This is a genomic window from Sphaerospermopsis aphanizomenoides BCCUSP55 (assembly GCF_001586785.1).
Lineage (GTDB): Bacteria > Cyanobacteriota > Cyanobacteriia > Cyanobacteriales > Nostocaceae > Sphaerospermopsis_A > Sphaerospermopsis_A aphanizomenoides_A.
In genome coordinates, this window is sequence record NZ_LUFH02000040.1 from 1 (window position 1) to 49468 (window position 49468).

37 protein-coding genes are annotated in these 49468 nt (G+C 38.4%); 21 read left to right on the forward strand and 16 right to left on the reverse strand.

Annotated features, from left to right (window positions below; all coding sequences use genetic code 11):
• The first annotated feature begins 170 nt into the window (after window positions 1-170).
• The 7 genes from lgt to rlmN all read left to right on the forward strand — a co-directional run bounded on the left by lgt (window position 171) and on the right by rlmN (window position 9389).
• A complete protein-coding gene (lgt, locus tag A0J48_RS11955) occupies window positions 171-1037 on the forward strand; it encodes a prolipoprotein diacylglyceryl transferase (protein ID WP_200323334.1) in 867 nt (288 codons plus the stop codon).
• A 271-nt stretch (window positions 1038-1308) separates the two neighbouring features.
• A complete protein-coding gene (gene cobM / locus A0J48_RS11960) occupies window positions 1309-2097 on the forward strand; it encodes a precorrin-4 C(11)-methyltransferase (RefSeq protein WP_200323336.1) in 789 nt (262 codons plus the stop codon).
• Window positions 2097-2264, forward strand: coding sequence for a hypothetical protein (locus A0J48_RS11965; RefSeq protein ID WP_200323338.1), 168 nt, complete (start codon window positions 2097-2099; stop codon window positions 2262-2264). Before cobM ends, A0J48_RS11965 begins: the two co-directional genes overlap by 1 nt.
• Before the next feature lie 109 nt (window positions 2265-2373).
• Complete coding sequence (locus tag A0J48_RS11970; RefSeq protein WP_200323340.1) at window positions 2374-2727, forward strand: phenylpyruvate tautomerase MIF-related protein; 354 nt, start codon at window positions 2374-2376, stop codon at window positions 2725-2727.
• A 114-nt stretch (window positions 2728-2841) separates the two neighbouring features.
• Window positions 2842-6756 carry an ATP-binding protein gene (locus A0J48_RS11975; RefSeq protein WP_325078715.1) on the forward strand — a complete coding sequence of 1305 codons (3915 nt, stop codon included), beginning with the start codon at window positions 2842-2844 and terminating at the stop codon, window positions 6754-6756.
• 114 nt (window positions 6757-6870) lie between these two features.
• On the forward strand, window positions 6871-8268 hold the full coding sequence (locus A0J48_RS27595; protein WP_325078730.1) for a GAF domain-containing sensor histidine kinase: 1398 nt from the start codon (window positions 6871-6873) through the stop codon (window positions 8266-8268).
• Window positions 8269-8315: 47 nt separating this feature from the next.
• Entirely contained in the window at window positions 8316-9389 is a 1074-nt protein-coding gene (gene rlmN / locus A0J48_RS11980; RefSeq protein WP_200323342.1) for a dual-specificity RNA methyltransferase RlmN, read from the forward strand.
• 129 nt (window positions 9390-9518) lie between these two features.
• Here the strand turns inward: rlmN and A0J48_RS11985 are convergent, their stop codons facing one another.
• The 7 genes from A0J48_RS11985 to A0J48_RS12010 form a co-directional block, all read right to left on the reverse strand.
• Complete coding sequence (locus A0J48_RS11985) at window positions 9519-9698, reverse strand: replication restart DNA helicase PriA (protein ID WP_200323394.1); 180 nt, start codon at window positions 9696-9698, stop codon at window positions 9519-9521.
• A gap of 613 nt (window positions 9699-10311) precedes the next feature.
• A complete protein-coding gene (gene uvrC, locus A0J48_RS11990) occupies window positions 10312-12198 on the reverse strand; it encodes an excinuclease ABC subunit UvrC (RefSeq protein ID WP_200323344.1) in 1887 nt (628 codons plus the stop codon).
• Window positions 12199-12372: 174 nt separating this feature from the next.
• On the reverse strand, window positions 12373-13560 hold the full coding sequence (locus tag A0J48_RS11995; RefSeq protein ID WP_200323346.1) for an LL-diaminopimelate aminotransferase: 1188 nt from the start codon (window positions 13558-13560) through the stop codon (window positions 12373-12375).
• Between the two features lie 318 nt (window positions 13561-13878).
• Window positions 13879-14214: a thioredoxin family protein gene (locus A0J48_RS12000; RefSeq protein WP_200323348.1), complete on the reverse strand. Its 336-nt coding sequence runs from the start codon at window positions 14212-14214 to the stop codon at window positions 13879-13881.
• Between the two features lie 435 nt (window positions 14215-14649).
• The gene (locus A0J48_RS12005; protein ID WP_200323350.1) at window positions 14650-15447 is read right to left on the reverse strand and encodes a PspA/IM30 family protein; all 798 of its coding nucleotides are present in this window, start codon (window positions 15445-15447) and stop codon (window positions 14650-14652) included.
• A gap of 176 nt (window positions 15448-15623) precedes the next feature.
• Window positions 15624-15773, reverse strand: a complete 150-nt coding sequence (locus tag A0J48_RS26945) for a hypothetical protein (RefSeq protein WP_234300873.1) — start codon at window positions 15771-15773, stop codon at window positions 15624-15626.
• A gap of 306 nt (window positions 15774-16079) precedes the next feature.
• Window positions 16080-17270, reverse strand: coding sequence for a hypothetical protein (locus A0J48_RS12010; RefSeq protein WP_200323352.1), 1191 nt, complete (start codon window positions 17268-17270; stop codon window positions 16080-16082).
• 96 nt (window positions 17271-17366) lie between these two features.
• On the opposite strand from A0J48_RS12010, the gene A0J48_RS12015 reads away from it, so the two are divergent.
• Together A0J48_RS12015 and A0J48_RS12020 are read left to right on the forward strand one after the other, a co-directional pair.
• Window positions 17367-17924, forward strand: a complete 558-nt coding sequence (locus A0J48_RS12015; protein ID WP_200323354.1) for a DciA family protein — start codon at window positions 17367-17369, stop codon at window positions 17922-17924.
• A gap of 449 nt (window positions 17925-18373) precedes the next feature.
• Window positions 18374-18688 (forward strand): hypothetical protein, encoded by a 315-nt coding sequence (locus A0J48_RS12020; protein WP_200323356.1) that lies wholly within the window; start codon window positions 18374-18376, stop codon window positions 18686-18688.
• A 207-nt stretch (window positions 18689-18895) separates the two neighbouring features.
• Here A0J48_RS12020 and menB read toward each other — a convergent pair whose 3' ends face one another.
• Window positions 18896-19729 carry a 1,4-dihydroxy-2-naphthoyl-CoA synthase gene (gene menB, locus A0J48_RS12025; protein ID WP_200323358.1) on the reverse strand — a complete coding sequence of 278 codons (834 nt, stop codon included), beginning with the start codon at window positions 19727-19729 and terminating at the stop codon, window positions 18896-18898.
• A gap of 882 nt (window positions 19730-20611) precedes the next feature.
• Between menB and A0J48_RS12030 the strand changes: the two genes are divergently transcribed.
• The 4 genes from A0J48_RS12030 (at window position 20612) to A0J48_RS12045 (ending at window position 25773) form a co-directional block, all read left to right on the forward strand.
• The gene (locus tag A0J48_RS12030; protein ID WP_200323360.1) at window positions 20612-22372 is read left to right on the forward strand and encodes a sensor histidine kinase; all 1761 of its coding nucleotides are present in this window, start codon (window positions 20612-20614) and stop codon (window positions 22370-22372) included.
• Window positions 22373-22439: 67 nt separating this feature from the next.
• Complete coding sequence (locus A0J48_RS12035) at window positions 22440-24119, forward strand: RluA family pseudouridine synthase (protein ID WP_200323362.1); 1680 nt, start codon at window positions 22440-22442, stop codon at window positions 24117-24119.
• A gap of 197 nt (window positions 24120-24316) precedes the next feature.
• Window positions 24317-24955, forward strand: coding sequence for a hypothetical protein (locus A0J48_RS12040; RefSeq protein ID WP_200323364.1), 639 nt, complete (start codon window positions 24317-24319; stop codon window positions 24953-24955).
• 11 nt (window positions 24956-24966) lie between these two features.
• Entirely contained in the window at window positions 24967-25773 is an 807-nt protein-coding gene (locus tag A0J48_RS12045) for a pentapeptide repeat-containing protein (RefSeq protein WP_200323366.1), read from the forward strand.
• A 246-nt stretch (window positions 25774-26019) separates the two neighbouring features.
• Here A0J48_RS12045 and A0J48_RS12050 read toward each other — a convergent pair whose 3' ends face one another.
• On the reverse strand, window positions 26020-29577 hold the full coding sequence (locus tag A0J48_RS12050) for a WD40 domain-containing protein (protein ID WP_200323367.1): 3558 nt from the start codon (window positions 29575-29577) through the stop codon (window positions 26020-26022).
• A 168-nt stretch (window positions 29578-29745) separates the two neighbouring features.
• Between A0J48_RS12050 and A0J48_RS12055 the strand changes: the two genes are divergently transcribed.
• Complete coding sequence (locus tag A0J48_RS12055) at window positions 29746-30120, forward strand: four helix bundle protein (protein WP_200323368.1); 375 nt, start codon at window positions 29746-29748, stop codon at window positions 30118-30120.
• Between the two features lie 151 nt (window positions 30121-30271).
• Here the strand turns inward: A0J48_RS12055 and A0J48_RS12060 are convergent, their stop codons facing one another.
• The gene (locus A0J48_RS12060) at window positions 30272-31630 is read right to left on the reverse strand and encodes an AAA-like domain-containing protein (RefSeq protein WP_325078731.1); all 1359 of its coding nucleotides are present in this window, start codon (window positions 31628-31630) and stop codon (window positions 30272-30274) included.
• 388 nt (window positions 31631-32018) lie between these two features.
• Here A0J48_RS12060 and A0J48_RS12065 point away from each other — a divergent pair, with 388 nt between their 5' ends.
• From A0J48_RS12065 to A0J48_RS12090, 6 genes are all read left to right on the forward strand, one after another.
• Window positions 32019-35318: a GAF domain-containing protein gene (locus A0J48_RS12065; RefSeq protein WP_200323371.1), complete on the forward strand. Its 3300-nt coding sequence runs from the start codon at window positions 32019-32021 to the stop codon at window positions 35316-35318.
• Between the two features lie 78 nt (window positions 35319-35396).
• Complete coding sequence (locus tag A0J48_RS12070) at window positions 35397-37250, forward strand: putative bifunctional diguanylate cyclase/phosphodiesterase (RefSeq protein ID WP_200323373.1); 1854 nt, start codon at window positions 35397-35399, stop codon at window positions 37248-37250.
• A gap of 54 nt (window positions 37251-37304) precedes the next feature.
• Window positions 37305-38597, forward strand: coding sequence for a hybrid sensor histidine kinase/response regulator (locus A0J48_RS12075; RefSeq protein ID WP_200323375.1), 1293 nt, complete (start codon window positions 37305-37307; stop codon window positions 38595-38597).
• Window positions 38598-38773: 176 nt separating this feature from the next.
• Window positions 38774-39364 (forward strand): DUF305 domain-containing protein, encoded by a 591-nt coding sequence (locus tag A0J48_RS12080; RefSeq protein ID WP_200323377.1) that lies wholly within the window; start codon window positions 38774-38776, stop codon window positions 39362-39364.
• A gap of 28 nt (window positions 39365-39392) precedes the next feature.
• Window positions 39393-39587, forward strand: coding sequence for a heavy-metal-associated domain-containing protein (locus A0J48_RS12085; RefSeq protein WP_200323379.1), 195 nt, complete (start codon window positions 39393-39395; stop codon window positions 39585-39587).
• Between the two features lie 161 nt (window positions 39588-39748).
• Window positions 39749-40852: an aromatic ring-hydroxylating dioxygenase subunit alpha gene (locus A0J48_RS12090; RefSeq protein ID WP_200323381.1), complete on the forward strand. Its 1104-nt coding sequence runs from the start codon at window positions 39749-39751 to the stop codon at window positions 40850-40852.
• 434 nt (window positions 40853-41286) lie between these two features.
• Here the strand turns inward: A0J48_RS12090 and A0J48_RS12095 are convergent, their stop codons facing one another.
• Both A0J48_RS12095 and A0J48_RS12100 read right to left on the reverse strand, forming a co-directional pair.
• The gene (locus tag A0J48_RS12095; RefSeq protein WP_200323383.1) at window positions 41287-43959 is read right to left on the reverse strand and encodes a DEAD/DEAH box helicase; all 2673 of its coding nucleotides are present in this window, start codon (window positions 43957-43959) and stop codon (window positions 41287-41289) included.
• Window positions 43960-44047: 88 nt separating this feature from the next.
• Complete coding sequence (locus A0J48_RS12100) at window positions 44048-44695, reverse strand: type I restriction endonuclease (protein ID WP_200323385.1); 648 nt, start codon at window positions 44693-44695, stop codon at window positions 44048-44050.
• Window positions 44696-44896: 201 nt separating this feature from the next.
• Between A0J48_RS12100 and A0J48_RS12105 the strand changes: the two genes are divergently transcribed.
• Entirely contained in the window at window positions 44897-46285 is a 1389-nt protein-coding gene (locus A0J48_RS12105) for an ApeA N-terminal domain 1-containing protein (protein WP_200323387.1), read from the forward strand.
• 162 nt (window positions 46286-46447) lie between these two features.
• Here A0J48_RS12105 and proC read toward each other — a convergent pair whose 3' ends face one another.
• The 4 genes from proC to pipX form a co-directional block, all read right to left on the reverse strand.
• A complete protein-coding gene (proC, locus tag A0J48_RS12110; protein ID WP_200323389.1) occupies window positions 46448-47263 on the reverse strand; it encodes a pyrroline-5-carboxylate reductase in 816 nt (271 codons plus the stop codon).
• A gap of 75 nt (window positions 47264-47338) precedes the next feature.
• On the reverse strand, window positions 47339-47929 hold the full coding sequence (locus A0J48_RS12115; protein ID WP_200323391.1) for a cell division protein SepF: 591 nt from the start codon (window positions 47927-47929) through the stop codon (window positions 47339-47341).
• A gap of 352 nt (window positions 47930-48281) precedes the next feature.
• Window positions 48282-48950 carry a YggS family pyridoxal phosphate-dependent enzyme gene (locus A0J48_RS12120; RefSeq protein WP_200323393.1) on the reverse strand — a complete coding sequence of 223 codons (669 nt, stop codon included), beginning with the start codon at window positions 48948-48950 and terminating at the stop codon, window positions 48282-48284.
• Complete coding sequence (gene pipX / locus A0J48_RS12125) at window positions 48947-49225, reverse strand: transcriptional coactivator PipX (RefSeq protein WP_013192742.1); 279 nt, start codon at window positions 49223-49225, stop codon at window positions 48947-48949. Before pipX ends, A0J48_RS12120 begins: the two co-directional genes overlap by 4 nt.
• Window positions 49226-49468 lie beyond the last annotated feature (243 nt).

The window sequence follows — 49468 nt, forward strand, 5'->3', positions numbered from 1 at the left end:
CTCAAATTCTTTATAAATTTTGAATTTTGAATTTTGAATTTTGAATTTTGAATTTTGTCTACCCAGCTTATGATTTGTAGAGTGGTAGCATCTACTAATTGTTCAAATTAACCCATAATCAACAGCGCAAAATGCGTGGTTAGTCAATCAACTCTTTTAGGTAATTTTGCATGGCACTGGATTTTTCTGCGTTGCTCTTGGGGTTTCAGTTTACTTCTCCAGGTCCGATTATATTTGAAATTGGTCCAATAGTTATACGCTGGTATGGCTTATTAATAGCTTCAGCCGTATTGATTGGTGTTAGCCTTTCCCAATACCTGGCACAGCGTCGTCATGTTAATCCTGAGTTAATCAGCGATTTGTCAATTTGGCTGGTAATTGGCGCTATTCCCGCAGCTAGGCTATATTACGTATTATTTCAATGGTCAGAATATTCCCAACATCCAGATAGGATCATTGCTATTTGGCAAGGAGGGATTGCGATTCATGGAGCAATTATTGGTGGTGTAGTCGCAGCGTTAATTTTTGCCAAGCTCAAAAAAATGCCTTTTTGGCAATTAGCAGATTTGGTAGCTCCCTCGTTGATTTTAGGGCAAGCGATTGGACGCTGGGGAAATTTCTTCAATTCTGAAGCTTTTGGCGCACCGACAGATTTACCTTGGAAGTTATATATTCCCCCAGAACGTCGTCCTCCCAGTTTGGCAAATTTTGAATATTTCCATCCCACGTTTCTTTATGAATCTTTGTGGGATTTAATGGTGTTTGCTTTGCTGCTAACTTTATTTTTTCGCGCCTTATCTGGCAAACCACGGCTAAAGGTGGGAACATTATTTCTAGTTTACTGGGTGGCCTATAGCCTGGGTAGATTTTGGATTGAAGGCTTACGCACAGATAGTTTAATGCTCGGTCCACTGAGGATGGCACAAATAGTTAGTTTAAGCGGAATTACTTTAGGATTAGCTGGTTTAACTTGGCTTTATTTACTCAAACGCCCTTTACCTGATGTGGTTTCTTCTTCTAAAGGTGATGGAGATTAGGGTGTAGGGTATAGGGTGTAGGGTATAGGAAAAGAATAAACTGTCTTTTCCTAATGACGAATGACTAAAAATAAAAAATGCCCCAGAGTGTTCTCCAGGGCTTAACCAGGGTGCATCTACCATATCTCTCTACGAGACAAAGGGGGTGAATCCGGAAGGGTACTGAAGAAAAGTCAAAAAATTTTTTTGGGGAATTGTTGTGTAGATTTATCTTTTTTTCCTGTTCCCTATTCCCTCTCCTAACTATAAAATTTATTTTGCACGACTACTGATGAATGATGTAAATTTCATACCTTCCTTAACATCAGCCGTTTATATTGTGGGAGCAGGCCCTGGAGATCCAGAGTTATTAACTGTTAAGGCTCAGAAACTGCTATCTAAGGCTGATGTGATTTTATTTGCTGATTCTTTAATTCCAGAACAGATTTTAGATATCTGTCGTCCAGATGCGGAGATTATTCAAACAGCAAATAAGACTTTAGAAGAGATTTTACCAATGATGATTGAGGGCGTGCGATCGCAGAAGTCTGTGGTTCGTCTTCATTCTGGTGATCCCAGTCTCTACAGTGCTATCCATGAGCAAATGCAGCTTTTAGCAGAGGCAAACATTCCTTTTGAAGTTATTCCCGGTATCAGTGCCTTTCAAGCAGCCGCCGCTAAACTCAAAGTGGAGTTAACTGTCCCCGGTTTAGTACAAACTATTATACTGACTCGCATTAGTGGACGCACGGAAGTTCCTGCTAGGGAAGAATTGGCTACTTTAGCTGCACATCAGGCTAGTCTTTGCTTGTATTTAAGTGCGCGTCATGTGAGTGATGCCCAAGCTCAACTTCTAGAACATTATCCAGCACAAACCCCGGTGGCGATTTGTTTTCGCATTGGCTGGCCTGATGAAAAAATCCGGGTTGTGCCTCTTGAGGAAATAGCAATTTGTACTCACAATGAAAAATTAATACGTACTACACTTTATATAATTAGTCCTGCCCTTCTACCAGCAACAGGTCGTTCTCGTTTATACCATCCTCAACATAATCATTTGTTTCGTTCATCTCATCACTAGTGCTGAGTATGGAGTATGGAGTGCTGAGTACCAAGTACCGAGTACCGAGTACCGAGTACCGAGTACCGAGTGTTGAGTACCGAGTACCGAGTGTTGAGTACCGAGTACCGAGTGTTGAGTACCGAGTGTTGAGTACCGAGTACCGAGTATTGAGTACCGAGTGTTGAGTATTGAATTTTGAATTTTGAGTATTGAGTGCTGATATTTGGCGCAACCTCACATAGAATTGGTATTAGAAATTTTGAATTTTGAATTGTAAATTGTGAATTATTGATTATGCCACTAATTAAAGTCCAAACTTCTGTTAATGCCCCAGAAAAAGCTCCGATTGAGTCTATGCTCAAAAGTTTGTCAGCTAAGTTGGCTAAACATACAGGGAAACCAGAATCTTATGTGATGACAGCTTTTGAACCAGAAACACCCATGACCTTTGCTGGAACTACAGAACCAGTATGTTATATAGAAATCAAAAGTGTTGGCAGCATGAAGCCTGAACAAACTCAAGCCATGAGTCAGGACTTTTGTCAGGAAATTAATCAAGTTTTAGGTGTTGCTAAAAATCGGATTTATATAGAGTTTGCGGACGCTAAAGGTGCCATGTGGGGTTGGAATGGTACAACTTTTGGTTGAGATTTCATAGCAGAAGGCTGGGGGTAACAGGCAAAAGTTCTTAATTGTTAATTTTCCTACACTACACCCCACACTCTACACCCCACACCCTCTTCTCCCCTAATACCTAGCTTTATGAGCAAGAGTAACGTCTCTGCGATCGCTATTCCAGGTTATCGAATTACCGAGCTAATTCATGTTAGCACTAGAACTACTGTATATCGCGGAGAAAAAGAAAAGGGTCATACTCCAGTAGTGATCAAAATTCTCAACGCCCAGTATCCACAAGTACGCGAATTGATTTCGTTGAAAAATCAATTTACTATTACTCAACAAATAGACCATCCAAATATTATTAAAAGTTATAGTATAGAAAAATATGGTAATAGTTATGCCTTAATTTTAGAAGATATTGGCGGCATATCTCTGAGTCAATATGCTAATTCCCAACCTTTAGAATTAAACCTATTTTTCAATATTGCAATTGCAATTACTCAAGCTTTAGAATATCTATACGACAATAAAATTATTCATAAAGATATTAAAACCAAAAATATCATTATCAATAGAGAAACTCAAAAAATCAAGTTGATAGATTTTAGTATTTCTTGTCTTTTACCCAAAGAAGTTGCCCAAATAAAACACCCGAATGTATTAGAAGGGACACTGGCTTATATGTCACCAGAACAAACGGGGAGAACGAATCGGGGTATTGATTACCGTACTGATTTTTACTCCCTGGGTGTCACTTTTTATGAATTACTCACAGGACAATTACCTTTTATTAGTAAAAATCCTTTAGAATTAGTACATTGTCATCTTGCCAAAACACCTAATAATACGAGGGAAATTAATCCCCACATTCCCCAAACTGTGGCGGATCTGATTATTAAGTTAATGGCAAAAACTCCAGAGGAAAGATATCAAACAGCTAGAGGCATCAGATATGACTTAGAAAGATGTCAACAAATGTTATTAAGTCAGGTAAAAATTAATAAGTTTGAATTAGGAAAGGGAGATAGAGCCGATATTTTCCTAATTTCTGAAAAAATTTATGGTAGAGAACAAGAAATTACCTTGTTATTAAATGCCTTTGAAAGAGTCAGCAAAGGAAATCGAGAATTTATGTTAGTTGCTGGATTTTCTGGAATAGGAAAAACTGCTGTTATTAACGAAGTTCATAAACCTATTGTGCGCCAAAAAGGTTATTTTGTATCTGGGAAATATGATCAATTTCAACGCAATATTCCTTTTTCGGGTTTTTTGAAAGCGTTACATAGTTTATTAAAACAAATTTTAACGGAAAGTATAGACCAGTTACAAGAATGGAAAGATAAAATTGTATCAGCCTTGGGAGAGCAAGGACAAGTCATCGTTGATGTGATTCCCGAATTAGAAAATATTATTGGAGAGCAACCTCAAGTTTCGGAACTTACAGGTAGTGCTTCTCAAAATCGGTTTAATTTACTTTTTAGCCAATTTATTCAGGTATTTGCTACTAAAGAACATCCGTTAGTAATATTTTTAGATGATTTACAATGGGCGGATGCTGCTTCTTTGAAGTTAATACAATTATTAATTAGTGAAACTGATACTCAATATCTGTTATTAATAGGTGCATATCGAGATAATGAGGTCTATCCTGGACATCCTTTAATGATGACCTTAGAAAATATTCTCAAATCCAATACTATAGTCAATCAAATCAATCTGCAACCTCTCAATAAATCTCACCTCAATCTTTTGGTAGCAGATACCTTATATTGTCCAGAATCTCAAGCCATTTCTTTAACAGAATTACTTTTAACCAAAACTCAAGGTAATCCATTTTTTACTAATCAATTATTGAAGTCTCTGCATGAAGATGGATTGATTAATTTTGATTTAAGTCTTGGTTATTGGCGTTGTGATATTCGCGCTACAAAGGCTTTATATCAAAATAGTGATGTAGTGCAGTTTATAACAGCGCAATTACAAAAATTACCATCTAACACTCAGAATATTTTAAAAATAGCTGCTTGTATTGGTAATCAATTTGATTTACTTACCTTGTCTACAGTCTGTGAAAAAACTCAGTTAGCAACAGCGGCTGATTTGTGGAATGCTCTGCAAAGAGGGCTAATTTTACCAAAAGATGAAAGTTACAAATTTTTTACAGATAGTCTTGATTTATCCACTTTTAATTTAGAACTTACTAATTCGCAAAATCTGAGAGTTAAGTACAAATTTCTTCATGACCAAGTTCAACAAGCAGCTTATTTTTTGATTCCAGACAATGAAAAACAAGCAATGCACTTGAAGATTGGTCAATTAATTTTCCGCAATACTCATGCTAGTGCAGTAGAAGAAAAAGTATTTGACATAGTTAATCAATTAAATATTGGTATTGACTTAATTACTAATGACTCGGAAAAATATCAACTAGCTCAACTTAATTTAATTGCAGGTCATAAAGCCAAATTAGCTACAGCTTATGAAGCGGCTGTGAGATATTTAAAAGTGGGTTTAGAAATTTTGCCAGATGATAGTTGGCAACATCAGTATGATTTGACATTAAAGCTTTATGTAGAAGCAGTAGAAGCAGAATATTTAAACATTAACTTTAAGGAAGCAGAAAGGTGTATAGAAATAGTTAAACAAAATGCAACTAATCTCCTGGATAAAGTCCAGGTTTATGAAGTGCAAATTCAGATGTATATGGCTCAACTACAAATGCAACTAGCAATTGATACTGGGCTACAATTATTAGATATGTTGGGAGTAAAGCTGGATGAATCAGTACCAGCAGACTTAAATGTTGAAGATTTAATTAATTTACCCATTCTCACTCATCCTGATAAACTAGCAGCTATTCGTATATTAATTAGTATGAGTGCAGCATCTTATTTTGTTAATCCGGAATTGTTGTTACCAATTATTTTTACGATGATTAATTTATCTATTAATTATGGTAATTCTGCTCTTGCTGCTTATGTATATGTTGTCTATGGTTTAATACTGTGTGGTGTTTTCTCAGATATTGACACTGGATATCGCTATGGAAAACTAGCTTTGAAATTAATAGATAAATTTGCTGCTAAAGATATCAAATTTAAGGTTTTATTTTTTTGGTATTCAACTATTAGATGTTGGAAAAAAAATCTGCGAGAGTCAATTATTCCCCTACAAGAAAATGTGCGTTATGGATTAGAAGTTGGAGATTTAGAATATGTGGGATACTGTGCTACTAATCATTACTTCAATCTCATATTTTCTGGTGAAAACTTAGCAGATGTATTTCAATGTATTGAAAAATATAGTATTTTAATGCACCGATTGAAGCAACAGTGGAGTATTGATAATCAAAAATTTTGGAAACAGATGATATTTAATTTGTTGGAAGTCACTCCATACAAATGCAAATTATATGGTGATTTTGTTAATGATGAATTATTTCTTAGCTTTGTTAATACCAAAAACTATAATTCTATATTTGCATTCCATCTAGCACAAACTATTTTATATTATTTCTTTAAAAATACAAAAAATGCCCTGCATAGTGCTAATCAAGGTAAAGCATATATAGCATCAGTCACAGGACAAATTCTCGTTAGTCAACATAATTTCTACTATTCTCTGGCTCTTGTAGCTGAATATCCCCATTTACTAGATGAAAATGAGAAATTAGAATACATGGAACAAATTTCTCTTAACCAGGAACAGATGGGAAATTGGGCTAGTCATGCCCCAATGAATTATCAACACAAGTATGACTTAATAGAGGCAGAAAAATCTAGATTATTAGGTAATAATTGGCAAGCGATGGAACTGTATGACAGAGCAATTGCTGGTTCTAAGGAAAATAAATATATCCAAGAAGAGGCTTTAGCTAATGAATTAGCTGCTGAATTTTATTTGAGCTATGGTAGAGAAAAAATTGCTCAAACCTATTTAATGGATGCTTATTATTGTTATGTCAATTGGGGTGCTAAAGCAAAAGTTGCAGATTTAGAAAAATCCTATCCTCAGTTACTTGTACCTGTTCTCCAACAAAAAGTAGTTGAAAGTTAAGCCCCTGCTTTAATTAGTAAAATTATCTCTGATTCTAGTAATGTTGGTGTATCAGCTATATTAGATTTAGAAACTGTTACAAAAGCATCTTTAGCTATATCTTCAGAAATTCACATAGATAAATTACTATATATTTTGTTGCAAGTAATGGTAGAAAATATAGGAGCTAAAAAAGCAGCGTTAATTCTGCAACAAGATGGTAAATTAATTATTGTAGCTCAATGTATAGATAGTCTAGATAAGCAAGAAACAGGTCTGCAATCGACTCTAATTAGTGAGAGTGAAGACGTACCTTTAAGCGTAATAAATTATGTTTTTAATACAGGAGAAAATCTATTAATTAACGACGCTAATATTGATAAAACTTTTGGTATTGACCCTTATGTGATCAAATATCAACCTAAATCTATATTATGTAATCCTATTCTTAATCAAGGTCAACTTATAGGGATGATTTATTTGGAAAATAATTTAACAACAGGGGTTTTTACTCCTGAAAGATTGAAAATATTAAATCTCTTATCTTCCCAAGCTGCTATTTCTTTAGAAAATGCCCAACTCTATGCCAAGCTAGAAGAAAAGGTGGCTCAAAGAACCCAGGAATTAAATGATCAAAATCAGTATTTAGAAAATACACTGCGAAAATTAAAACTAACGCAATCACAACTGATTCAAACGGAAAAAATGTCTAGTTTAGGACAAATGGTTGCAGGTATAGCCCATGAAATTAATAATCCTGTTAGTTTTATCTATGCTAATGTTGATCATGCTAGTAGCTACATTCAAGCTTTGATTAATTTAATTAATATTTATCAACAAGAATATCCAAATCCAACATCAAGAATTAAGAAAAATATAGCTGATATAGATTTGGATTTTATCATAGCAGACTTACCAAAAATTTTGAATTCAATGGCTGTAGGTTCAGACCGAATTCGGAAAATTGTGCTGGGTTTACGTAATTTTTCCCGTCTGGATGAATCAGAAATGAAATCGGTAGATATTCATGAGGGTATTGAAAGTACATTAATGCTTTTACAACCTCGGTTTAGAGAAAAGTTAGGTTATTCACCAAATATCGTCATTAAAGATTATGGAGAATTGCCTTTAGTGAATTGCTATGTATCTCAAATTAATCAGGTGTTTATGAATATTATTAGTAATGCTATAGATGCTTTACATCAGTGTCAACAAAATTTGTGTGCAACAGAGAGAGAAATTTATTGTAGTCAAATTAAAATTTCTACCACAGTTGTTAATGATGACTGGGTAAGAATTTCTATTAAAGATAATGGTATGGGGATGAATTCTGAAGTCAAACAACGTATATTTGACCCTTTTTTCACAACTAAACCAGTTGGTGAAGGTACAGGTTTAGGATTATCAATCAGTTATCAAATTGTCGTCGATAAGCATGGTGGTAAACTAGAGTGTATATCTGAACCTAAGCAGGGAACAGAATTTATTATTGAAATTCCTATTAATTTGAGTCAGAAAACCAAGACAAGTTGAAATAGTAGGTGTACCATAGAGATCCAGCATCAACTAATAATTTTTTTATGTCTGCTACTCCTTTGGTATCTCAGGTAAATTCACCAAACCCCGAAAAATCTGAACTTATTCCTCCTCTTCTCGGTGCTTCGATGGTGGAGTTAACTGCTTGGGTACAGCAGCAGGGACAACCGGGCTATAGAGGTAAGCAGTTGCATGATTGGATATATAATCAGGGTGTGCGTAATTTAGCAGATATTTCTGTATTTCCTAAAAATTGGCGAGAACAACTGACAAATGTTCCTATCGGCCGTTCTACTTTACATTATCGTTCTGTTGCACCTGATGACACGGTAAAATATCTGCTCAAATTAGCAGATGGAGAAATTATTGAAACTGTTGGTATTCCCAGCGAAAAACGGTTAACTGTTTGTGTTTCTACCCAAGTTGGTTGTCCGATGGCTTGTGATTTTTGTGCGACGGGAAAGGGAGGATATAAACGTAATCTTAGCCGTGCAGAAATTGTGGATCAGGTTTTGACTGTACAGGAAGATTTTCAGCAACGGGTTAGTAATGTGGTATTTATGGGGTTGGGTGAACCGTTGTTGAATACGGAAAATGTGATTTTAGCATTAAAAGCTTTAAATCAAGATGTGGGAATAGGACAGCGATCACTTACCGTTTCTACTGTAGGCATCCGCGATCGCATCCGTCAACTAGCACAACACCATTTGCAAATTACCCTTGCAGTCAGTCTTCATGCACCTAACCAAGCACTCAGGGAACAACTCATCCCCAGTGCTAAACCCTACCCCATTGAAGATTTACTCAATGAATGTCGAGAATATGTAGAAATTACTGGACGCAGAGTAACTTTTGAATATATACTTCTGGCTGGAGTCAACGATTTACCAGAACAGGCATTAGAACTATCAAAACGTCTGCGTGGTTTTCAAAGTCATGTGAATTTGATTCCCTACAACCCCATTCAAGAAGTAGATTACAAAAGACCAAACCGCGACAGAATACAAGCTTTTGTGAATGTTCTCCAACAACAAAATATTGCTGTTAGTGTCCGTTATTCTCGCGGTTTAGAAGCTGATGCAGCTTGTGGACAACTCAGAACAAAAATGGACAATTGACAATTACCTCTCCCTGGAAGGAAGAAGATTGAATTTTCAAATGCAAAACTTTTATCTTTTTCCCCTTAAAAAGGGCTGACTTGAAACCTTGCATGGCTCAATTGTCAATTATCAATTATCAATTATCACCTATCTTCTTGCATAAATTCCTGGTGCATAAGCTTCAATCACTTTACCAGTGCGAGTACAGCTAATCATCAAATAGTCGCAAGCTGAACATTGTGTGCGTGTAACTTGACTCTCAGCAATAAAGTGACGTTCAGCTGCACAGCCACAATTTGGACAGTGAATCTTTTGTAATACTTGCATTTTAAAACCCCTGGATTTAATAACTTCTTGGGAAAACTTTGTAAAAATCAACAATTTCATTACTAAAGTTTTTCCTCGACAGACTAACTAATGATTTTTAACGAATTTACACCGAAACATCCCACACCGAAATTCTATCTCCTCTTTTAATATGGTAAATTTACTAGGTTTTAGGATCATCCTTTAGATATATAAATTAACTTTACTTGTGTATTTATCTTAGATTCATGGTGATCCCTATGATTTAAGCTTTGAGTTTCGTCAATTCGCCTGTTGAGAAAAATAGGTCGTTTTTGTATTCAAGCGTTACCAGATGATAAAAACTGTAGCTAAAGTCACAAAAAACATTTCTTTATATTTAGTTAATATTTCTATAACGAAAGAACTGTATTGAACATTACCCAAATAATTACATTCAATCGTTATATTTGCTACATTAACAGCAGAAATAATTTAAGCAAAACTTCCAACATAAGATATTACAGTCATAGCTACCTTTGCTAATCTAGTGATTAGTAATGAGTAATGAGAAATGGGTGATTAAATTATTAATTGCCCATTATTCCTTATGATTTAAATGTAAAATAGTTAATTTTTAACAGGAAGTAAAAATTTAGGACGGATGAAAATAGTCATAAATTTCCTGTGCTAACCGTGAACCTATTCCCGGAACTTCTGCTAATTGTTGCGGTGTAGCTTGACGGATATAATCTACCGAGCGAAAATGAGCTAAAAGTAATTTTTGTCGATGTTGTCCTAAACCGGGAATTTCATCTAACCGCGACCGTGTTAACTTATCACTTCTTTGTTGACGATGAAAACTCACAGCAAACCTGTGTGCTTCATCCCTCAAGCGTCGCAATAACTGTACCCCTGGTTGTTCTGAGTTAGTTTCCAAAGGTTTCGACTCCCCCGGTAAAAATATTTCTTCCCGCTTCTTTGCTAAACTAATAACTTGCAAATCTGCTAACAAATTCATTTCTGATAAAATAGAAACCACCGCAGATAACTGACCTTTACCTCCATCAATCATAATTAAATCAGGCCAATCTGAATTTCCCAATCTTGCTAATTTCGGATTTTCAATATATTTTCTAAACCGTCTGTGAATAACTTCTGCTAAACTAGCAAAATCATCAGAATGTCCAATAGTAACATCAGGATTTTTAATTTTGTAGTGACGGTAATGTTGTTTAGCTGGTAAACCATCAATAAACACAACTTGAGAAGCTACCGCATTACTACCTTGAATATGAGAAATATCATAACCTTCAATCCGATGTGGTAAATCTGCTAAATCCAAAATGTCTGCTAAATCTTCCAAAGATTTTTGATTACTGTCACCCAATTTTTGCATTCTTTGTAATTCATATTGGGCGTTCCGTTCTACCATCTCTATTAATTCTGCTTTACTTTGACGTTGAGGAGAAATAATTGTCACTTTTCTGCCTTTACGTTCCGTCAAAACATCCGCCAAAATATCCGCGTCTGGTAACTCATGCTGGACTAAAATTTCAGTGGGAATTTCTACATTTTCCGCAGTTTGATAATGTTCCTCTAAAACTCGTTGTAAAATCGCACCAGGTTCAGCATGAGAATTAGCAACAAAAGCCAATCTTCCTACTAACTGACCTGCACGAATTTGGAATAATTGAATATAGGCGTGTTGGTCATCTGCTGCTAAAGCGATGGCATCTCGTGATACAGTATCATCAGGTAAAGATACTTTTTGTTGAGCAGTTAGAGATTTTAAACCAGTAATTTGGTCACGAACTTTAGCCGCTGTTTCAAAATTCAATTCTTCCGCCGCAGCTTCCATTTGTGCTGTTAAAATATCAATTAATTCCTGAGTTCTACCTTGAAATACCATTGCGACTTTTTGGACAATTTTGCGGTATTCTTCCACAGAAATTAATTGTTGACACACTCCAGGACAGCGACCAATATCATAATTTAAACAAGGACGGTCTTTAAATAAAGGTTGTGGTCTTTGTCTGAGAGGAAAAATCCGTTTAGATATGTGCAGAATTTCTCGTAATAAACCAGAATCTGTATAGGGACCGAAATATTTATCTTTTTTATCTTTTGCTTTCCCTAGTTGGCGTTTACGGGTAATAAAAATACGTGGATAATCTTCTGACCAAGTAATGCACAGATAAGGATATTTTTTATCATCTTTGAGTAAAACATTAAAATATGGTTGGTGCTGTTTAATTAAATTTGCTTCCAGTGCTAAAGCTTCTGCTTCAGTGTCAGTAACAATAAATTCAATTTCCGTCACCAATTTTACCATCGTGCTAATGCGTTCCGTCTTATTGGTAGAGTCACGGAAATAGGAACGCACACGGGAGCGCAACTTGCGGGATTTACCTATATATATTATGCGATCGCTCCCATCTCGCATCAAATAAACCCCCGGTTCACCGTGAATTTCCCCCAGACGGTTTTCTAGTTTTTCGGGATTTTTAACTAGTGGTAGATTTTGCTCAGATATAGTCACAGCTAAAGTTAGGTAATTCTACAAATATACCCTTCTTTATTTTAAGAAATTTTTCTGGAAAACAGCTTGACTAAATCGAGAACATTGGAAAGTTAGCAATACATAGCATTTGTAGGGATTTAGCATTGTGCTTTACCCCTACTTTCTACATTTATGATTTTGCAAAGAAGAGTCTTATTGTAAAAATGCAGCCATTCTTTGTACCGCAGTTTCTAAAATATCTGGTTCTTGCACCAAAGCAAAACGCACATATCCTTCACCAGCTTGACCAAAACCAGCACCAGGGGAAGCTGCGACACCAGTCTGTTTAACTAGCTCTGTACAAAATTCAATAGAATTATGACTCCATTTTTTAGGTAATTTTGCCCAAATATACATTGTTGCTTCTGGTGTAGGAACATTCCAACCAATACGGTGTAAAGCATTGATGAAAGCGTCACGGCGTTGGCGGAAAGTATCAACAGCAGTTTTTACACCATCTTGATTACCTGTTAGTGCGGCGATCGCACCATTTAAAATTCCCAAATACTGATTAAAATCAACGGCTGCTTTTACCTGTCTTAAAGCTTGAATTAATTGGGCATTACCGATGGCATAACCAATGCGAAAACCACCCATATTGTAAGACTTGGATAGGGTAAAAAATTCAATAGAAACGCTTTTTTCTGGGTCAGCTTGCAAAATTGAAGGAATCAAGGATTTGGGATTGAAAGTTTCGTTCTCAGTAAACACTAAATCCACGTAAGGGAAATCATGGACTAAGACAATATTGTGTTGTTGACAAAAAGCTACAGCTTCTTGGAAAAAAGATAAAGGTGCGATCGCACTGGTAGGATTATGGGGATAGCTTAATACCATCATTTTTGACTGAGCTAAAACTGAAGTGGGAATGTCAGTCAACACGGGTAAAAAATTATTTTCTGCCTTTAATGGCATGGGGTAAATTTGTCCACTAGCTAAATAAACTCCGCCCGCATGGGAAGGATAGCCAGGGTCTAATAACAAAGCAAAATCACCAGGATTGAGGATAGCTAAAGGTAAATGAGCCGTTCCTTCCTGAGAACCAATCAGCGGTAAAACTTCAGTTTCTGGATCAACTGCAATACCAAATTTTTGCTCATACCATTGAGCCGCAGCGTGACGAAATCCTTCAGTTCCCCTAAATAACAAATAACCGTGAGTGCTAGGGTCATAAAGAGATTTGGCGATCGCATCAATGACATGATTCTCAGCCGGCAAATCGGAAGACCCCAGAGACAAATCAATTAATTCTCTTCCAGCAGCCACAGCCACAGCTTTGGCTCTGTCCATATCAGCAAATACATTAGATTGTAGGGGTTGTAAACGGTTCGCAAATTGCATTTTAGTCCTTTGTCAATGGTCAGTGGTCAGTGGCAGAAGGGAATAGGAAACAGGGAACAGGGAATAGGAGGGAAAAGGCAGAAGCAAGAATTAAGTTTTTCACTCACACCCTTACACTCTTACACCCCTTTCTTCCCCCTACACCTACACCCCATACCCTACACCTTATTTCCTGACCACTGAGCATTGACTAAGTAGGTTGGTGTTGAAAATTGTCATTATGGCAAGGCAAGAGGCAAGAGGCAAAAGGCAAGAGGGAAGGGACTTTTAGCAAGTTTACATCTTGTTACATACCTCTGTTTTTTCACACCGACTTACTTAATTGTTATTTAAATGCTGATCCAAGAGGTCGAGTAATTTTTCTTTACTAATCACTCCCTCAGTCGATTCTAGGATTTGTTCTCCTTGAATTAACCTCAGTGCAGGGACACCTTCCACCTGATACTGCTTCACAGTTAAGGGGTTAGGATCAATTTCCATCTTGACAATTTTTAAGCGATCGCTGTATTTAGTAGCAGCTAGGTTAATCATTGGCGACATTAATTGACACGGACCACACCAGGAAGCCCAAAAGTAAACTAATACAGGCTGCTCGGCGTTTAAAACTTCAGTTTCAAAGTCAGCATCAGTGATAGTGATTACACCCTTACTCATTTAAGTCTCCATTAGGTGGCATCGTTCAAAGTAGGCACACACACTACTGTATCTTAAAAGGAGTCAGGAGGCAGGAGTTCAGTAGTATGGCTAACGCCACGCTTCGCTATCAGGAGTTCAGTAGTTCAGTAATTCAGTAATTCAGTAGTTCAGTAGTTCAGTAGTTCAGAAGGCAGGAGTATGGCTTGCACCAAGCTCCGCAAACGTGAACGCTATCACAAGGCAAAAGGCAGAAGGCAAGGAGCAGGGGGAGTAACAACTGACAACTGACAACTGACAACTGACAAAGCAAAATGAAACAAAATCCCACTACCAGGAGGTGTGGGACGCTGCCAAATGCCTTTTCTGCAATAGTTATATAGCTGTAGACAAGGCGCTTAGGACATTACCAAAAATAAAACTTAGACACTCAAAGGCTTTTTCCACTGTCACCTGCTATAACTGATCCAATTGTCTCTTGAGGGCTTCTAACTCAGAATCTACAGGTTCAGCAACTTTCGCAGTGGTAGTTGGTGGTTGTGTAGTGGTAGTTGTTTGTTCTGGGGGTAGTTGTGGTTGATGAGCAGGAGTTGCAGGTGGTAGCATACTCGCTTTCAAAGCTGCTAATTCATCATCTACATCACTACCAGATTCCAAACGTGCAAATTGGGTTTCCAAATCTGCACCTACTAATTCTGCTGTAGATTGAGCGCGGGCTTCTTGCATCAATACCTTTTCTTCCATACGCTCAAAAGCAGCCATAGCACTGTTAGTATTCATGCCACTGACCATTGCACCCAGTTGCTCTTGAGCTTTAGCAGCAGTAATTCGGGCTTTGAGCATTTCTTTCTTGGTTTTGGCTTCAGAAATTTTGCTCTCTAGCTGGATTAAATTCTTCTTGAGAGTTTCTACTTGAATGACTTGCTGATCCAGGCTGGTTTTTAGGGCTGTAGAGGTATCATTAAAAGTTTTCTTACGCTCTAATGCTTGCCTTGCCAGGTTTTCATCACCCTTTTGCAGAGCTAGTTGGGCGTTACGTTGCCACTTATTGATTTCATTTTGGGCTTCATTGTATTGTTTCTCGGTGCGTTTTTGGGCTGCGATCGCTTGGGCAACCCCCTGACGTAGCTGTACCAAGTCTTCCTGCATTTCCAGGATGGCTTGCTCTAGCATTTTTTCTGGATCTTCTGCTTTACTGATCAAATCGTTGACGTTAGCACCAACTACTCTTTTGAGGCGATCAAATAATCCCATAACTTTGTTTTTCCTTGTGAGGTTTACGCGCTTGGTTGGACAGTTCGCTTGTTTACCGTTTAAGAGCTATCTATTTAAATTTAATCTTTTCAGTCTGGAATGGTATCCTCTCTCCATTCTGAATCATGACCTTATAATTCAGCTACATTAACTAATCACATTTAACACTCTGGTGTTTAGAGTATCTGCTGTGCTAGGAGTTTATTCTCAAGCTGCGGGTTATTTACCTTATCTAAGATTTGGGTTTTCATTGCGGCTAGTTCAGCATCAACATCATTAATAGAATTCAACTGAGCAAATCTTGTTTCCAGATTTTCACTGCTCAATTGACCGATGGCTTCCCGTGCTAAAATTTCCCGGACTTACACACAAAATTTATCATCAGGGCTGGGTGTAGGTGAGCCAGCGTCGTGGGATCTTTTCCCGACTGGAGACGACTGGCGTTGTGGCGTTTTTCCTTTGATGAACCTATCCTCCGAAAACCTTATTTTTTGATTCTTTTGCGTAAGTCCTAATTTCGTTACCTTGTTGCAGAGCTAGTTGGGCGCGACGATACCACTCCTGGGGGAATCAGCAGCGATCGCACCACCCGAAAAATCCGCTTCATTACTTCCATCTGGACTCTACTTCCTTTATGGCTGCTGTACACTGGCTTTAATCCCCTTAGCTTTTAGTTGTTGCAACCTGAGTTGTACGTCCTCTTTAGTTTTCAATGCACCAAGATAAATATACTTTTGGTTAGGTGATAAATAAGCATCAGGAACTACTTGCCGTGCAGCTGCTAAAGCACCATCGCTATTATTATCAGCTATCAGATAATAGAACCCATCGGCTGAGGGTTTGATTTCTGGATTGACGGCTGATAGGGTTGGTGTGGGACTAGGTGTGCTGGCAGCAGCAGGGTCTGAATTGACGGGAACTACTGAACTTTTGGGAGTTGCAACAACGATGGGTTGAGATATTGCTGTTGGTGTTGGTCGGACTTTCGGTTTTAAACCCACTACATCATTAGGATCTTTCACCTGTGGAAACTCACGTACTGCCAAGTTAGGATACTTAGGTATAGGCTTTATTTCTGGTTGGGGTGTCTGCGTGATATTACTTTCCGTAATTAAGGTATTGTCCGTATTTGTGGCGGAAATACTGTTGAATAATTTGGCTAAATTCAATTGCGGTAAAGTTTTGGGATTGAACACTACATAACCTAAAGTCAGACTGGCTAGTAGTAGCAGCAGCATAGAACCAATCCCCAATGGTGAAAGCAAACTATCACTAGAACCAGTCAACCTCTTTGGTTCTGCTTTTTCTTCATTCAGACTGCGTAGGAGTGCTTCACTAGATGCTAAATAATCATCTGGGTGTGGAGAACTATGATCTGGTTGAATGAGAGTTTCACTTTCAGTAGCTTGAACCTTGGTAGGTACTATGCTACTGATTGATGTGGGAATAGCTGGAGGTGGTGGAGTTTGTGTTTGGCTCGATTCTTCGGTAGAAGACACCGACAAATGATTGATTTCTGGCTGATTTTCTATTGCTGGAACTGGGCTTGCTGGGGAAATTGGGCTATTGTTGATTTCTGGCAATGATAGCTGAACTTTTGCCAATGTTTCAGTCGTGCCATTGAACTTTTGGGGTTGGTTGGTGGTGTAGCTCTGTACACTAAACGGTTTTTCTTGCTTAAAACCCTTGCGTGCGCGTCTGTATCGAGTTAACTCTTGATCTAGTTGTATTTCCAAACTTGCCAATGCTGTGGCTAGTTCTGGCTTTAAGCCAGATGTTTTAGACGATTGAGTGCCGGAATCTAGGATCGGATTTTGACTCATTGCCACACTGCCTCAAACGTAATCATGCTGGATAAATTTTCTAACTCTGTATTATAGTTGCCCAAACCTAGTTAAATTTTTGCTTTATTGAAAAAGATGTCGCTGAAATCAGTTAATGATATTTTAGGCATTCTGGAATTAGAAGCCAAATGGCAAGAACAACCTTTTCAAAAGTTGCTTAAGTGTTGGGGAGAAGTTGTTGGTGATGTGGTGGCGGCACAAACGCGGCCTTTGTCAGTACAAAGAGATGTTTTGTGGGTAGCAACTTCTAGTGCGGCTTGGGCGCAAAATTTAACTTTTGGACGGAAAGCCATTCTTTTAAAGTTAAATCAAAAGTTGCCCACACCTTTGATAGATATTCGCTTCTCTACTGCTGAGTGGAAAAAATCACCATTACCAGGAAATCAGCCACAAACGCTGTCACCACAACAACATCCCAGTTACTTGGATAGCAGTGACTTGGGTCAGGTGATTGCTGAGGCTGAGGTTACAGCTACTGGTGAGAATGCTGAGACTAGTTTTGCAAATTGGTCGAGGGCTATACAACAGCGATCGCAAAATTTACCTCTTTGTCCTCAATGTCAATGTCCCACACCACCAGGTGAATTGCAACGCTGGCGTGTTTGTTGTCTTTGTGTTACTAAACAGTTATGAGGAATAGGGTGTCGGGTGTCGGGTGTCGGGAATAGGGAATAGGCAATAAATGAATTGTCCAATGCCCAGGCATAAGTGATTTCACTAATTAAACTGAAATCCTATATCTGTTAATATATCGACTCCTGCTCAATAATTCAGATAAATTAATGTGATAAATACTTATTTACGTTAATTCAAAGAGTTGTTTACAAACTCCGAAGAAATCTAAAATTCAACTTTTAATCTTGATCCCCAATGCTTTTAAGCCAAAAACAAGTATGTAGCCACTCCAGTAATCGTTTACAAATATAACAAGATTCTAAAGATATCCTAAAGTTTATTTTTTCATATAAATAGCTAGAACCCAGATAAAATAATACCTTTTTGGCATTTATACCTCTTTTGTCAGAGAAGGAAAATATATAGGTATGATAATTAGCCCGAAATGACACTAAAGATGAACCCAAATGAAACCAATTAACCATTTAACATCTGCCTGTCGATATTGCCGTCATTACCAACCAGAGGGTCGTCGCGGTGGAATGTGTCAACAGTTGGGCGCACCGGTACAAGCAGGTTGGAAAGCTTGCTCTCTAGCTTTACCCGCTTTTGCGCCTTCTTGGGAAACTTTAGAAGAAGCTTGGACTCTGCCAGTAGCAAAACCTGTTTTATCTACATCTCACACTCTAAAAACAGATTTAGACAATCTAGAAATTGTTCCTGTTGCAGAAATTCCTGCCTCCACTTCAGCAGAAGTCAATACTCAGACCGTGTTAATTTAGCCTACCATTATTACTTTAATCAATTTTTTGTCCAATTCCAGACTATTTGACTTTAAATTTTTTAGTTTTACAAGTTTAGAAATTGATCAAAATCGCACCTCTGACAAAGTGCGATTTCAAATTACAGCGTATTGCAGGTAAAGGAAGTACAAAATTTATTTACAAAGCCATGCACCAAGATGGTTTTCATGCTAACTACTTGTAAATCTAAGGCAACCAAGGGAAATTCCGAAAATTAGGAGGGCGTTTATCCAGAAATGCTTGCTTTCCTTCTGCACCTTCTTCTGTCATGTAATAAAGAAGGGTGGCATTACCAGCAAGTTCTTGTAAACCAGCTTGTCCATCACAATCTGCGTTAAATGCTGCTTTGAGGCAACGAATAGCAATGGGGCTTTTTTCTAATACTTCTTGCGCCCATTTAATACCTTCAGCTTCGAGTTCTTCTACAGGAACTACACAATTAACTAATCCCATTTCTAAAGCTTGGTTAGCGTCATATTGACGACAGAGAAACCAAATTTCTCGTGCTTTTTTCTGTCCCACTATCCGCGCCAGATAACTAGCACCAAAACCACCGTCGAAACTACCAACTTTTGGGCCTGTTTGTCCAAAAATCGCATTATCAGCAGCTATTGTTAAATCACAAATTAAATGCAGAACATGACCGCCACCAATAGCATAGCCAGCTACTAAAGCAATGACTACTTTGGGCATGGAACGAATTAGACGTTGCAAGTCCAATACATTTAAACGAGGAATACCAGCATCATCTACATAACCGGCTTGTCCGCGTACACTTTGATCACCACCGGAACAGAACGCATATTTGCCGTCTGTGTGGGGGCCTGCACCAGTGAATAGAACTACACCAATATTTGTATCTTCTCGTGCGTCGCAGAAAGCTTCGTATAGTTCAAATACGGTTTTAGGGCGAAAAGCGTTGCGTTTATGGGGACGGTTAATGGTGATTTTGGCAATACCATCGGTTTTTTGATAGAGGATATCTTCGTAGGTTTTGACAGTTTTCCAGTCGAGTTGCATAAATACAGGTAATGGGTAATGGATAATATTTACCTTTCTTCTTTCCCTACACCCTACACCCTACACCCTACACCCTACAACCCACACCCTACACACCTCATAAAAAAAATAAAAGCCCCACCACAGGGGCGGGGGGTTTCTCTTGTAACTGTACAAATGTACTATACAGATAGGGAATTTGGCAAGCGATCGCTGAAAAAATCTTTACATTTAATTTTAAAAAAAAGATTTCACCATTAGCTATTCTAGGTTCTTGTTTGACTTCTGTATCTACTATGTAACGCCACTGGGGGACAAAATGTCTTGATCATTGATGAAAAAACTTGCTGATGGAAGATTCCTGCTACAAACAAATATTCTGACTCCTGCACCAGAGATCTGCGTAGCTTCTCCTGACTCCTGACTCCTGAATTCTTACCATCTATATTAGATATTAGTCATCACCCATCAGTAGTAAAACAAGCTTAATACTAAGCTTTTCAGTGAAATGATGTACTTAATTAATTTATCTGCAATCGCTGTAATTTTACCGGATAGTGTTCACCTTGACCGAGAATAGGGAATTATAAGTATAGATGCTGAAGTCATTTATTATTGACTTTTCCTATATTTTTGATACCTAGTCACAGCGAAAATATTTGACCTATGACTCATGAACAGTACAAATTCTCTATCTACCATTCCCAAAAACTAGTAGCGACACTCATGCTTCTATCAGTAATGATGCTGCTGAAGGAATTGTAGCAGTTTGAAATGTGGAAACAGCAGGATCTACTCTTGTAGATGATATGAACTACGAATCAATCAGGCAATTACAAGCCAAGTTAGATGAAAAAACTCAGAAATAATTCTTCCAAATCAAATATACATTCGATCAATAATATGAAGATTTGGCAAAAATTTCTAGGATCTTCGACCGTATTAGCTGGGTTTATGTGTTTGATGGGTGCTAGTATTTTGAATCTGCATCAAGCTGAAGTAACTGCTGAAAAAACTCAGAGGAAAACTGCACAAGCACTTACCATTACTAATAATCTAGAAAAATATTTGAAAGATCAAGCTCTATTACTTAAGGATTTTGTGGTTCTAGAACACAACAATCAAAACTTGGTGGAATACAAGAAAGTAATGTCTAAGTTCCTGATGGAACTGGATAACTTAGAAATCGTGATGGAAAAATCTTCTGACGAAGTGTTGCTTGTTCGTCGTCGGCACATTTTTTTAATAAAATTAGCAAATAATTTAGATAATAATATAACTACTTTAGCTAGTTCTCAGGATGGTCTCAAAGCGATTAACTCTTATGTAAAAGACATTACATTTTATCTGTCGGCTATTTCTCAGAATGTTCAAAAACAGTATTATGCAGCAAATGAAAATGTTATAAAAATAAGAAAAAAGAATGCAATTTTTATGTTTGTAACTACTATTGGTATATTTTTAATATTTTTATTGCAATTAGTTATTATTATTCCCGTTCTGCGCTCACTGCATAAACTACAAATTGGAGTAGCAAAAATTGGCTCAGGAGATTTGAATTATCATTTAGATATTAAAACCAATGATGAAATTGAACAATTAGCCAATGAGTTTAATCAGATGACTGTAAAATTGTCTGATTTTTATCAATCTTTGGAATCTAGAGTGACTGAAAGAACCTCTGAACTGTTTCAACTAAATCAGGATCTAGAAACTGAAATTACTGATAGACGAGAAACTGAAATTAAGTTAAAAAAATCTCAAGCACAACTAACATTAAAAGCTCAAGAATTAGAAAAAATACTCCAAGAACTTCAGGAAACTCAAACTCAATTAATTCAAACTGAAAAGATGTCCAGTTTGGGACAATTAGTAGCTGGTGTTGCTCATGAAATTAATAATCCAGTTAACTTTATTCATGGTAACATTACACCACTTAAGGAGTATTTACAAAATTTTCTCAGTTTAATAAAACTATATCAAGTTTATTATCCTCAACCTGTAATTGAAATTCAAGCTTATATTGAAGATATAGATTTCGAATTTATTCTAGAAGATACAAATAAACTTTTTAATTATCTGGAAGTAGGAACTAAAAGAATTCGAGAAATTGTCTTATCTTTGAGAAATTTTTCTCGACTAGACGAAGCTGATATGAAAGAGGTCAATATCCATGAAGGTATTGATAATACACTATTAATTCTCCAGCATAGAATTAAAGAAAAACCTAAACAATCGGAAATTGAAGTGATAAAAGATTATGGTGATTTACCCTTAATTGAATGTCACCCTGGTCAATTAAATCAGGTATTTATGAACATTATCAGTAATGCAATTGATGCTTTAGAAGAACATAGATATCATGATATTCTAGCAGATACAACTACAGAAAACCAAAAAATTGTTATTAAAACAAAATTGATTAACAAAAAGTATATTGCTATTCACATCAAAGACAATGGTGTAGGAATACCAAAAGAAATTTGCAATCGGATATTTGACCCCTTCTTCACCACCAAACCAGTTGGTCAAGGAACAGGATTGGGTTTGTCAATCAGTTATCAAATAGTGACTGCTACACATAATGGTAATTTGCAGTGTCTAACTACACCTGGACAGGGAACGGAGTTTATTATTAAACTTCCGATTAAACAAAATCATTAAGCAAGGACAGAAGACACAGAGAATAGAGAGAAGCAATTATTAACTGAACTGTATTGTCTGAAAATCTATGGTAATTTTACATCCGTTATCAGATTTCATGCAACCAAATACTGGAATTATTTCTACACCTCCTAGCTATTATTATGAAGGTAAATGTCCCCACACTGGAGAACTGCTGAGACTACCTCGTACTGCTTTAGCAGAAACTTTAGCTTATGGCTTAATGCAGCAACTTAGCCAAAATCAAATTTATAATCACGAAGGTAAAATGTATGGTATTTTATTAGTTGAATTACCTAACGGGGAACAAAGAGTTATTAAAGCATTTTCCGGTCTTTTGAATGGTTGTAGTGTGGTAGAAGGTTGGGTGACACCCATTCCTGGACGTGAAGAAGTTGCTTTAGCAGAAACTTATACTTTAACTGAGTTAGAAAAAATTAAACAAGAAATAATTACTCTCAAACAACTGCCAGAACGAGAACAATATCAAATATTAGTTACGGAATTTAAACAGCAGTTAGAATTAATTAATTTGCAACATAGTCAAAGTAAACAAAAACGACAGGAAAAACGCCAACAATACCAGCAAACTTTGACAGGAGAAAAGTTAGAAATTGCCCTAGCAGAACTAGAAGCTGAAAGCCGTCAGCAGGGAATTGAGAGAAAATATTTCAAACGTCGTCAAAATGAAATTTTGCAGCCTTTACAGGAGATAATTACAGTCGCAGATAGTAGAATTAGAGAACTTAAACAACAGCGAAAAGCACTATCACGGCAACTGCAAACCCAAATGCACGCTGCATATAGTTTGACTAATTTTTATGGACAATCTTTATCTATACAACAATTATTACCAGAAGGAACACCCACAGGAACAGGGGAATGTTGCGCTCCTAAGTTGTTACATTATGCTGCGACTCATCAATTAAAACCGTTAGCAATGGCAGAATTTTGGTGGGGTGAGTCTTCAGTACAGGATAAAATTTCCGGAGAATTTTATGGTGCTTGTGCAGAAAGATGTCAACCATTAATGGGGTTTTTGCTATCAGGATTAAAAAATAACTTACCTCTACCTCACCCTCTCCTACAAGGAAAGGGAAACAGAACCACTTGTTTATGGGAAGAATTAGAGATTATCTATGAAGACCAATGGTTAATTGCTGTTAATAAACCAGCAGGATTACTTTCTGTACCTGGACGTTATGCTCATAACCAAGATAGTGTTCTGAGTCGGTTACGGAATTTGTATGATATGGAATTGATGACAGTACATCGTTTAGATCAAGAAACTTCAGGGATTTTGTTATTGGCACGAGATACTAGCACCTACTCTCAGCTAAATCAACAATTTGCAAACCGACAAATACACAAAATTTATGAAGCTATCTTGGCTGGTTCTCTCACCACAAACCAAGGTATAATTGATTTACCATTGTGGGGAAATCCCGAAAATCGTCCTTATCAACAAGTAGATTTAGAACGGGGTAAACCCAGCTTGACCCAGTTTCGGGTGATGGGAACAGAAGGAAACTACACCCGTGTAGAATTTATACCCCTTACGGGAAGAACTCACCAGTTGCGGGTTCATGCGGCTCATGTGCGAGGATTGGGAGTAACAATTTTGGGCGATCGCTTATATGGTTGCAATGCTAATGCTACTCGATTACATCTACACGCCAGAGAAATCTCTTTTCAACATCCCCAATCAGGGGAAAATCTGCATTTACAGACAATAACGCCATTTTGAAAAGGGTGTAGGGGTGTAAGGGTTTAGGGGTGTAGGGGTGTAGGGGAAAAAAGTCAAAATTAATAACTTCTGCCTTCTGCCTTCTGCCTCCTGCCTCCTGCCTCCTGCCTCCTGCCTCCTGCCTTCTGCCTCATTTACTGATGCGGCCTTTATCGGTAAACTCAAATATTGCATATCTAAAACTGGAGAGCAAAACTTTGGGCATAGAATTACGCAGTTTCGTATTTCTAGACAATCTGCAACCGCAACACGCCGCATATATGGGAACAGTCGCCCAAGGTTTTTTACCATTACCAGGGGATACATCCCTGTGGATTGAAATTTCACCCGGTATTGAAATCAATAAAATTACAGACGTAGCCCTCAAATCTGCCTCTGTCCGTCCGGGAGTACAGGTAGTAGAAAGATTGTATGGACTTTTAGAAGTGCATTCTGGCTCTCAAGGGGAAACAAGAGCCGCAGGACAAGCCATTTTAGCCATGTTGGGAGTGAAAAAAGAAGACTGTCTCAAACCCCGTGTAGTTTCCAGCCAGATTATTCGCAACATTGACGCTTACCAAACCCAACTCATCAACCGCACCCGTCGCGGACAGTTATTACTAGCAGGACAAACCCTGTATGTTTTAGAAGTTGAACCTGCTGCTTATGCTGCACTGGCAGCTAACGAAGCTGAGAAAGCCGCCCAAATTAATATTTTGGAAGTGCAAGCCGTAGGCAGCTTTGGCCGACTGTATTTAGGGGGAACTGAACGGGATATTTTAGCCGGTGCAGCAGGAGCTTTAGCCGCAATTGAAAATGTCCCAGGCCGCACACCTCAAACTCAGCGTCAGGAATAAAAGGAGAAAAAATGGCAAGTCGAGAGCATTTAGCTTTACTCCAAGCAGGTGCTGTCACCTGGATAGAGTGGAGACAGCAAAATCCCCAACTGGAAATAGACCTCAGCACAGCTAACCTACAAGGAGAAAACTTCCGGGGTGCAAACCTAGAAGGGGTTAATTTAACCAAGGTAAATTTAAGTCACGCTTTATTGGTGCGAACTAATTTGAGAGGTGCAAATTTAAGTAGTGCAAATCTGTCGCAAGCCAAGTTGATAGAAGCTGACCTTGCTCAAGCTAATTTGAGTATTGCTAACTTAAGTGGTGCGGTGCTGACACAAGCAAATTTGAGTAAGGTAATTTTAATTGGTGCTGATTTGAATGCAGCCAATCTTAGAGGTGCTGTAATTACAGATGCTAATTTAATTGGTACTGATTTGAGCAACGCTAATTTAAAAGATGTAGATTTGGCAGATGCAAAGCTCATCCGCAGTAATCTTGGTTTTGCTAATTTGATTGGTGCTAATTTAATTACCGCTGACTTGAGTGAAGCGAATTTGTATGAAGCGGAATTAATGCAAACTTACTTTTATAAAGCCAATTTGTATAAAGCTAATTTAACCAACTCACATTTAGGCAGTTCATACTTATTCAGAGCTAATTTGAATGAAGCGAATTTGACGAATGCTGATTTAACTTGGGCAAATTTAAAATATGCAAACTTAGCAGGTGCAAATCTTCAAGGCGCAAATCTTAGAGGTGCAAATTTAACAGGTGCTAATCTCAAGGGTGCAAATTTACAAGATGCGATTATGCCTGTTTCCTATAGTTGTGATTAGGAACAGCAAACTATCTTGCTTTTGCCTATAAGTTATTTCAATCAGAATTTGATAAAAAAGCCAGACTACACCCTGATTCTCAATAAGCTTAACTTTATTCTCAATAATTTTGAGAATCTTTTGCAAATTATTAACGATTTTACTAGGGTCTTGACTTCTTGACTGGTTATGGTAATATGTACATGAGAATAATCCAAGGGTGTTTTATATCTAAAAACTTCTGAGCCTCAGAGAAAAAATGTCTACTCATAAAACATCTCTGCACAACAAAGAATTATCCTTTTCAACAGCAGTATTAGTCTGTAAATAATTCCTTACCCAGTTACAACCAGATTTCACCAAATCAAGATTCAGGATTTGCTCTAAATTCCACAGAACAACTGTCTGGTCATCACTGCCAGAGGCAATCATGGGTAGATAAGGATGAAAAGCCACAGTACGGATACCAGAATGATGTCCGTTAAGAGTAGTAATTAAAGTTCCATCTTGATTCCAGATTTTTACAGATTCATCAATGCTACCTGTGGCCATCAATTTACCATTGGGGCTGAAGGCAATACCCCACACAGCAGCCGTGTGACCTGTTAAGGTTTTTAGCAACTTACCATCCGTAGTCCAAAGCTTGATTGTGTTATCCCCACTACCTGAAGCAAGCCTTTTACTATCAGGACTAAAAGCTACTCTCCAAACGGCAGCATTATGTCCTGCGAGGGTGTGTAAAAGTTTGCCATCTTGATTCCATAAGCGAACTGTACCATCATTGCTGGCTGATGCTAAAGTTTTGCCATCAGGGCTAAATTGAATATTCCAAATCGCCACATCGTGGGCTTTCCAGGTTTTGATCAGTTTACCGTCAGCTTGCCAGAGGAAGATATTACCATCTACACCACTGGAAGCTACAGTATTATTTTTTGGATTCCAGGAAACTGATAAAACAGTCGCTTGATGTCCTTCTAGACTTCTAACTAGAGTGCCATCCGGTTTCCAAAGCCTAATAACTTTGTCTTCTCCAGTAGATGCCAACAAGTTACCAGTAGGATGCCAATCCAAATCGGACACATCTGTAGTAAAAGTTTTGATGGTGCGTAACTTGATGCCGTTGGTGTTAAAGAGTTTAATAGTTTTGTCCGTTCCCGTTACAGCCACCATTGTACCTTGGGGATTAAATGTAACTGTACGAACTGTGCCTATAAAAGCGTACAAGGTTTTTTGATAGATGTTTTGAATTTTCCAGAGGCGAGTGATATTTTCTGCTCCGGCTGAGGCAATATAACTACTATCTGGACTAAAAGCTATGTCCCAAATTGTGGCATCATGTCCCCTCAAGGTGGTAATTAAGCTACCATCCCGATTCCACAGCTTAATTGTTTTATCCCAACTGCCTGAAGCAAAGGTTTTACCATCAGGACTAAAGGCTAATTGGTAGATGCCAGCATTATGGCCACTGGGTATAGTCTGTAATAATTTACCTTCTCGATTCCAGATTTTGATATTCGTATCAGCACCGCCAGAAATCAGCAAATTACCATCGGGACTATAGGCAACTGCATGGACAGGGGCATTATGTCCTTCTAAAATTATTTTTAATGTGCCATCGCGGTTCCAGAGTTTCACGCGGTTATCAGCACAGGCAGCAGCTATAGTTTGACCATCTGGGCTAAAGGTAACATCTCTGATTCCGGTTGTTTCTGAAGAAACTTTGTGTATCAATTCACCTTCCCGACTCCAGATTTGTAAAATACCAGTTCCCGCAGAAATAATAGTGGAACTATCAGGACTAAAGGCTAGACTCCAAATTCCAGAACTTTCAGTAGGAATGCTTTTGATCAGAGTACCATCTCGTTTCCAGAGTTTGATGGTGGTGTCATCTCCGGCAGAGGCGATAATTTCTCCATCTGGACTGAATTTAACGACTCTGACTATTGATTGATGTCCTGTTAAGGTTTTGATCAGAGTACCATCTGGTTTCCAGAGTTTGATGGTTTTATCTACACCTGCTGTTGCTATTTGTTGGCCATCGGGACTAATATGAACTGCTAGAACTGCGGCTTTATGTCCTGTCAAATGGTTATATTCTTGAATAGTCAAGACTACTCTTTGCAAAGCAGAATCAACTTGTGCTTTGAGTTTGTCATCGGTGCTGTTAATATTTTGTAGACGCTCTTTACCTTTAATTGCTTGGAGGAGGGCATCAAAAGATTTATTAGAAGCATACAAAGCTTCTGAGGAAAGAGCGATCGCTCTCACTTCACTGATTGCTGTTTGTTGATATTGGTGATAGGCTACCAGTCCGAGGGCGATCGCTACCAACATCATCACGCTGACTATTCCCAACATCACCCGTTGTCGTCTCAAGTTCCGCAGTTGTTCGACAGAACGTTTACGCTCTATTTCTAGTCTCGCTTCTACTTCTTGCAATCTTTCGGCTTCTAGTTTTTTCTCGATTTCTTGCCTTTCTAGTTCTTGACTAGCTGCCAAAAAGCGATAATCCAAATCACTTAAACTTTTTCCCTGTGTCCATCTTTGCACTTCCTGTAAAGCCTGTCCTCGCAGTAACCAGGATTCATCTGTATATCCTGACGTGATCCAGGCATTGATAGCTTGGGAGTAGGGACGTAAATTAGCTAGTTGTTTACCCACCCAATCTAAATTAAAAATTTGCTGATAAATCGGATTTTTAACTTGTAGCAGTCCTGCTCTTTTTTCCACCAACCCTGTGAGAATTAATTCTGTTTGTTCTGGACTGTCATTTGTAGTAATGCCATAATTTTGACCTAACCCCCCAACCCCCTTCCCTACAAGGGAATGGGGAGAATTTAAAGCCTCTTTCCTGGTAGGAGAGAGGTTTGGAGAGAGGTTATCCAGAGGACTCCGCAACAAAATCTGCTGATATATTCCCAGTAATCTACCAATACGTTGTTCACTATAAAGTAGGCGATCGCGGATCGTTTTTAAATGTTCTGGTTCATCTTGACTTTCCCAATTGTCAAGAATGTAAGTTTCCACCAACTGATCAATTGTGCCATTAAAAACTGACCAGTGACTACTGACAATCTTACACAACTTTTGTGTTAAAAACGGTTGTCCTCCCGTCCAATACAAAATCCTTTGTAAAGTAAAATCAGGACCAGGAACAACATTAGTTAATCCTGCTAATAAAGGTGTGGCTTCTGTGAATTGAAAGCCCTTTAATTCTATGGCTTTACCCACATTAAAAGGAGTGCGGGTATTATCAGAAATTAAATCGGCGGGAGTAGCAACACCAAATAAAGCAAATGTCAGACGCTGATAATCTGGTTGTTCAGCACGGCGATTATAACAGGCGCGAATTAAAGCAAAAAAGTCATCAGTAGAAAAATTGAGACTTAAAACGCTATCAATTTCATCAATAAAAATAACAATAGGTGCGGAAATTTGGCTTAAGAGAACAGTATCAATAAAATCATTTAACCGATTAACAAAAGAAAGATGAGATCGCTCACGCCACCAATTCAATAAATTTATACTTAAACTAAAATTTTTTACTAATAAGCCCAAAATAGAAGCATACCATTGTTCTGCTGTCACCTCTTTTGTGCCAATTGCCGTAATATCAATTACACCACAACGAACCCCTTCAGATTGCAAACGGTGAGTAGTCTGGACACGCAAACTAGATTTACCCATTTGTCTAGCATTAAACACATAACAAAACTCACAACTCATCAATCCTTGAAACAACATTTCATCAGCTTCTCTTCTGACATAAGTAGAAGCATTAACTGGTAGACTACCACCAACTTGATAAAAGGGATTGGAAAGCATTAGGGGTGTAAGGGTGTAAGGGTGTAGGGGTGTAGGGATGTTTCGTCGGATGCTTTCTTATATATATATTACTTTTATATATGTTAATTATGATTGAGTTCAATCTATACTCATAACTATAACCTACTTTATTACACCCTCATACCTGTACACCCCTTATACTCCTAAATGAAAGATTCACCAATTCAGTCTTATCGTGATTTAAAAGTTTGGCAAGAAGCCATGAATCTTGCTGAATCTTGTTACAGAATAACCAAGACATTTCCCAAGGAAGAAACTTATGGCATGACATCACAAATTCGTCGTGCTGCTGTATCAATTCCAGCCAATATTGCAGAAGGTTATGGTAGAAAGACTCGCGGAGAATATATTCAATTTTTGTATATAGCGCAAGGTTCTCTTAAAGAATTAGAAACTCATTTATTACTGGCAATGAGGGTAGAGATAGATTCTTCTCAAGCTATTCCTACTTTATTAAATCAGTGTGAATCAGTAGGTAAGCTACTATTATTCATAATTAACGCACTGCAAAATAAAGGATAGATTCAAAACTTTATTAACAAAACAATATCAACTCCATTCAACTTTGCAAAATTCTTTCTTCCCCCACACCCTTACACCCCTACACCCTTACACCCTTACACCCCTACACCCCTACACCCTTACACCCTTACACCCCTACACCCCTACACCCTTAATTCAACACCTGACTAAAATATCGTTGATATAACTGACAGCTAGGTATTGTCAATTGATTGTTAAATCTAACTAATCCTACTCCTTGTAATTGAAATGATTTTGTTGGATGTAGTTCAATCCCGTTAGGAGATATTACTACTTGTTCCATTGCTTCTTTTAGATTAGTATGTTGTTCTAAATATCCCAGTTGTTGGCGCAAATGACTATTGAATATACTCTCAGGTGTGGTGATATTGGTTAGTAATTGTTCTAAAGTAACCAGTTTTTGACTCAGGTGAAATAAGGCTAATTGAGTTAAATAAGGATTTCCTCCAACTAACTTAATTAACTCTATGGCATAATCTTCTGGAGGTTCTAGTCCATAGCTAATAGCTAGTTCTCTTACTTGTTCTTGGGTAAATGTTGGTAATTCAATCAGTAAGCCTACATTGAAAGGGGATTGATGTAAATTTAAGGGTAAAAATACCTCTGTTGAATACACAATTACTAACCGTAACTTCTGCCATATTTCGCTGTTACCTGTGCTGTGTCTTGCTTGTTCATACCAAGCTCGCAACATTCCAAAAAAATCAGCAGCAATGTCTGGATGATTAAACAAAACGTTGACTTCATCTAATACTAAAAGCAATGGACTTTCGGCATGAGATAACAAATAGCTCTCGAAATAATCAGTACAACTATAATTACTGCCAAATAAAGAATTCCACAATTCATCCAGACGGTGAGGTAAACCTAAACTGCGGCTGACCATGACACAAAGCCACTGAAGAAACTGATTTGAACTGCTCAGAACATGACTATCTGCCAGTTGTAAACTCACAACTGCTGTCCGAAACTGATGTTCTTTAGCTTGGCTTAAACCTTTAGCAATCAGAGAGGTTTTACCAAATTGTCGGGGAGCGCGAATACGAATTAAAGCGCCTGGTTGAAAAATTTCCCGCAAAAACAGTTTTTCTGCTGGCGGACGATAAAGGTAAAAAGGTGAGTCAAGCGGAAGTTGCCCTTTTAAGGGTGCTTGCAGTAACCCAGCCAACACTGCTTGGGCTGCATTTTGGTCTGCTTCTTGCCTGATATAATCATCTTCTTCTAAAGACAGTCCAAAGGCTTCAAAGTAGGAAGCTAGGGTAGGTTGATCGATAGGGCTTTGTCGTTTTCGGACTTTGGTGAGGGTTTTGGTGCTAAGTCCAGTGCGATCGCTCAATTGTTCTAAAGTATAAGGATTGCCAGCATTTTCCCTCACTGCCGATAAATATTCAGCAGCCTGTAACCTTTGCCAGCCTTGAGAACTGAGAATAACTCCTCTTCTACGTTTTTGGGATTGGGATTGTACAAACAAATCGTCATCGGGAATCACACGCAATAATATGGACAGCTAGTGTCCAAACTGAATACTCTACCAGTAGCTGATTTTATCAATATTTGTTTTGTATCAAGTAAAATTCCTGTTTACATTGTTAAATTTCCTGCTTAAAGTTCCATCATGGATGGTGTTTTTATTTTGCTAATGTAAAAATTTCTTTAATTCAGTAAAGATTAGACTAACAAAAGTAGCCAGTGAATTAGGTATCAACTGAGATGATAAAGCCATATATCAAGCGGCTGCTAATCATATTCCCTATTCCTTGTTTTTTGTTCCCTGCTGTAATTGCTACTGAAGAGATTCACATAGTCCAGGTTAGGTAAACTATGCTATTAACTATAACTCTTATGTTGAGGATAGCACCTTCGACAATATGCACACAATGTTGGCATTATTACCAAACATCAATCATATTTTAGCTTTTAACTACTATATACCCCACGGACATTGCTATCTTTGGCAAACTCCATTAGTGGGTTTGCATTTAGTTAGTGATGCCCTGATTGCGATCGCTTATTTTTCCATCCCCGCCATGCTGATCTATTTTGTCAGCAAGCGTAATGACATTCCCTTTTCTAAAGTCTTTGTCTTATTTGGTGCATTTATTATTCTCTGTGGTACAGGGCATCTCCTCGACATTTGGACACTGTGGCATCCAGATTACTGGGTTTCTGGCATTGAACGTGCTTTAACTGCTTTTGTTTCTTGCTATACAGCGTTACAGATGGTAGAATTATTACCCCAGTTTTTGGCATTACAAACACCTGAACAGCTAGAAGTCATCAACCGGGAACTACAACAGCAGATAACAGAACGCCAAAAAGCAGAAGAAACCCTACAAACGATTGTATCTGGTACTGCTGCTGTCACAGGTAACGAATTTTTTCCGGCTCTCGTACAAAATCTGGCAACTGCCCTGGGCGTTTCCTACGCCATAGTATTTGAGAGAGTGGATAAATCCTTACAAAAGGTAAGAAGTATTAATGTGTGGTCTGTAGATCATTGGGCAGAAAACTTTGAATATGAACTGATTAACACTCCTTGTAAAACTGTAGTTCAAGAGAAGATGCTGTGTGCCTTTCCAGACAACTTGCAGGAGAGTTTTCCCGGTAACAAATTAATTGAACAGTTAGGAGCAAAAAGTTACGTAGGCGTTCCTTTAGTTGATATCAATCAGAATGTAATTGGCAACCTTTGTATTGTTGATATTAAACCATTTTTTGCAAGCGATCGCCACAAAGCTCTCCTCCAGGTATTTGCTGCCAGGGCTTCCGCCGAACTACAACGTAAATGGGCAGAAACAGAAAAACGTCAAGCTTATGAGGATCTGGAAGTCCGAGTTAAAGAACGCACTACCGCACTTATAAAAGCTAATGCCTCCCTGGAAACAGAAATTAAAGAACGAATAGCAGCAGAAACGGCTATGAGAGTAATGGCAGAAAGAGAAAAGGCAATTAATGGCGTAATTCTGCGAATGCGTCAAACCCTGAATTTGGAATCTATTTTTAGTGTCACCACCACTGAATTACGGCAAAATCTTAAGTGCGACCGTGTTTTAATTTACCGCTTTAACCCAGATTGGAGTGGGGAATTAGTTTCTGAGTCAGTCGCTAACAATTGGAATATTTTGTTACCCGCACCGACAAATGCTACTGAACTGACTCAAATTGCCGTTAATCAACACAATTGTGTGACAACTCAACTCAGTAATTCAGATGTATTGAGTAGTGATACTTATTTACAGGAAACCCAAGGCGGCATTTATCGCCAAAAAAACAGCTATTGTTGTGTTAACGATATCTACACCAGGAATTTTGAACCCTGCTATCTGAATCTTCTCCAACAACTACAAGCACGGGCTTATATAATTACACCCATCTTCTGTGGCAAAAAACTGTGGGGTCTATTAGCAGCTTATCAAAATGGTAGTCCCCGGCAGTGGAAAGAAGCAGAAATAGGAATCGTCTCCCAAATTAGCAATCAGTTGGGGGTAGCAGTACAACAGGCAGAACTATTTGCCCAAACCCAACAACAAGCGGAGGAACTCAAACTCGCCAAAGAAGCCGCTGATGCAGCCAGTCGAGCTAAAAGCGAATTTCTGGCCAACATGAGCCATGAACTGCGTACTCCACTCAATGCTATTCTCGGCTTTACTCAATTAATGCAGCAGGATAAATCCCTAAAAGTTGACCATCAACGGTATATCGAAATCATTAATCACAGTGGCGAACACCTACTAGCATTAATTAACGATGTGCTGGAGATGTCAAAAATCGAAGCTGGCAGGGTGACACTCGTAGCAACAGAGTTTGATCTGCACAAGTTACTCTACAGTTTGGAAGCCATGCTCCAACTGAAAGCACAATCCAAAGGCTTAAAACTCAGTTTTGAATGTGATGTTACTGTACCCCAGTACATCAAAACTGATGAAAACAAACTGCGTCAGGTACTGATTAACCTGCTGGGAAATGCCATCAAATTTACCGATCAAGGCAGTGTGAAAATGCGGATTAGGAATGTAACCACATTTACAGAAGCAGAGGAGCATGGAAGCATGGGAGCATGGGAGTATGGGAGCAGAGAGGAAACAAGAATATCTCTCCCCGCACCTCAAACCCCACATCGCCCGTCGTCGCCTCCAGTCGCTAAACCAGCATCTTGGGCGGGTTCTCCTATACCCCACACCCCACACTTCACACCCTCTAATACACCCTCCCATACTCTCTGTTTTGAAGTTGAAGACACAGGTTATGGTATTGCCCCAGAAGAAATTAGTGAGTTATTCCAGGCATTTCAACAAACACGCTCTGGAGAAAAATCACAGGAAGGAACAGGTTTAGGGTTACGCATCAGTCAAAAGTTTGTACAACTGATGGGTGGTGAAATTACTGTTCGTAGTCAACTAGGTCAAGGTAGTTGTTTTACTTTTTATATTCAGCCTAGTTTAGCTGAAGAAGTGTTCAGTTCTAGTTCAATTCCTGTTAATGGTGTAGTTAGTATTGCACCTGGACAAAACCATCGAATTCTCATTGTTGAAGATAATTCAGCTAATCGGTTACTACTAAGCCAAATGTTGATTCAGCTAGGTTTTGAAGTATTAGAAGCTGAAAATGGTGAAGAAGCGATCGCTCTATGGCAACAATGGCAACCGCACTTAATTTTTATGGATATGCAGATGCCGGTTCTCGATGGCTATGCAGCTACTCGACAAATTCGCCATCAGGAACAAGAATTAACACTTGAGCAAAGACAAACTCCCACAACAATCATTGCTTTGACTGCTAGTGCTTTTATAGAACAACGCCAAAAAACCTTAGAAGCTGGTTGTGATGATTTCTTGAGCAAACCATTCCGCTGGGAAGAAATTCTCACCATTTTATCTGATTATCTACAAGTTGAATATATATATGAATCAAATTCAGGTAAAGAAATTGCTGACTCTTATCCTCATCAATTCGACTTCATTCTGAATGATGCTGCCCTAAATATCATGCCCAAAGAATGGATTGAGGAATTAAATTTTGCAGCAGCCCAAGGCAATGATAGTATATGTCTTAATCTTATTACTCAAATTCCTCCTGAGCAAACTGCTCTCATTGCAGCCTTAACTAAATTAATTGACAACTATCAGTTTGACCAACTAATAACACTGACTCAAACATTTATAGTAGGTGACAGGTGACAGGTGACAGGTGACAGGTGACAGTAAATTATTAATTCCCAATTCCCAATTCCCTATTCCTTATTCCCTATTAAATATATGAATAATCAAAGCACATTAGCAGAAATTTCATCATCAGCTAACCAAATTAATATTTTGGTTGTTGATGATGTGCTAGAAAATGTTCGTCTCCTCTCGAGCATTTTAGAGCGCAATGGATATGAAACTCGGAAAGCAATTAGTGGAACAATGGCGTTGACAACCGTTGAGGCCGCTCTACCTACCTTAATTTTATTAGATATCAGAATGCCTGATATGAATGGATATCAGGTTTGTCAACAGCTAAAATCTAACCCTAAAACTGCTCATATTCCCATCATTTTCTTAAGTGCAGCCGACGATATTAGCGACAAAATTCAAGCTTTTCAAGTGGGTGGTGCAGACTATATTACAAAACCATTTCATATCGAAGAAGTCTTAGCACGAGTTAAACATCAACTCACTATTATTCAAGCTCGACAAACAATTTGTGACCTCAATACACAGCTAGAAGCAAGAGTAAGAGAACGTACTCAACAGCTAGAAATTGCTAATTTCCAATTAGCGGAGATGGCATTTCAAGATTCACTTACCAAGCTACCTAACCGCAGCTTGTTAATGGAGAAACTGTGGGAGTCTATCGCCACACAACAGGCAGACCCTGATTATCAATTTGCTGTATTTTATCTAGATTGCGATCGCTTTAAAATAGTCAACGACTCTTTAGGTCATTTAGCAGGAGATGAGCTACTCATTGCAGTTACTCAACGTCTCAAGTCTTTGTTAGATGATGACATTTTTTTAGCACGTTTAGGAGGAGATGAATTTGTCATCTTGCTGAAAAATTTCACTAACGCGGACGCAATTATTAAAATTGCCGAAAGCATTTCTCAACGTTTTACAGATCCATTTCATTTAAGAGAACGAGAAGTTTTTCTTTCTTTTAGCATTGGTATTGTTAGTGAATGCTCAACTTATTCTGATCCTGAAGCATTATTGCGAGACGCAGATATAGCTATGTACAAGGCTAAATCGTTGGGTAAAGAGCAATATCAAATTTTTGTACCGAAAATGCACCAAAATGCTTACCAACGTTTACAGATAGAAACTGATCTAAGAAAAGCCATTCAAAATGAAAAATTTATCCTTCATTATCAACCAATAATTGATTTGATTACAGGTAAAGCTATAGGTGTAGAAGCGTTAATTCGCTGGCAACATCCGACCCAAGGATTGATTAGTCCAGCAGATTTTATCCCTCTTGCTGAAGAAACAGGATTAATATTAAAAATAGGATACTGGACGCTCAAACAAGCTTGCCATCAGTTACATCTCTGGCAAGAAAATAATATTGTTGATTCATCTTTTTCTGTCAGCGTCAATTTATCAGCTTACCAATTTGCTCAATCGAACCTTTTACAACAAATTGATGATATTTTAACAGAAACTCAAATTCCACCAGAATGTCTAAAATTAGAAATCACAGAAACAGCCATTATGGAAAATGTTGCTGCTGCTGCTCAGGTAATTAAAAGTTTACGTCAACGACGTATTCAGTTGAGCATTGATGATTTTGGTACCGGTTATTCATCACTGAGTTACTTACATTCATTTCCTGTTGATAACCTCAAAATTGATCGGTCATTTGTTCAGCATTTACACGAAAAATCTGACAGCCTTGCTCTAGTGAATGCAATTGTGCAAATAGCCAAAACAATGGGTATGAATATAATTGCTGAAGGTATAGAAACAGATCATCAATTAGAACAATTAAAACTATTAGATTGTCAGTTTGGCCAAGGTTATCTGTTCTCTGAACCACTGGATTCTGAGAAAATCACTAGTTTTATGACAAATATTCAGAATCAAAATAGCAGGGAACAGGGTGGAAATTATTTTATTTCACATCTGTAGCATTTTAACAAGCAGTTTTAATTAATTCAATTTTTATCCAAAATATAATTAGTCATGAGTATACAAACCCCAAGTTTTTTAGCAGATATTCTCATTGTTGATGATAAACTTGAGAATATTCGGTTCTTGTCTGAATTTTTATCCAAACAAAATTATCAAATTCGCAAAGCAATTAATGGACAAGCAGCATTAACGGCTATTAATACCCTTCCACCTGATTTAATTCTCCTAGATATCAATATGCCAGTAATGGGAGGATATGAGGTATGCGAAACTTTAAAAAATGACCCCAAAACTAATTCAATTCCAATTATATTTTTAAGTGCTGGTAACGAAGTAGTTGATAAAGTCAAAGCATTTCAAATTGGAGGAATTGACTATATTACAAAACCATTCTATCTAGAAGAAGTATTAGTCAGGATTCAAACTCAGTTAAAACTTCAACACCTGCAAAAAGAATTACAAAATCGGAATGGGCAACTACAAAATATGCTCCTAGTATTACAAAATACTCAAGCTGAACTGATTCAAAAAGAAAAGCTAGTTAATGCAGGAAGAATTGCCGCAGGTATCTCTCATGAGATTAACAACCCCCTCAACTTTATTATTGGCAACCTAAATCCTGCATCTGAATATACTCAAAAACTGATTAATTTAATTCAAGTTTATCAAGAAACATTTCCAAATGCTACTCCAGAAATTATAAATTTAATTGAAGACATTCAATTAGATTTTGTAGCAACTGATTTGACAAAAATTATTGATTCCATCCGTAGAGGTGCAGAAAGGATTCATTCAGTTATTCAAGCTTTGCATATTTTCTCTCGTCTTGATAAATCCGGTATTAAAACCTTTGACATTCATGAAAGTATAGATAGTGTACTCACGTTACTCAGTTATCAATTAATCTTAAAAAAAGATGCAGTCAGTATTTCAATTTTCAAAAAATATCAGGATATACCCCCACTTTCTGGCTATCCCAATCTCTTCAATCAAGTGCTGGTAAATATTTTCCAAAATGCTATTGATGCACTTGAATCAAAACTAAATTCAAATGTTGATAGTTCATTTAAACCTACAATTTGCATTAGTACCTTTATTAAGGATAAAAATCAAATCAGTATCAGTGTTAAAGACAATGGTGTGGGCATTTCTGAAAAGAATAAAGTCCGTATATTCGAGCCATTTTTTACGACAAAATTAGTGGGAAAAGGCACTGGATTAGGTTTATTTACTAGTCACCAAATTATCACTGACCTGCACAAAGGTAGTTTAACTTACAAAAACTGTCCCGAAGGAGGATCAGAATTTATCATTGAAGTTCCCATTAGAAAATATTCCCAGTGATGTTTACACCAAAACGTTAAGCTTTGTAAAATTCGTCTAGACTATCCAGCTAGGTGGAGGGTTTAAAGTATATGTAACAGGACTCTCAGCCATAAATTGGTAACAACAACCGACTATTACTAATTTTTGGCGGAAATGCCCTCAACCTTCCTTGGGAAGCGAAAGGAGCAAAAGCTATGTTTAACAAATTAGTGAATTATGGGTTTCTCGGTTTAGTTGTCGCTTTATCCCTAACTAATAGCGTTCAAGCACAACCACACCAGCACTCACCATCTGCACCTACTGGTGAGACTAACGCGATGCCGCAGCAACAAGGAGACCAGCATTTCCTGAAAATGATGGTTCACCACGACCAAAAAACCTTGAAAATGGCAGATTTAGCGGTACAGAAAGCGAAAAATACCCAAATTAAAGCACTAGCAACCCAGATAAAAGCCGACCAAACCCAAGAAATTGAGCAATTGCAAGCTTTGTACAAACAGTTATACGCTACAGAAGTTCCTGCTGATGCCATGAACTGTATGGTAATGGGTCAAGGTATGGCAATGAAAGGAATGATGAATTTAGAATCTTTGCAAAATGCCCCTAACTTTGACCAGGAATTTTTGCGGAAGATGATTCACCATCAGCAAATGTCTGTGAACATGGCAAAGAAAGCTGCCCAAACTGCTAATGTGCCACAAATTCGTGACCTAGCTCAAGCTATCATCAAAACGCAAACTGCTCAAATTCAAAAATTGCAGCAGTTGTCTTCAGTTGAATCTTAATTTTTTGTTTACTTTCTTCTTTAAAGTTATGACAATCAAACTTACAGTTCCAGGAATGGCTTGTTCTGTTTGTGCAACCAAAATTACCAATGCAGTTAAAGGTGTGGATGCCAATGCTAATGTAGAAGCAGACCCCAAAACCAAGCTTGTAAATGTAGATACTCAAGCTTCAGAAACTGTAATTAAAGAAGCTTTAGTTGCTGCTGGTTATCCTCCAATTTAATAGGAGTATGGCTTACGCCACGCTTCGCTATCAGGAGTTCAGAATTCCCTATTCCCTGTTCCCTGTTCCCTGTTATTCACAAGGTACTAAAAATAACGGTTTTTCTCAGCTTGGCATGATATTTCTAGATTAACCGCTTCACTGGACGTGAAAATCTAAAAATGACCGTCAACGCTGAGAATTTTACTTACTCCCGAAAACCTAAAATTTTCAATCACCCAGAGCGTTTTGTTGAGGGTTGGTATTGGGTAATACCCTCTCAAAAGTTGCGGGTTGGTGAAGTCAAACCTGTGACAATTTTGGGGAGAGAATTAATAATTTATCGTGGTGAAGATAGACAAGCCGTAATTTTTGATGCTTACTGTCCACACATGGGCGCTCATCTTGCTGAGGGCAAAGTTGAGGGTAATGAATTACGCTGTTCTTTTCATCATTGGCAATTTGATTCCACGGGTTTTTGTATTGATATTCCCTGTTTGGATGAACCAATTCCTGTAAAAACTAAAACTTGGCCAACCGCCGAAAAATATGGGTTAGTTTGGGTTTGGACTGGAGAAACACCACAACAACCTTTACCATTTATTCCTAAATTAGAATTTGAGGAGTGTGACAGTGCTTTTGGTTCACGGTTTATTACTAACTGTCATCCGAATGTTTTCATGGTTAATGCTATTGACTCTCAACATTTTAATACTGTTCATAAGTTATTGTCAGAATTTAATTTTGAAAAACAAGAACTGAATGAGAATGCTATTACCTTCAGCAATACTACACAAAAAAGCCCTGATTCTTGGTTGATTAAACTGATTCGTCCTTTCTATAAAAAACCTGTGAATTACGTCGTTTGTTATTGGTATGGTACGACGGGAATGGCGACAGTAGGAACTGAATTTTTACATTTCCATATTATGTTTGCTTCGCGTTTAATAGCTGGGGGTAAAAATGAAGCAATGACAATTTTTATTACTAAAAAACGTCGTGGTATTCTCGGTCGTTTATATAATCGTTTAATTCTGTGGTTGAGTAAATTTGTCACTCAATATTTTCTCAAAAATGATAGTCAAATTTTCCAGACAATTCAGTTTAATTTAAAAACCCCACTCTCAGTTGACCAACCAATAATGCAATTTATCAACCACCTAGAACAACAAAAATCTTTAAAATGGGGGACTTGGAATTTAGAGAGACTGCGTGATGGTGAGGCGCGAGAAATAGAAAAACGAGATAACCGAGAAAAATGGCGTGATGAACTAGTTAATGATTGAGCAATCTATAGCAGAAGGCAAGAGTGAAAGCCTTGCTATTATTAGCTTTCAATAATCAATAATGTCCTAATCATCCTGGCTACAGCTATACATTTAGGCAATAAAAATGAAGTGGCAAGACCACTTCATCAATTCCCAGGTAGAACCTTAAGTAATGAGTATAACGACTATAAAATTTTAAAAAAGTATAAACTAAAACAGAAATTAGAGGTGACAGGTGACAGGTGACAGGTGACAGTAAGAAGGGAATAGGGAATAGGGAATAGGGAATAGGGAATAGGAGTATGGCTTACGCCAAGCTGCGCTATCAGTAGTATGGCTTGCGCCACGCTGCGCTATCAGGAGTTCAGTAGGGGTTTCCCCGCCCGTTCAGGCGGAAGAATCAAGTTTTCTTCCCCTGCCTCCCCTACACCCTACACCCTACACCCTGCCCCCTACTCCATTACCTCGTTCACAGGGAATCTATCAATTAACTGCATAGCCCGTTGGGCGTTCTGCCGTAAAGAGTTTGGCACTAAGGGAACGTGAGGAATTTGAGATAATAAATCTAAAGTCCGGCGTAACAACCTGACTACATCACCTTCATCTAAAGTGGTATTTGCACATAGTTCTGTCCACTCCATACCTAAAGCCCACTGTTCGACAATGGCAATTAATTCAAACTCCAACCAAATAGGCAGCGCCACATTATAGCGTCGTTGCATTTGGAATAATTGGCGACGAATACCCCGCAATTTTGCTAAAGCATCTGCTATTTCATTACTCAAGTCAAAGCGGACTCTACTGTCTGGCCGGGGAGTTTCTGTCACCAAAGCCGCTGCGGCCGCTGCTAAATGGTGGGGGTCTAAACCATCTAATTCACCACTGGCGATCGCTAAACCTAACCATAATTCATTTTCTCCCCGAATAGCGGCGGCCATTTGTCCCAGTTCTGTGGGTACTAAGTTATCCAACCCGTTAAACTGCTGTAGGATTTGAATTAAATTCAGAAATTCTTCCCAATGTCGCTGGGAATGTTGTTCTACTTGTTCTTGTATTTCTTCCAGTTCTGCTTCTAGTTCGACGCAACGCGCTCTGTCTTTAAATATCTTGGCAATATTCCCTGATTGATGTAAGGGATGATTTTCTATTTGTGTTTGCACAGCATTAAACCGACTCAGTTGTTCTACAACTTCTTGGGGCATATACATAAATTCCCCTGGGTCGGGTATACTTTGAGCGATCGCAGCGGTTTCTTCATTACCACGCACACATTGACCTCTTTTTAATGCCAGTTCTGACGGTGGTAAAATATGATCTGGTACTTCTACTCTAGGTAATTCGGCATACAAATCCACTACATCTGCAATTGTCGCCACATACCAGCGGTTATCCTGTCCCAAACAGATGAAATAAGACGCTTGACCAACATCGGGGGCTTTGGCAACTAATACCGCTGTCATCGGCAAAGTTGCCGTCATACTTTTATCTTTCAGACTCAACAGCGTCCCAGACACGGCAAAATCTAGCATCATCGACAGTTGTTCTTGTCTGTCTGCCTGTGCTTGTTCTTGTAGAGTTTTTAAGATATGCCGTTCTACTTTCAGTCGTTGTCGTAATTTTTCATACAACGCCAATTCATTTTCATCAACGGCGGCTAATTCTGCTTGAATTTTTGCTAATTCGGCTTTGATTACCCCCATTTCGTCGTACTCTGGCTTTAGATATAATGTTGCCATGTACTGGCCAAAACTGCGTTCTATCAGTTCTTTGGCTTGTTCTAAGGTATGGGTTTGTAGCAAGTTCAGCACCATCCCATAACTGGGGGTAAACTGACTCACCAAAGGATCGGCTGGAGATGTGGCTAAATATGCGGCTTCTTTTGCCCCTTCAAAGGGAGTTTGTAATGTCACCACATAACCTTGTTTATCCATGCCCCGACGACCAGCGCGACCGGACATTTGCAGAAATTCCGAAGCCTTCAACAAACGGTGTCCATTATCAGTGCGTTTGGAAAGGGTGGAAATAACCGTGGTTCGGGCTGGCATATTAATTCCTGCTGCCAGGGTTTCCGTAGCAAAGACAACTTTAATTAATCCCTGTTGAAATAGTTCTTCTACCAATACTTTCCACGCTGGTAAGATGCCGGCATGGTGAGCCGCAATGCCTCTGTACAAAGGTGCAATTTGTCCAGAACGTCCGGCTTCTGGGTTGCGAGCTAAAAATTCATCAATCTGTCTACGTAATATTTGGGATTCTTCGTTATTGACTAACCATAAATCTCCCACTTCAGCCACAGCTTTATCACATCCCCGACGGCTGAAAATAAAGAAAATCGCCGGCAGCATATCCCGTTGCTCTAGTTGGCTAATTGTATAAACAATGCTGGGTGCTTCTGGTCGGTTGCCTTTGCCTTTTTCCCCTGGTCCTTTTTTCCCTCTTTTAATTAGACGGGAGTTAATTTTCGTATTGCTCTCATTCAGGAGGGGGAAAAGTCCTTTGGGATTGCAAAAGTGAAATTCTAGGGGAACTGGGCGAAAATCTGAATAAATGAGGTCTGTTGGCCCATGAACACGGTTAAGCCAGTCGGTGAGTTGGTCGCTGTTGGCAACTGTAGCGGAAAGGGCGACAAGCTGTACTTCACGGGGACAATAGATGATTGATTCTTCCCAAACTGTACCCCGCTGGCGATCGTTCATGTAGTGGCACTCATCGAGGACAACAGCCTCTACATCTACCAAAGAGATGCCAATTTGACCTATGGGTGTGCCATAAAGCATATTGCGGAAAATTTCGGTGGTCATGACTAAAATCGGTGCATCCCTGTTAATGGAAGCATCGCCGGTTAATAGTCCCACCTGGTCAAATCCAAATTTTTCCCGAAAATCACGTAATTTTTGATTCGATAACGCTTTGAGGGGTGTGGTGTAAAACACTCGTTTCCCTTGCGCTAGGGCGCGATAAATAGCGTATTCCCCAATTAATGTTTTACCTGAACCTGTGGGCGCACAGACAACTACTGAGCGGCCAGCATTGAGGGAGGCGATCGCATCTAGCTGGAATTGATCCAACTCAAAGGGAAAGATTGACCCTAAATTAATTTCTGAAGACGGGGCGGGATAGTTCACTCAATCATCTTTTGCATCCAGACTATCTACCATCATAACCTGATTAGGGATTTGCTAGGGTAGTAGGTAATTGTTAATGGGTAATTGGTTATTCTGCTTGTTCGCTGTTCCCTATTCGGCTAACTGTTTCTGCAATTTTACGTAGAACTCGACACGCAGACTCTAATTCGCTTTGGTTAGTTAAAGGTGCAAATACTCTTGACATGGCATATTTTTGATTTTCTAGCTTGACAAAGACAATATCATCACCATTGGTTAGCATTCCAAAAGTAGGCAAATCAGTATTGGGACTAGCCATCAAGTAAGCAAGAGTTTGGGGTAATGCCGACCAAACTGATAACATTGTTTTTTTTGACTCTAAAACAATTATCCATAAGCGATCTTTCAATACTAAAACATCTATTCGACCCTGTAGAGTTTCTTCGCTATCAGCTACTGTTATTTGCACAGATTCTTCAGCTTTGATGCGAAAAGGTGGGTCATACAAACCTGCAACGGTCAGCAATGGAGAGACAAGTAATAGCATTACTGTACTTTCTAATAAATGTCCACCGGAACGGTGATAAATATAACGCTGCCATAAAATTTCTAGGTTCGTGCGGTCATTAGAGTTAATCTCAGATAATTGATCATGCCATTCTGTGAAAAAATCCTGAGATTGACTGCGAGTTAAACCAAATCGTTTTTCTGCTTCAGCAATGGTGGTGATGGTTTCATTAACGGCTATTCCTTGCATGGTAGCTTTCTGTTTGAGTAGTTGTATTTATATCGATCTTTGCTGCTACTTTACCAACTTCTGTAGAAGGTTCGGGCGTTATAGGAAAAATTATGTATAAAAACGTAAAAATCAATATAATAATGTGATGTATAATGCAATTGCAGCAATTAATAACAATGTTTCTGTTTAATTATATTTAGATTTGATAAGGATGCCGCAATGAGAATTAAAGAAAAATTTCAAAGGTCAGGCTATTTTTGGCTTCCCTCTGCCCCAGATAGACAGATACCAGGAACACTTTCAATATCTGACGGAGGAAGTATTGAACTCGAAGTCGTTGGGCTGTTTGATGAAAGCATAGAGGCACTTAATGGAAACGATGATTTAAAAAGAATAGTGGGGCATATTGAAAAAGACGGGTTGGTTACTCTTGATAATTGCTTTTACAAGCAAAAGAATATTACGTTTGGTGGCATATCAAAATCATTGCTCTATGTAAATAGAATTCTTATTGGTGTAAAATATGATAAAGACGAGAGTATTGTTATTAATACCTTCTGCTTTTCTGTGGAAGGAATTGATGAATGGGTTGGAATAAGTGGAATTAAGGTCGATCACCAGTTTGAAGCCTTCACTGCAACAATATCATACGCACCACCAGAAGAAATTTCACTTAATCTCAACAATGGTATGCATTTGTTGATTACATTTTCTTGGACGCTTCCAGGCTTGCCAATTACAACAGAGGCAAGAATAAGTCAAAAGACTTATTTCAAATTGGTATCAACGACAGAAAGAGAATTAAATGACTTCATTTCTATTGCACATAAAATTACAACTTTTCTATGTTTTGCTATTGATAAAATAGTATGTATGGATAGTGTGATAGCAACTTCAAATAACATTTGTGAAACTTTTGATAATGATAAGACGAATGCAGTTCCGATAAAAATTTACTATCCCAGCCTTCCTTACTCGCAAGATGAGCCAAAGATTTATTGGCATGGGATGCTATTTAGATATCAGCAAATTCAAAATGATACTGAAGGAATAATTAATAAATGGATAGATGCTTATGACCAGTTTGATAATGCTTTCAATTTATACTTTTCTGTCAAGACCGGATCTCAAAAATACTTAGATGGGAAATTCTTAGCGTTAGTACAAGGCTTAGAGACATACCACAGAAGAAAATTCGATGAAAAACTAATGGATGAAGCGAAATTCAAAGAATTAGTCGAAAATATTGTCTCTCAATGCCCCGAAGAACATCAAGAATGGCTGGCGGCAAGATTGCAACATGGTAATGAAGTAAATCTGAGGAAGAGAATTAAGAGCATTATTGAGCCGTTCAAGGATGTTATCGGAACAAGTCAACAACGAAGCAAAATCATCAGTAGTATTGTAGATACCAGAAATTATCTAACCCACTATAATGAATCCTTGAAGCCAAAAATAGCTAGTGGTATTGATTTATTTTCTTTATGCCTTAAATTGGAAGCATTTTTTCAACTGCATTTTCTCCAAGTATTAGGCTTCACTCAAAAAGAGATAAAATCCATCCTTGATAATTGTTATGAATTAAAGCGAAAGCTCAATCAAATGTAATAACTCAAGTTGCTAGTTATCTAGTTGAGGCTGGTAATGGGTAATTGGTGATGAAATCCCTGTTTTCATCCTGTTCATCCTTTAATCCTGGACATCCTGATTCTGACAGTTTGTCTAACTAGCAACTTACGTTATAATAAGACACCGCATCAGATTAATTTATCACCCCTTACCCAACTCCTGAGAACGATGAGCAGCAGCTTTCACAGCCTGAATTAAAGCCGAACGAAAACCAGCCTTCTCTAACTCGCTCACTCCTGCAATTGTCGTCCCCCCAGGACTGGTAACTCTATCCTTCAATTCTGCGGGATGTAATTGAGTTTCTTCTATCAGTCTTGCTGTTCCCAACACCGTATGTAAAGCTAATTGTTTAGCCACTGCTCTGGGTAAACCCGCCGCAACGCCCCCATCAGATAAAGCTTCTATCATCAACGCCACATAAGCAGGGCCACTACCAGATAACCCTGTCACCGCATCCATCAAGCTTTCTCCCACTTCTACCACTTCACCCACAGCCGAAAAAATTTCCTTTGCGGTTTCTTGATGCCTAGGCTGAGTGTAAGCACCTAAACAAATAGCCGTCATTCCTGCACCCACTGTAGCAGGAGTATTGGGCATAGCGCGAATTACTGGCATTTGGGGAAAAGCTGCTTCCAGTGGTTTTAACGGTACACCTGCCAAAATAGAAATAATTAGGGGTGAATGTTCTATAGGTAATATATCTGCTAATTCTTGAGCGATCGCACTAAATATCTGGGGCTTCACCGCCAACATTACAGCCTCTTGAGCCTGAGATAACACCAGACAATTATCCGTCGTCACAGCTACCCCATATTGCTGCTGTAAGAAATTCCTGCGAGACTCTTGTGGCTCACTAACTATAACTTCTGAACCTTGATAAATTCCCCGTGCAGTAAGGCGGGATAATAGAGCTTCTCCCATTACCCCGCCACCAATTAAACCAAATTTAATAGTCATTTAGTTAATAATCAATGGTCACTAGTCATTTGTCATCAACATGAAGGCAAAGGACTAATGACTAATTTAACTTCATTATTGTGCCATCCGATTAACTTCATTACCCCAAGTTGGAGTTGTACCTGCGGGACGAGTGGGACGTGCTGGTGGTTGGGGAACTTCGTGTAAAAAACCGCCCTGAGTGCTGACTTGTACACAGCTTGGCGTAAACAAAAATATACTTTCGCCAATGCGCTCTTGATGTCCATCTAGAGCATAAGTACCACCAGCCACAAAATCTACAGCCCGTTGAGCCTGATCAGGGTCCATAATTGTCAAATTTAAGACTACTGATTTGCGCTCACGTAATGCTTGAATTGCTTGGGGCATTTCTTCAAAAGTGCGCGGTTCGAGGACTAAAACTTCAGAAATTCCGTTAATTGCGCCTGGCATACCAATCACATTACTCATAGGCTTTGATGCTGCTGCTACTTCTTCTCCCATTGTAGAGGCACCTTCGCGCCAACGTCGATTGGGAGCAGGGTTTTCTTGGGGAGCAGGTTGAGGATTTTCTTGTTGATACAGATTTTGGTAACTGCTAGTATCTGGCTCTTCTTCGTAATATTCGTACTCTACTTGCTCATTTAGCCCTACAAAATCCCTTAGTTTGGAAAATATATTGTTCATTTTGTACGCTCCCAGTGGAAATTACCTTAATTGACCTGGCTGTAAAGTTTAGTAGCCTTAGTAAATGCTGCTGCCTTCAGCAATTTTATTGCTGTTTGTAGCTTCTAGTACAGGTTTTCATCAAGAAAAATTGGTTCTAGAAAAAACTATACTCGATATGGACATAACAATGAGTCAAGATTATATCCTAATAGTTGTGTGACGAAAAGACCCTGTCATGGAATTTTGTCTTAGTAGTTACATTTGTCCCAAAAATATTTTTAAACACATTCCTTGGTAACAAGCACTGAACTTGTTAAGAGATTACACTCTGTTGTCTGTAATACAGCACCTCACAGGAGAAGCAAAAATATTAAGAACGATTTCCAAACAAAATTGTTCCTAATCTTACCATCGTCGCACCTGCTTGCACTGCCAAATGATAATCACCAGACATACCCATTGATAGATGCACCATTTTAATATTTAACCATTGTTGTGATGTAATTTCCTGAGCTAGTTTGTGAGTATGATTGAATACATTTAAAACCTCCCCATCATCTAGATCTAGAGGTGGAATTGTCATCAAACCTTGAATTTGTAAATTTTTACATTGGTTTAATGCCTCCAAGTCATTGAATAGTTCCGGTATCATCCAACCAGACTTATTGGCATCAGGAAGAACTTTGACTTGTAGGCAAACCAATGGACTCACTCCTAACTGTTGCGCCAGGGTATCTAGCCGCTGGGCTATGTGGAGATTATCAACCGAGTGAATCCAATCAAATAATTCCAAAGCTTTTTTAGCTTTGTTACTTTGTAAATGTCCAATAAAGTGCCAAGTAATATCCGGCAAATCTTGTAACTCGGCTTGTTTACTGGCAGCTTCTTGGATACGATTTTCACCAAAATCACGAATTCCTGCTGCATAAGCTTGCCGCATCAGTTCAGTAGGAACTTGCTTACTGACAGCAATTAACCGAACTGAAGCAGGAAGTGAAGCACGAATGGTAGCAATACGTTGACTAATCGAACTACTCATTGGAAGGTGCGTTGGAAAACACTCTGAAGTTGATCGTACTCCTGGGACTTACCACTACGACGCAAAGTACGCAAACGATTTTCCAGCATCATCCTAGCTTCAGTTCGTCCAATCGACTGGAATTTAATACCTTTAACGTCACTTGTTACCAAAAAAAACAAGCGTTGGGCATAAAGTGTAGTGAAAAGATCCTGGTTGTCATCAACCATACAGATCCTATATAGTAAACCCCACGTTGGATGATTAATGTAAGTTTCTGAGTAGTCTGGATTCATTTAATAGTCAAGGTTTAGAGTATATAATCTTTTTCGCAGTCCAACACAAGTCTTCCGACGATAATGGATATTCTTTAGCCAGGATTTTTTGTAGACAATGGGAAACCAACGATATTGTGCCAGGTCATGGCTTTCATGAAGACCTTGGTCTAGTTTCTCATTGCCTCAGCCTCTTTCCATCCTGCCATAATTTTGGTTTTATGGCGCAAGGATGTAGAGTGTGGGGTGTGGGGTGTGGGGTGT

Coding starts and splice junctions, on each gene's coding strand:
- lgt (WP_200323334.1), top strand. CDS start 171: ATGGCACTGGATTTTTCTGCGTTGCTCTTGGGGTTTCAGTTTACTTCT.
- cobM (WP_200323336.1), top strand. CDS start 1,309: ATGAATGATGTAAATTTCATACCTTCCTTAACATCAGCCGTTTATATT.
- A0J48_RS11970 (WP_200323340.1), top strand. CDS start 2,374: ATGCCACTAATTAAAGTCCAAACTTCTGTTAATGCCCCAGAAAAAGCT.
- A0J48_RS11975 (WP_325078715.1), top strand. CDS start 2,842: ATGAGCAAGAGTAACGTCTCTGCGATCGCTATTCCAGGTTATCGAATT.
- rlmN (WP_200323342.1), top strand. CDS start 8,316: ATGTCTGCTACTCCTTTGGTATCTCAGGTAAATTCACCAAACCCCGAA.
- A0J48_RS11985 (WP_200323394.1), bottom strand. CDS start 9,698: ATGCAAGTATTACAAAAGATTCACTGTCCAAATTGTGGCTGTGCAGCT.
- A0J48_RS11995 (WP_200323346.1), bottom strand. CDS start 13,560: ATGCAATTTGCGAACCGTTTACAACCCCTACAATCTAATGTATTTGCT.
- A0J48_RS12000 (WP_200323348.1), bottom strand. CDS start 14,214: ATGAGTAAGGGTGTAATCACTATCACTGATGCTGACTTTGAAACTGAA.
- A0J48_RS12005 (WP_200323350.1), bottom strand. CDS start 15,447: ATGGGATTATTTGATCGCCTCAAAAGAGTAGTTGGTGCTAACGTCAAC.
- A0J48_RS12010 (WP_200323352.1), bottom strand. CDS start 17,270: ATGAGTCAAAATCCGATCCTAGATTCCGGCACTCAATCGTCTAAAACA.
- A0J48_RS12015 (WP_200323354.1), top strand. CDS start 17,367: ATGTCGCTGAAATCAGTTAATGATATTTTAGGCATTCTGGAATTAGAA.
- A0J48_RS12020 (WP_200323356.1), top strand. CDS start 18,374: ATGAAACCAATTAACCATTTAACATCTGCCTGTCGATATTGCCGTCAT.
- menB (WP_200323358.1), bottom strand. CDS start 19,729: ATGCAACTCGACTGGAAAACTGTCAAAACCTACGAAGATATCCTCTAT.
- A0J48_RS12030 (WP_200323360.1), top strand. CDS start 20,612: ATGAAGATTTGGCAAAAATTTCTAGGATCTTCGACCGTATTAGCTGGG.
- A0J48_RS12035 (WP_200323362.1), top strand. CDS start 22,440: ATGGTAATTTTACATCCGTTATCAGATTTCATGCAACCAAATACTGGA.
- A0J48_RS12045 (WP_200323366.1), top strand. CDS start 24,967: ATGGCAAGTCGAGAGCATTTAGCTTTACTCCAAGCAGGTGCTGTCACC.
- A0J48_RS12050 (WP_200323367.1), bottom strand. CDS start 29,577: ATGCTTTCCAATCCCTTTTATCAAGTTGGTGGTAGTCTACCAGTTAAT.
- A0J48_RS12055 (WP_200323368.1), top strand. CDS start 29,746: ATGAAAGATTCACCAATTCAGTCTTATCGTGATTTAAAAGTTTGGCAA.
- A0J48_RS12065 (WP_200323371.1), top strand. CDS start 32,019: ATGTTGGCATTATTACCAAACATCAATCATATTTTAGCTTTTAACTAC.
- A0J48_RS12070 (WP_200323373.1), top strand. CDS start 35,397: ATGAATAATCAAAGCACATTAGCAGAAATTTCATCATCAGCTAACCAA.
- A0J48_RS12075 (WP_200323375.1), top strand. CDS start 37,305: ATGAGTATACAAACCCCAAGTTTTTTAGCAGATATTCTCATTGTTGAT.
- A0J48_RS12080 (WP_200323377.1), top strand. CDS start 38,774: ATGTTTAACAAATTAGTGAATTATGGGTTTCTCGGTTTAGTTGTCGCT.
- A0J48_RS12085 (WP_200323379.1), top strand. CDS start 39,393: ATGACAATCAAACTTACAGTTCCAGGAATGGCTTGTTCTGTTTGTGCA.
- A0J48_RS12090 (WP_200323381.1), top strand. CDS start 39,749: ATGACCGTCAACGCTGAGAATTTTACTTACTCCCGAAAACCTAAAATT.
- A0J48_RS12100 (WP_200323385.1), bottom strand. CDS start 44,695: ATGCAAGGAATAGCCGTTAATGAAACCATCACCACCATTGCTGAAGCA.
- A0J48_RS12105 (WP_200323387.1), top strand. CDS start 44,897: ATGAGAATTAAAGAAAAATTTCAAAGGTCAGGCTATTTTTGGCTTCCC.
- proC (WP_200323389.1), bottom strand. CDS start 47,263: ATGACTATTAAATTTGGTTTAATTGGTGGCGGGGTAATGGGAGAAGCT.
- A0J48_RS12115 (WP_200323391.1), bottom strand. CDS start 47,929: ATGAACAATATATTTTCCAAACTAAGGGATTTTGTAGGGCTAAATGAG.
- A0J48_RS12120 (WP_200323393.1), bottom strand. CDS start 48,950: ATGAGTAGTTCGATTAGTCAACGTATTGCTACCATTCGTGCTTCACTT.
- pipX (WP_013192742.1), bottom strand. CDS start 49,225: ATGAATCCAGACTACTCAGAAACTTACATTAATCATCCAACGTGGGGT.